Source organism: Fibrobacter sp. UWB5, from assembly GCF_002210295.1.
Classification (GTDB): Bacteria; Fibrobacterota; Fibrobacteria; order Fibrobacterales; family Fibrobacteraceae; genus Fibrobacter.
The window spans coordinates 173,014-230,684 of record NZ_MWQH01000003.1 but is presented as its reverse complement, the minus strand read 5'-3'; the positions used below and the strand labels follow the sequence as shown (position 1 = coordinate 230,684).

Annotated in this window: 46 protein-coding genes (2 of these 46 only partly in view); 28 read left to right on the top strand and 18 right to left on the bottom strand. The window is 52.0% G+C overall.

Going from position 1 to position 57,671, the window contains the following annotated elements; all coding sequences use genetic code 11:
- From B7989_RS07120 to rplU, 3 genes are all read right to left on the bottom strand, one after another.
- On the bottom strand, nucleotides 1-2,276 hold the 5' portion of the coding sequence (locus tag B7989_RS07120) for a fibronectin type III domain-containing protein (RefSeq protein ID WP_233144293.1). 85 nt of this gene lie to the left of the window's left edge; only the first 2,276 of its 2,361 coding nucleotides appear in the window; the start codon lies at nucleotides 2,274-2,276; its stop codon lies beyond the left edge, outside the window.
- Between the two features lie 79 nt (nucleotides 2,277-2,355).
- Nucleotides 2,356-2,616: a 50S ribosomal protein L27 gene (gene rpmA / locus B7989_RS07115; RefSeq protein WP_072801233.1), complete on the bottom strand. Its 261-nt coding sequence runs from the start codon at nucleotides 2,614-2,616 to the stop codon at nucleotides 2,356-2,358.
- 3 nt (nucleotides 2,617-2,619) lie between these two features.
- A complete protein-coding gene (gene rplU, locus B7989_RS07110; RefSeq protein ID WP_088627846.1) occupies nucleotides 2,620-3,105 on the bottom strand; it encodes a 50S ribosomal protein L21 in 486 nt (161 codons plus the stop codon).
- A 120-nt stretch (nucleotides 3,106-3,225) separates the two neighbouring features.
- On the opposite strand from rplU, the gene B7989_RS07105 reads away from it, so the two are divergent.
- From B7989_RS07105 to B7989_RS07090, 4 genes are all read left to right on the top strand, one after another.
- Nucleotides 3,226-6,075, top strand: coding sequence for a glycoside hydrolase family 2 protein (locus B7989_RS07105; RefSeq protein WP_088627845.1), 2,850 nt, complete (start codon nucleotides 3,226-3,228; stop codon nucleotides 6,073-6,075).
- Between the two features lie 221 nt (nucleotides 6,076-6,296).
- Nucleotides 6,297-7,577, top strand: a complete 1,281-nt coding sequence (locus B7989_RS07100) for a glutamate-5-semialdehyde dehydrogenase (RefSeq protein ID WP_088627844.1) — start codon at nucleotides 6,297-6,299, stop codon at nucleotides 7,575-7,577.
- Between the two features lie 2 nt (nucleotides 7,578-7,579).
- Nucleotides 7,580-7,930: a phosphoribosyl-AMP cyclohydrolase gene (hisI, locus tag B7989_RS07095; RefSeq protein WP_088627843.1), complete on the top strand. Its 351-nt coding sequence runs from the start codon at nucleotides 7,580-7,582 to the stop codon at nucleotides 7,928-7,930.
- A gap of 50 nt (nucleotides 7,931-7,980) precedes the next feature.
- Nucleotides 7,981-9,300, top strand: coding sequence for a histidine-type phosphatase (locus B7989_RS07090; RefSeq protein WP_088627842.1), 1,320 nt, complete (start codon nucleotides 7,981-7,983; stop codon nucleotides 9,298-9,300).
- On the opposite strand, the gene B7989_RS07085 is transcribed toward B7989_RS07090, so the two are convergent.
- Entirely contained in the window at nucleotides 9,273-9,512 is a 240-nt protein-coding gene (locus tag B7989_RS07085; protein WP_088627841.1) for a hypothetical protein, read from the bottom strand. The genes B7989_RS07090 and B7989_RS07085 overlap by 28 nt on opposite strands.
- Before the next feature lie 65 nt (nucleotides 9,513-9,577).
- Between B7989_RS07085 and tilS the strand changes: the two genes are divergently transcribed.
- Genes tilS through B7989_RS07060 form a run of 5 tightly spaced genes read left to right on the top strand, consistent with a single transcriptional unit; the run spans nucleotide 9,578 to nucleotide 15,719 of the window.
- Nucleotides 9,578-10,603, top strand: coding sequence for a tRNA lysidine(34) synthetase TilS (tilS, locus tag B7989_RS07080; protein WP_088627840.1), 1,026 nt, complete (start codon nucleotides 9,578-9,580; stop codon nucleotides 10,601-10,603).
- Nucleotides 10,604-10,620: 17 nt separating this feature from the next.
- A complete protein-coding gene (ftsH, locus tag B7989_RS07075) occupies nucleotides 10,621-12,765 on the top strand; it encodes an ATP-dependent zinc metalloprotease FtsH (protein WP_198959545.1) in 2,145 nt (714 codons plus the stop codon).
- Entirely contained in the window at nucleotides 12,765-13,646 is an 882-nt protein-coding gene (gene folP, locus B7989_RS07070; protein ID WP_088627838.1) for a dihydropteroate synthase, read from the top strand. The genes ftsH and folP overlap by 1 nt, the downstream gene beginning before the upstream one ends.
- Entirely contained in the window at nucleotides 13,633-14,472 is an 840-nt protein-coding gene (gene cdaA, locus B7989_RS07065; RefSeq protein ID WP_088627837.1) for a diadenylate cyclase CdaA, read from the top strand. Before folP ends, cdaA begins: the two co-directional genes overlap by 14 nt.
- Nucleotides 14,473-14,477: 5 nt before the next feature.
- Nucleotides 14,478-15,719 (top strand): SUMF1/EgtB/PvdO family nonheme iron enzyme, encoded by a 1,242-nt coding sequence (locus tag B7989_RS07060; RefSeq protein ID WP_088627836.1) that lies wholly within the window; start codon nucleotides 14,478-14,480, stop codon nucleotides 15,717-15,719.
- A gap of 1 nt (nucleotide 15,720) precedes the next feature.
- Here the strand turns inward: B7989_RS07060 and B7989_RS07055 are convergent, their stop codons facing one another.
- Entirely contained in the window at nucleotides 15,721-16,221 is a 501-nt protein-coding gene (locus B7989_RS07055; protein WP_144264989.1) for a hypothetical protein, read from the bottom strand.
- Between the two features lie 71 nt (nucleotides 16,222-16,292).
- On the opposite strand from B7989_RS07055, the gene B7989_RS07050 reads away from it, so the two are divergent.
- The gene (locus B7989_RS07050) at nucleotides 16,293-16,646 is read left to right on the top strand and encodes a hypothetical protein (RefSeq protein ID WP_073322509.1); all 354 of its coding nucleotides are present in this window, start codon (nucleotides 16,293-16,295) and stop codon (nucleotides 16,644-16,646) included.
- On the opposite strand, the gene B7989_RS07045 is transcribed toward B7989_RS07050, so the two are convergent.
- Complete coding sequence (locus B7989_RS07045) at nucleotides 16,647-17,408, bottom strand: thioredoxin-like domain-containing protein (RefSeq protein ID WP_088627834.1); 762 nt, start codon at nucleotides 17,406-17,408, stop codon at nucleotides 16,647-16,649. It abuts the gene before it with no gap.
- Entirely contained in the window at nucleotides 17,409-18,596 is a 1,188-nt protein-coding gene (locus B7989_RS07040; RefSeq protein WP_088627833.1) for a dihydroorotate oxidase, read from the bottom strand.
- Nucleotides 18,597-18,703: 107 nt separating this feature from the next.
- Here B7989_RS07040 and B7989_RS07035 point away from each other — a divergent pair, with 107 nt between their 5' ends.
- The 3 genes from B7989_RS07035 to B7989_RS07025 are packed head-to-tail and all read left to right on the top strand — an operon-like array spanning nucleotide 18,704 to nucleotide 21,446.
- On the top strand, nucleotides 18,704-20,089 hold the full coding sequence (locus B7989_RS07035; RefSeq protein ID WP_088627832.1) for a M20/M25/M40 family metallo-hydrolase: 1,386 nt from the start codon (nucleotides 18,704-18,706) through the stop codon (nucleotides 20,087-20,089).
- Entirely contained in the window at nucleotides 20,089-20,790 is a 702-nt protein-coding gene (locus B7989_RS07030; RefSeq protein WP_088627831.1) for an NAD-dependent deacylase, read from the top strand. The genes B7989_RS07035 and B7989_RS07030 overlap by 1 nt, the downstream gene beginning before the upstream one ends.
- Before the next feature lie 29 nt (nucleotides 20,791-20,819).
- On the top strand, nucleotides 20,820-21,446 hold the full coding sequence (locus tag B7989_RS07025) for a hypothetical protein (RefSeq protein ID WP_088627830.1): 627 nt from the start codon (nucleotides 20,820-20,822) through the stop codon (nucleotides 21,444-21,446).
- Nucleotides 21,447-21,499: 53 nt separating this feature from the next.
- Here the strand turns inward: B7989_RS07025 and B7989_RS07020 are convergent, their stop codons facing one another.
- Genes B7989_RS07020 through B7989_RS07010 form a run of 3 tightly spaced genes read right to left on the bottom strand, consistent with a single transcriptional unit; the run spans nucleotide 21,500 to nucleotide 26,199 of the window.
- A complete protein-coding gene (locus B7989_RS07020) occupies nucleotides 21,500-22,522 on the bottom strand; it encodes an ABC transporter ATP-binding protein (RefSeq protein ID WP_233144292.1) in 1,023 nt (340 codons plus the stop codon).
- Nucleotides 22,515-23,594, bottom strand: a complete 1,080-nt coding sequence (locus B7989_RS07015) for an ABC transporter permease (protein WP_088627828.1) — start codon at nucleotides 23,592-23,594, stop codon at nucleotides 22,515-22,517. The genes B7989_RS07020 and B7989_RS07015 overlap by 8 nt, the downstream gene beginning before the upstream one ends.
- A 28-nt stretch (nucleotides 23,595-23,622) precedes the next feature.
- Nucleotides 23,623-26,199: an ATP-binding protein gene (locus tag B7989_RS07010; RefSeq protein ID WP_088627827.1), complete on the bottom strand. Its 2,577-nt coding sequence runs from the start codon at nucleotides 26,197-26,199 to the stop codon at nucleotides 23,623-23,625.
- A 58-nt stretch (nucleotides 26,200-26,257) separates the two neighbouring features.
- Here B7989_RS07010 and hflX point away from each other — a divergent pair, with 58 nt between their 5' ends.
- The 8 genes from hflX to B7989_RS06970 all read left to right on the top strand — a co-directional run bounded on the left by hflX (nucleotide 26,258) and on the right by B7989_RS06970 (nucleotide 35,744).
- On the top strand, nucleotides 26,258-27,427 hold the full coding sequence (gene hflX, locus B7989_RS07005; protein ID WP_088627826.1) for a GTPase HflX: 1,170 nt from the start codon (nucleotides 26,258-26,260) through the stop codon (nucleotides 27,425-27,427).
- A 94-nt stretch (nucleotides 27,428-27,521) separates the two neighbouring features.
- Nucleotides 27,522-28,586, top strand: coding sequence for an ABC transporter permease (locus tag B7989_RS07000; RefSeq protein ID WP_088627825.1), 1,065 nt, complete (start codon nucleotides 27,522-27,524; stop codon nucleotides 28,584-28,586).
- Nucleotides 28,587-28,594: 8 nt separating this feature from the next.
- Nucleotides 28,595-29,380 (top strand): ABC transporter ATP-binding protein, encoded by a 786-nt coding sequence (locus B7989_RS06995; RefSeq protein WP_088627824.1) that lies wholly within the window; start codon nucleotides 28,595-28,597, stop codon nucleotides 29,378-29,380.
- A gap of 12 nt (nucleotides 29,381-29,392) precedes the next feature.
- Entirely contained in the window at nucleotides 29,393-30,319 is a 927-nt protein-coding gene (locus B7989_RS06990) for an MlaD family protein (protein WP_088627823.1), read from the top strand.
- 3 nt (nucleotides 30,320-30,322) lie between these two features.
- Nucleotides 30,323-30,916 (top strand): ABC-type transport auxiliary lipoprotein family protein, encoded by a 594-nt coding sequence (locus tag B7989_RS06985; protein WP_088627822.1) that lies wholly within the window; start codon nucleotides 30,323-30,325, stop codon nucleotides 30,914-30,916.
- A gap of 121 nt (nucleotides 30,917-31,037) precedes the next feature.
- Nucleotides 31,038-32,567, top strand: a complete 1,530-nt coding sequence (locus B7989_RS06980; protein ID WP_088627821.1) for a hypothetical protein — start codon at nucleotides 31,038-31,040, stop codon at nucleotides 32,565-32,567.
- A gap of 109 nt (nucleotides 32,568-32,676) precedes the next feature.
- The gene (locus B7989_RS06975) at nucleotides 32,677-35,223 is read left to right on the top strand and encodes a DNA gyrase/topoisomerase IV subunit A (RefSeq protein ID WP_088627820.1); all 2,547 of its coding nucleotides are present in this window, start codon (nucleotides 32,677-32,679) and stop codon (nucleotides 35,221-35,223) included.
- Nucleotides 35,224-35,411: 188 nt separating this feature from the next.
- Nucleotides 35,412-35,744 (top strand): hypothetical protein, encoded by a 333-nt coding sequence (locus B7989_RS06970; protein WP_088627819.1) that lies wholly within the window; start codon nucleotides 35,412-35,414, stop codon nucleotides 35,742-35,744.
- Between the two features lie 37 nt (nucleotides 35,745-35,781).
- Here the strand turns inward: B7989_RS06970 and B7989_RS06965 are convergent, their stop codons facing one another.
- Genes B7989_RS06965 through dapF form a run of 4 tightly spaced genes read right to left on the bottom strand, consistent with a single transcriptional unit; the run spans nucleotide 35,782 to nucleotide 41,385 of the window.
- Nucleotides 35,782-37,725: an NAD(+) synthase gene (locus B7989_RS06965; RefSeq protein ID WP_088627818.1), complete on the bottom strand. Its 1,944-nt coding sequence runs from the start codon at nucleotides 37,723-37,725 to the stop codon at nucleotides 35,782-35,784.
- 29 nt (nucleotides 37,726-37,754) lie between these two features.
- Nucleotides 37,755-39,275 (bottom strand): sigma 54-interacting transcriptional regulator, encoded by a 1,521-nt coding sequence (locus B7989_RS06960; protein ID WP_233144291.1) that lies wholly within the window; start codon nucleotides 39,273-39,275, stop codon nucleotides 37,755-37,757.
- A 27-nt stretch (nucleotides 39,276-39,302) separates the two neighbouring features.
- The gene (locus B7989_RS06955; protein WP_088627816.1) at nucleotides 39,303-40,511 is read right to left on the bottom strand and encodes an LL-diaminopimelate aminotransferase; all 1,209 of its coding nucleotides are present in this window, start codon (nucleotides 40,509-40,511) and stop codon (nucleotides 39,303-39,305) included.
- 10 nt (nucleotides 40,512-40,521) lie between these two features.
- Nucleotides 40,522-41,385, bottom strand: coding sequence for a diaminopimelate epimerase (gene dapF / locus B7989_RS06950; RefSeq protein ID WP_233144290.1), 864 nt, complete (start codon nucleotides 41,383-41,385; stop codon nucleotides 40,522-40,524).
- 576 nt (nucleotides 41,386-41,961) lie between these two features.
- On the opposite strand from dapF, the gene aspS reads away from it, so the two are divergent.
- From aspS to B7989_RS06930, 3 genes are all read left to right on the top strand, one after another.
- On the top strand, nucleotides 41,962-43,755 hold the full coding sequence (gene aspS / locus B7989_RS06940) for an aspartate--tRNA ligase (protein ID WP_088627814.1): 1,794 nt from the start codon (nucleotides 41,962-41,964) through the stop codon (nucleotides 43,753-43,755).
- A 162-nt stretch (nucleotides 43,756-43,917) separates the two neighbouring features.
- The gene (gene aqpZ, locus B7989_RS06935; protein ID WP_088627813.1) at nucleotides 43,918-44,649 is read left to right on the top strand and encodes an aquaporin Z; all 732 of its coding nucleotides are present in this window, start codon (nucleotides 43,918-43,920) and stop codon (nucleotides 44,647-44,649) included.
- Between the two features lie 257 nt (nucleotides 44,650-44,906).
- A complete protein-coding gene (locus tag B7989_RS06930; RefSeq protein ID WP_088627812.1) occupies nucleotides 44,907-47,276 on the top strand; it encodes a CotH kinase family protein in 2,370 nt (789 codons plus the stop codon).
- 72 nt (nucleotides 47,277-47,348) lie between these two features.
- Here B7989_RS06930 and B7989_RS06925 read toward each other — a convergent pair whose 3' ends face one another.
- The gene (locus tag B7989_RS06925; RefSeq protein ID WP_088627811.1) at nucleotides 47,349-48,938 is read right to left on the bottom strand and encodes an FISUMP domain-containing protein; all 1,590 of its coding nucleotides are present in this window, start codon (nucleotides 48,936-48,938) and stop codon (nucleotides 47,349-47,351) included.
- Between the two features lie 161 nt (nucleotides 48,939-49,099).
- Here B7989_RS06925 and B7989_RS06920 point away from each other — a divergent pair, with 161 nt between their 5' ends.
- Nucleotides 49,100-50,764: a diphosphate--fructose-6-phosphate 1-phosphotransferase gene (locus B7989_RS06920; protein ID WP_072799280.1), complete on the top strand. Its 1,665-nt coding sequence runs from the start codon at nucleotides 49,100-49,102 to the stop codon at nucleotides 50,762-50,764.
- A 190-nt stretch (nucleotides 50,765-50,954) separates the two neighbouring features.
- Complete coding sequence (locus B7989_RS14080) at nucleotides 50,955-51,125, top strand: hypothetical protein (RefSeq protein WP_198959544.1); 171 nt, start codon at nucleotides 50,955-50,957, stop codon at nucleotides 51,123-51,125.
- 56 nt (nucleotides 51,126-51,181) lie between these two features.
- Here the strand turns inward: B7989_RS14080 and prfB are convergent.
- A protein-coding gene (gene prfB, locus B7989_RS06915; RefSeq protein WP_144264988.1) for a peptide chain release factor 2 occupies nucleotides 51,182-52,289 on the bottom strand; the annotation gives its coding sequence in 2 pieces (ribosomal slippage) (nucleotides 51,182-52,216 and nucleotides 52,218-52,289; 1,107 coding nt in all).
- Nucleotides 52,289-53,296 (bottom strand): peptidylprolyl isomerase, encoded by a 1,008-nt coding sequence (locus B7989_RS06910; protein WP_088627809.1) that lies wholly within the window; start codon nucleotides 53,294-53,296, stop codon nucleotides 52,289-52,291. The genes prfB and B7989_RS06910 overlap by 1 nt, the downstream gene beginning before the upstream one ends.
- 323 nt (nucleotides 53,297-53,619) lie before the next feature.
- Here B7989_RS06910 and B7989_RS06905 point away from each other — a divergent pair, with 323 nt between their 5' ends.
- Complete coding sequence (locus B7989_RS06905) at nucleotides 53,620-56,079, top strand: C25 family cysteine peptidase (protein WP_088627808.1); 2,460 nt, start codon at nucleotides 53,620-53,622, stop codon at nucleotides 56,077-56,079.
- Nucleotides 56,080-56,180: 101 nt separating this feature from the next.
- Here B7989_RS06905 and B7989_RS06900 read toward each other — a convergent pair whose 3' ends face one another.
- Nucleotides 56,181-56,702 carry a nitroreductase family protein gene (locus B7989_RS06900; protein ID WP_088627807.1) on the bottom strand — a complete coding sequence of 174 codons (522 nt, stop codon included), beginning with the start codon at nucleotides 56,700-56,702 and terminating at the stop codon, nucleotides 56,181-56,183.
- 96 nt (nucleotides 56,703-56,798) lie between these two features.
- Here B7989_RS06900 and B7989_RS06895 point away from each other — a divergent pair, with 96 nt between their 5' ends.
- Nucleotides 56,799-57,671: the beginning of a sodium-translocating pyrophosphatase gene (locus B7989_RS06895; protein WP_088627806.1), read on the top strand. 1,491 nt of this gene lie beyond the right edge of the window; the window shows 873 of its 2,364 coding nt (coding positions 1-873); it begins with the start codon at nucleotides 56,799-56,801; the stop codon falls past the right edge of the window.

Below are 57,671 nucleotides of genomic sequence, written 5' to 3'. Positions count from 1 at the left end.
ACGCGCTCGCCCGTCAGGAACACGACCTCGATATGGTCCGGCACATACTTCATGCCGTTGGAAATGGTTTCAAGCCATTCATCGCCGCCCTGCTTGTATTCAGCATAAGGCACGTAGTCCGTACCCACGGAATTTCCGCTAGAATCCTGAATGTCAAAGAACTGCAAGGTATCCTTGAAATCTTTCTTGGTCAGTACCTTGTACAGGGTTCTGGATGTGTCGGCGGTATAAACGGTATCGACCCTGGTACCTTCGCGGTACAGGTATACGGAATCGGTCGTGTAGGCCAAACGGGTAAAGTACGGGAAATAACGGTTCGTGCAAAGGGCCTGGGTTTCGCGGCCAAACTCGCCACTTTCAAGCCCGCTCATCACGCGGTAAGAACCACCCTTGACCACGGCAATCGTATCTTCGGAGCGACCCCTCACCCATTCCTGATACTGGCCCGGCAAGTCGCGAATACCCATCGGGTTCATGCAGCGGGAACTGCGCTTGGCAGGATTCGCCGCCGAGGCAGAATCGTTGGTCGCCACATTGCAGTACTTGAACAAGAATTCAGCCGTCTCAACAGTATCGTCTTGAACCACGCCATAGGCAAGCGTTCCGCCCGAAAGGCAAACGAGTTCCCAGTCGCGTTCGTTACACAGACTCACCTTGAAACCGCTCGCCGAAATCGCTTCGCAGGTTGCCAGCGCTTCGGAATGCAAAACGTTCGTCATGAATTCGCCAGAATCATTCTGGTGTTCCATGCGTTCCATGCAGAAGTAATTGGTATCGGACGCCTTGACGGCGACAAAGCCTTCGGGACATTCGATTTCATTTGCGATAGCGCCCGGGGACACGGCAATCGTGTCGATCAGCGGAACAGACCAATAGCCGGATTCATCAATGGCAATAATCCGAAGCACAAGCGTATCACCAGGGGCAACATAACGGATCGTGTCAGAAATAAACTTACCCGTGGCAGAAACCTTCATGGTATCGCCCGAGGGCTTGTAAAACTTGGTGTAGCGGTCCAGAGTATCCACATCGCTGCTAATCACCCACTGTTCGGTGTAGCGGTCCCAATATTCAACCCTGTACATTTCCACTTTTTCATAGCACAAGTCAACGAGGCATGTATCCGGAATTGAGAGAACCGTATCGACCTCGATGTCGTGTTCGCGCTTGTACGGGTCTACACTTTGGCTCCAGAAAATGAGCAGGCGGTTATTGCTGTCGAGCCTTGCCATTTCAGGGTACAAGGTATCCTTCATCGTAAAGATCTTGGTGGGCATCAAGGGTGCGACAGAATCCGTCGTATTGATCGTAAGCCATGCGCGCATATCGGAACGGTCTACGCCCGTATAGTTGCCGCAAGTATCCCATGTTGAATAACCGATTTTGTATTCGGTTTCTGCCTTAAGGCCTTCGATAGTCAAACGGAAAATATTAGAATCGGGGTTATCGTTGTTGTAACCCTTACCATCGGGAATGGCCAGGAACAGTTCGTTCTTGCGGCTGTCGCCATGTTCCTTGGACTGCAGGAACACGGAATCCACGTTAGAATGATAACCCTTGTGGCGCAAATAAAGCGTCTCGCCAGTAGAATCGATTCCGTCCGGAGATTCAAGCTTAACCTTCAGCTTGCGCAAGTCCTCGTTCTTGTTCTCGCTATAGATTCTGATATTGTAACCAAGAATCGGGCCAGAAAGTTCATTCGGCTTGTAGTGATTCGTCTGGTCTGTTGGACGCGTCCATTCTAGAAGCGCTCCGGTAGTCCAGGTAGAATCAGAGATATTGATATCGGACGGAGCAAGCTTGTCGCCAAAATACAGATAAATTCTTTGAACCGTTCCCGGACGTCCACCCGAATAGTCGCAATAGAGCGCCACCATCAGACTTTCGCGTTCTTCCACATAATCCTGGATATACGGAGTCACGTCAATCGTGTCGAAAAGTTCCTCAGTCTTCGAGGGGTACGCAAAGCGATCAGTCGCCTTCGACTTTTCCTTGTCGCCAACCGACTTTGAAGTATCGTCCAACACGTCGTTGCCAACCCATAAGTAAATGCTGTCCAAGCTTTCTGTATCGTCCGGATAGCGGAAACGGACCATAAAACAGTAGGCACCGCTATCGGCACCCTTGGCACACTGCAACAAGGTCGAAATATCGGAAACTTCGCGTTCTACCCTAAATTCAACAGAACTATCGTCGTCAGAACAAGCCCAAAAAACAGCCGCCATCGAAAAAAGAAAGGCGACAAACAAAGAACGAATCGTCATAAACCTAGACATTGGCTATAAAATAGCAAAATACAATAAAAAAAACCGACGGCACTTGTGGTACCGTCGGCTCTAAACGATTCAAAACCGATTAGTTTTCTTCCGGATAGACAGAAACTTTCTGACGCTTTGCATCGAGGCGTTCGAACTTCACCTTGCCATCGACGAGAGAGAACAGAGTGAAGTCTCTGCCCATACCCACGTTGGTGCCCTTGTGGAAGTGAGAACCGCGCTGACGAACGATGATGTTGCCAGCCTTGACGACTTCGCCCGCATACTTCTTAACACCAAGGTACTTGGCGTTACTGTCGCGGCCGTTACGTACTGAACCTTGACCTTTCTTATGAGCCATGGATTATACCTCCTTAGCCTTACGCAGAGAGTTCTTCTTAACCTTGGCGGGCTTCGGGAGACCCTGGGCAATCTTTTCCTTGCGAGTCAGAGGCACAGACTGTACCTTCTGCTTGGCGAGGGCAGCCACGCGAGCGCGGTTGCGATCGATAACCTTGGAGTCGACCTTTGCGGATTCTGCGCCGGAGCGAAGTTCCGTAACCAGCACCTCGGTATAGCCCTGACGATGACCGTTACGACGTTCGTAACGGGTACGGCGCTTCTTCTTGTAAACGATGACGGTGTCATACTTGCCGTGAGCAAGCACTTCGACCTTCACGGAGGCGTCGTTCAGGACAGGGGTGCCGATTTGCACTTCTTTTCCTGCGAAAAGAAGAACGGACTTGAGCTCCAGTTCGGAACCAACAGCGGCATCGAGCGTGGGGACCTTGTAAGCCTTGCCCAGCTCAACTTTATACTGGAAACCACCTGTTTCAACAATAGAATACATTTTTGTAATCCTTTTTTGGTTGCTATTGGGACCCCAAATGTAGCAAAATTTGGAAAAATGTAAAGACAAAGCCCCATTTTTTTCTAAATTTCACCTCAAAATTTCATAAAGGAACCTCGAATGAGCAAGATTTTGAGCCTTGATGGCGACTGGCAGATGATTTGGGACACCGAAGATGCCGGTATTTCTAATCGTTGGTACGCTACTTACCCCAAAGACACCCAGGAAGTGCAAGTTCCCCACATTTGGGAAAGGGCTTTTGACAAGCTCCTGATGTCGCACGACTGTGCGTTCTATTTCAAGCGTTTTACCATCGACGACGAAAAACAGGTCGCAAAGCGCATTTTCTTGCGTTTTGAACGCATTGCAAGCCATGCCACGGTCTGGCTGAACGGCAAGCTCCTGGGCACCCATTTCGGCGCCTACACCCCCTTTATTATTGAACTCCAGAAGGCTTTGAAGCTCGGCGAAGAAAACGTACTCTGCGTGCGTGTCGCCAACATGGGCGCCCTCAACAGCCGCATCGACTTTGGCCGCGAAAGCGCCGACGGTGCCGATGACCGCTTTGTCCACCCGGGCGAACTCCCGGTCGGCCTCCCCTGGACCCAGTACCCGTTCGGCGGTATCTTTGGCCATGTGGACCTGATTTTGGGCACTGCAGCCTTTATTTCTGACGTGAAGCTCGAACCCGATGCCGATACCCAGCGCATCGCCTGCGAAATCAGCTTCAACAACCCCCGCGGCTTCCAGACCAGGCTTCGCGTGCTCATGCGCAACCCCGACGGCGACGTTTACGAGCAGTTCGTGAACAACCTGAAGCTCGACAAGGAAAACATGACCCAGCGTTTTGTTTTCGAAGTCAAGGAACAGCAGCGCCACAAGTTCCAGTGGAGCCCCGAACACCCCAACGTCTACGCCATTGAATTCCAGATGGAAATCAAGGCCAGCAAGGAAAAAGACGGCAAGGAAATCAAGCGCGCCGAATACGCATTCCCCGTGGTGCGCACCTTCGGTTTCCGCAAGTTTGACTGTCTCAAGGGCGACTACTACCTGAACGACCAGATTTTGAAGATCCAGGGCATTACCTACAACCAGCAGTGGAGCGAAGGTGGTCTCTGGACGTTCGACAACCCGAAGCTCGAAAAGGACCTGCAGGCCGTGAAGGCAGCCGGTTACAATGCTATTCGTAGCTGCGGCGCACCTCTCTCTACGCAGGCTCTCGACATCTGCGACAAGCTCGGCTTGATCGTGTTCCAGGAATTCCCGATCCACACCATGAGGTCTACCGCCCAGGGTCTTGAAATCGTCAAGAAACTGATCAACGACATCGTGGCCGAACAGCACCACCACCCCTGCATCGGTGCATGGGTCATGGGCGCCGAAAACGGCACGCTCCTGTTGCAGAACGGTAACAAGCTCTTGAACGCTATTAGCCCGGTCGACATGACCCGCCCGGTCATTAGCAACCTGAACAGTATTTACATCGACAACGAAGGAATCTTCCGCAAGGATACTGGCAAACTCTTGCCGGTTACGGTCGACAAGATTTCGCCTTACGCCACGCTCCGCATGAACCCGCGCATGACGCCGAATGCCGCCTATACGCATTTCTTGGCTCACAGTTTTGACCGTGACGCCGAAGAAATTTCCGTGCCGGATACAGGCCTTGGCGACAGCCACTTCCAGGACGAAGAAGAAAACGTAGTCAGCGACATCAACAACAAGATGCTGGTGACGCTCAAGAACCACACGCTCCTCCCGGAAACGGCCACCAACATCAAGGGACCGCGCAGTTCCAAGAACCAGAAGGCCATCAAGAACGCCATCAAGGCAATCGAAACCTTCGTGGAAAGCGACATGTCCATTTGGAAGGACTACAAGAGCTTTGTGGCCGACGCCAACCGCATCGCCATCAAGAGCAAGCTCGACCAGATTACCGCCCTCCAGAGCAACCCGCAGATTGCCGGTTTCTTCCTGGACCAGTGGGCCGACTGCGGCACCGAATTTGACGGTCTGTGCGACGAAAACCGCGTCAGCAAGGGTTTCGAAGATTTCTCGAAGGAAATCACGACTCCGAGCCGCGCCTTGATCAGCGAACTGGAACACGTGGTCGCCCCGCAGAGCGAAATCAGCTTCCAGGTGACGCTCCTGAACAACAGCCGTTACGAAGACGTGTCTGTGGAAGTCAAGCTGGTGGACGACAAGGGCAAGGAACTCGCCACCGACAAGATTTCCCCTGAAGAACCGGCCGGCAAGACGAGCCTTACGCAAATGGGCATTTGCACCATGATGGCTCCGCGTGCCGAAGGCAGCTACAAGTTGCAGATGACTCTCATCAACGACGGCAACAAGATCCACACGACCGAAGAAGACTTGATCGTGATCGCCGAAGCCGATGTGAAGAGCGCCATGAAGAAGGTCTGCTTCCTGGACAACAGCGAAGAATCCAGCGACGCACTGGCCGCTCTCACTGGTCCGGAACAGGTGATCTTTACCGCCAACCTGAGCTCTTGGCCCGACGAAATCCTGGACAAGCTCGTTGACGTGGTGAAGAACGGCGGCAAGACGCTTTTGCTCTCGGACCTCACGCAGGAAGATATCGACTACCTGAACCAGAGCCACCAGTTCGACTGCAATATCGAATCTCACTGGAGCACGGGTGCAAACGAACTCAGCTTGCACTACCTGCCCAAGGGTTCCGAACTTGCACCGGTATTCGGCGAAGCCTCTGTTCTCGACAGCAATGCTGCAGCCGTGATGCCGAGCCTCTCGCTGAACGAACTGCCGGGCGCCAAGGTGTTCGCACGCTCCGTCACTTTGAAGGACGGCGAAGTCAAGACCGGTTCGGACTTGCAGCTCTACCCGTTCGGTAACGGCAAGATCATGTTCAACCAGTTCAACGTATTCGAAGGTCTGGAAACGAACGTGCTCGCCGACAAGCTGTTTGCGACGATCGTGAACTTGCTGTAAAAGATTCGAACAAAAAAAGACTCGGTGCTTCCCCGAGAGAGAAGGATTGCACCGAGTCTAAACACCCAAGTCCGATACCTTGCGACTATAAACCCTCGTCGCGGGTAAAAACAAACCTGTACGACACTAACTTATACTCCAATGTGATGAAAATCAAGTTTTACAATGTAAAACAATTGAAACAATCACGATAAATGCTCAAAAAAGGATAAAAACGGCTTATGACTTGCTCCAATTTGAAATATTCCAACTTGGAAGAATACTCCGACCTTTTGGCCAGAAATGCCCAGAAGGCAAGCAAGACGCTCCGTACCCTGCCGGGTGAAAAGCGTAGCGCCGTGCTGAACCGCGTTGCCCAGATTTTGCGCGAGCGTAAGCCAGAAATCCTTGCAGCAAACAAGATTGACCTTGAAGCCGCCGCCGGAAAGCTCGACGACTCGAAGATGGACCGTCTGACATTGAACGACGCCCGCATCGAGGCCATGGCCAAGGGTGCCGAAGAAATCGCATCCTTCGCAGATCCGCTGAACAAGGTTCTCGAAAGCCGCGAACTGAAGAACGGCATCAAGATTAGCCGCGTGGCCGTACCTATCGGTTCCGTATTCTTTATTTTTGAAAGCCGTCCGAACGTAACAATCGATGGCGCATGCCTCTGCTTTAAGGCAGGCAATGCCGTGATTTTGCGAGGCGGTAAGGAATCTCTGAATTCTGCCAAGTGCCTCGCCGGGATTTTCCATGAAGCATTGGCCGAAGCAGGCATCGATCAAGACGCCGTGCAGCTCGTGACCGAAACGAGCCACGACCTGGTCGGTATGCTTTTGCAGCGCAATGACTGCCTCGACCTCGTGATTCCCCGCGGTGGCGAGCGCCTGATTCGCGCGGTCGTTGAACAGAGCAAGATTCCCGTGATTAAGCATTTCAACGGCATTTGCCACGTGTACGTGGACAAGTCTGCCGATATGGACAAGGCAGTTAACATCTTGATTAACGCCAAGACGCAGCGCACGGGTGTGTGCAACGCCATGGAATGCGTGATTATCGACCGCCATATCGACGAAGCCACAACGAAGAAATTGATTGATTGCCTCGCCGATCGTGGCGTGGAACTCTTTGGCAACAAGGACGCCCAGAGCCATGACAGCCGTATCAAGGATATTGGCGATGACAGCAATTACCACCACGAATACTTGGCCCTCAAGGCAAGCGTCAAGTTCGTCGATAACGTTGCCGAAGCCTGCGACCACATCGAAAAGAACAGCAGCCGCCACACTGAAGCCGTGGTTGCCGAAGACACCGCCGTTCAGGACTACTTTGTCGCGAACGTGGACAGCAGCAGCGTGATGGTGAACGCCAGCACCCGCTTTGCCGACGGTGGCGAATATGGCCTCGGTGCCGAAGTGGGCATTTCCACCGACAAGTTGCATGCCCGCGGCCCTATGGGCGTGGAAAGCCTCTGCAGCTACAAGTGGATTCTCCGCGGCAACGGTCAGGTGAGAGGTTAATCATGAAGTTCGAAGATTTGATTAAAGAAGTAAAGTTCGAAGTCGTTGTGGACGGTGTTGCACTTGCGCCGGTAATCGTTCAAGATGCCGACAAGGGCGACGTTCTGATGATGGCCTGGATGAACGAAGAAGCACTCCGCCGCACCCACGATTGTGGCGAAATGGTGTTCTGGAGCCGTAGCCGCAAGGAATACTGGCACAAGGGCGACACCAGCGGAAACGTGATGACCGTCGTGGAATGGGCCGCCGACTGCGACAGCGATGCCTTGCTTTTCAAGGTCCGCATGCAGGGCCCGCAAGTGGCTTGCCACACGGGCGCTCGCAGCTGCTTTTTTAAGAAATGTGAAAAGTGAGCGGCTCCGCCGCAATGAGCAATGTGTAATGTGGGATGCGGGAGAATAAAATGAAAAAAATTCTTGCGTTATTGTTCGCGGTAGCAATTTCAGGATTTGCCCAGGACCGTCACCAGATGGGTAGCAACTACTACGCCTACCCCACTCCGACCGCCAAGTACACCAAGGCTCCCGCCGGCTACAAGCCGTTTTATCTGAGCCATTACGGCAGACACGGCAGCCGTTTTCACCAGCCTGCCGACCATTACCATGCTCTGTACAACACGCTAGCCAAGGCCGATTCTTTAGGCAAGCTCACCGATTTGGGCAAAAGCCTGCTTGAACGCGCCAAGTACTTAGACGAATACGCCGCCCCGCGCGCAGGCGATTTGACCCAGCTCGGCGTGGCCCAGCACCAGGGTATCGCAAAACGCATGGTCAAGAACTTCCCGGAAGTGTTCAAGAACGACGCCTACGTTGAAGCCTACGCCAGCACTAGCGTGCGCTGCGTCGTGAGCATGGCAGCATTCCTCGAAGAACTGCACGCGCTAAAGCCCAAGGTCGAGATTCACCAGGAATCGGGCAAGTACCTGATGAGTTTCATCAGCCCGCTTGATTTCGGCAAAATTATCAACGAATCGAACACGCCTGCCTGGCAAAAGGAAAACGAAAAGCTATACAGCCATGTGAATCCGACACGCATGATGCGCGCCCTTTTCAACGATTCCAACTACATCAAGAAGAATGTAGACGGAGGCGATCTTTTAAGCAAGATTTACGAAATCGGAAACAGCCTGCAAGGCAGCCCCGAAATCGAATTCAACTTTGACGATTTGTGGACCGACGAAGAATTCACCGCTCGCTGGCACGCACAAAATGCCTGGTGGTATAGCGTTCTCGGCAACAATCCCTTCGCCAAAAAGCAGGGGCTCGAAAACGCACGTCCGCTCCTGAAAAACGTTTTGGACGAAGCCGACAAGGTGATTGCCGCCGACACAGCCAAAACAGACAAAACCGCAGGTAAGAAGCCCGCGAAAAAGACCACCGCGACGCTCCGCTTCGGCCACGACACCGTCATTTTCCCGTTTGCAGTACTTTTACAACTAGAAAACGGCACGCAGAACACCGGCATCGAAACCGCCGACATGGAAAACCTGCACAAAATCTGGCGCGACTACGAAATCAGTCCGATGGCCGCCAACGTACAGCTCGTATTCTACAAGTCAAGCAAGAAGGGCGCCCCGATTCTTGTGAAGGTGATGCTCAACGAAATCGAGCAAAAACTGCCTGTGACATGCGATTCAGCAACCATAAAGAACTGTCCCGACGTCCCGTATTACCGCTGGGAAGACGTCAAGGAATTTTACGGCAAGATTGCAACGGGCAAATAACCTGCTGCGGCCTGTATAAAAGGGAAATCCCCCGCATCGGCGAGGGATTTTTTGTGTTTAAGGGTTCTGGTGTACTTCGTCTTGTCGCGGACGATTCTAGTCCGCAGTGTGGCTCCATTCTGGGAGCCGTCAATGCGCAGCATGCGCAACATCACGCTCTCCTTGGCGGTTTCGGCCAATTTGCCAGCCGCCTTACTGTTATGTTTAGCCATAGTGGCCTCCTTGAGGGGCAAATATAAATTATTATCTTTAGGCAGTAAAGGGTTTAAGGTTTCTTTTGAAAGATTCCATCGCAGATAGAATTCGACGTCATGGGTTCAAGCGCCTGTTGCTTGCGGTTTCGGGCGGTCTAGATTCTATTTGCCTGGCGCATTATTTCATCAAGAATCGCGAAGCGCTCGGGATTGAATGGCTGGGAATTGCGCATGTGCATCACGGACTGCGCGAAGGAACAGCCGACCGCGACGCCACATTTGTCGAAGCATTCGCCCGCAAGTACAACATACCATTTTTCTTGAAACGCTTGAACGGCGAAGCGCTAAAAAACGCCGAAGGTTCGCTCGAAGAAAACGCGAGAGATGCAAGGTACAAGGCGCTACAAGAAGCCGCCGAAAACTGCGACGCCATCGTGACAGCGCATCATGCAGGCGACCAAGCGGAAACGATGTACATGCGACTCCGCCGAGGAACAACGCTTGCGGGACTCAAGGGGATTCAGGAAGTACGAGACAACATTTACCGCCCTCTGCTAAACACGACTCGGGCGGAACTTCTTACGTATGCTCGCGAAAACAATCTTGAGTGGTGCGAAGACGAGAGCAATTCCGACGTAAAATTTGCACGAAACAAGGTGCGACACGAATTTCTCCCGCAGCTAGAAAAAGAAAGCCCCGGCGCAGCGACGCAATTATGCAGAATTGCCCTGTTGGCGGATAAGGCGTATGCGAAAGTGATGAATGCAGGCGAGTCGCTTTTCGCGCCTGTTTTGAAGGCAGGAAATGCTGATGCTGACCTTCGTCAGCATGACATGTGGGCAGGAATCGCATTGGACAAGAAAAAACTTCGCAAGGTTCTGCTCGCTCACGAAAGTACAGACCTTTCCGAAATGTTTCGTTTATGGCTTTCGGAACAGGGATTCCGCTTTCCGATTGGCTTCTTGTACAGCCAAACAGAGCCCGCCCATGTTAAAATTCCCGTACGCGCCGCTTACCGCAAGCGTTCTATCGTCAAAAAGGGCTCTACCGTCTTGATTTGCGAATTTGAAAGCGTCGAGGCAGCCCTAAAATTTGTATCTTGCAAGTGAACGTATAAAAGGAATTTATGAGTCAACCTAAACCGACCCCTCCCTACCGTAGCAAGAACTTTATCATTTTGTTAGTGATGATTCTTTTGTTGTTCGTCATGTTCCCGCTTGCAGGGAAAGACGGCGAAAATGACATTACGCGCACCGAATTTTTGGCCATGATGGGCGACTCCACCAAGGTCATTACCGAACTTTCGCTCCAGAAGACCCCCGATGGCGTGATTATCGAAGGTAAACGCGAAATGAGTGCCGAAGAAAAGGCTGAAGCGAAAAAGAGCCAGAGCGCGCTCGCCCGTTTCACCAAATCGGCCGACAACGGCAATACGAAAGCCTTCCGCAGCCACATGCTGGAAGTCAGCAACGACCAGATTACCGCCTGGGAAATGTTCAAGGGCGTCAAGGTCAAGGTCATTCACGAATCCAGCACCTGGCTCGACACGATTGTCGCTTTCTTGCCAGCGATTCTCCTAATTGTATTCTTCTACCTGATGATGAACCGCCAGATGGGTGGCGGCGGCAAGGGTCCATTCAGCTTTGGCAAGAGCCAGGCAAAACAGTTGAACGGTAAGCAGAAGACCACCTTTAACGATGTGGCCGGCTGCGACGAAGCCAAGCAAGATTTGCAGGAACTCGTGGAATTCCTGAAGGACCCGAAAAAATTCGATGCCCTCGGCGGACGTATTCCGAAGGGTGCATTGCTCGTTGGCCCTCCGGGTACCGGTAAGACGCTCCTCGCCCGCGCTGTTGCAGGCGAAGCAGGAGTTCCGTTCTTTAGCATGTCCGGTTCCGACTTTGTGGAAATGTTCGTGGGCGTGGGTGCTAGCCGCGTACGCGACCTCTTTGAAACAGGCAAGAAGAACGCCCCGTGCATTCTCTTCATCGACGAAATTGACGCCGTAGGTCGCCAGCGTGGTGCTGGTCTCGGTGGCGGTCACGACGAACGCGAACAGACTTTGAACCAGTTGCTGGTGGAAATGGACGGCTTTACCGCCAACGAAGGCGTGATTTTGATTGCCGCAACCAACCGCCCCGACGTACTCGACAAGGCATTGCTGCGCCCCGGCCGCTTTGACCGCCAGATTGTGGTGGGACTCCCCGACCTAAAGGGCCGCGAAGAAATCTTGAAGGTTCACCTGAAAAAGCGTAAGGTTCCCCTGGCCGACGACGTGGACGTGAAGGCCGTTGCAAAGGGGACTCCTGGTCTTGCAGGTGCAGACCTCGAAAACTTGGTGAACGAAGCCGCCCTCTTGGCCGCTCGCTTCAACAACAAGAAAGTCACGATGCTTGACTTTGAAGAAGCCCGCGACAAGCTCAGCATGGGTGCCGAGCGCCGCACGCTCCTGATGACCGACGAAGAAAAGCGCCACACCGCTTACCACGAAGCAGGCCACGCCTTGATGACGCTCTTGTGCAAGCATTCTGACCCGCTCCACAAGATTACGATTATCCCGCGCGGCCGCGCCCTCGGCGTGACCATGAGTCTGCCCGAACGCGACCAAGTAAGCTACAGCCGCGAATACGCCGAAGAACGCATCATGATCATGATGTCCGGCCGCCTCGCCGAACTCATCTTCTTCAACCACCAGAGCACGGGTGCCAGCAACGACATCCAGCGCGCCACGGAGCTTGCCCGCAAGATGGTGACGGAATGGGGCTTCGACGACGAAATCGGACCGGTATGCTACAGCCGCACCGACGGCGAAGTGTTCCTCGGCCGCGAAATTAGCAAGCCGAAAGAAATGTCCGAAATGATGGCCGAAAAGATCGACAACGCGGTGAACAACCTCATCAAGCGTCTGGACCAGGCCGCCAAGAAACTCATCGAAGAGAACAAGGACAAACTCATCGACCTCGCCGAAGCGCTGTTTGAATTCGAAGTGCTCGACCGCGAAGAAATTGACCGCGTGATGGCCGGCGAAAAACTGACCGGCACCAAGAAGAGCCGCCAGTACAAGGCGCTCGAAGAAATGGAAGAAAAGAAGAAGCGCGAAAATACGCCGCCGCCTGACCCGGGCAAGCAACCGCCGGTAGCACCGGTCACTGATGCACCCGTAGCCGAAATCAAGCCCGCACCCGCTGCCGGAACCACTCCGGCAAATGATGGCGATGCCCATACCGAAACGCTAAAGTCCTCCGAAGAACCGAAACAGGAAAACTCGTAATGTTCAAAGAAGTTCTGGATCATAGTCGCTCTCTCCCTTGGAAAATCGGCAACAAGGTTCTGCCTTGCAAGACTCCGCTGATTATGGGTATTGTGAATGTGACTCCGGACAGTTTTTTTGACGGCGGCAAGCACAACAAGCCTGACGCCGCCTACGAACACGCCTTGATGCTCCTGGACCAGGGCGCCGAAATTCTAGACATCGGTGGTGAAAGCAGCCGCCCGGGAAGCGCGCCTGTCAGCCTGCAAGAAGAACTGGACCGCGTATGCCCCGTGGTAGAACGTCTGGCCAAGCTCGCCAAAGAACGCGAATTCTATATCTCAGTCGATACGGTCAAAGCCAAGGTCGCCGAAGAAACCATGAAGCTCGGGGCCCACATCATCAACGACATTAGCGCCTGCGCCATGGACCCGAACATGCTCCAGACCGTCGCAGACACCAAGGCAGCCGTCGTGCTGAACCACATTCGCGGAAACTTCGGTACCATGCAGCAGGACTTCAAGCCGTACACGAACGTGGTGCAGGAAGTCCGCGAAGAACTCTTGGCGCAGGTGAAAAAGCTTTTGGACCTCGGCGTCGAGCGCGAAAAGATTTGCATTGACCCGGGTATTGGATTCGGAAAAACCGCGCAGGACAACATCGATTTGATGAAATCCACCGAAGAATTCCTGAAAGACGGCTACCCCGTTCTCATCGGAACCTCGCGCAAGTCCTATATTGGTAAAATGCCCGGTCTCGAAACAAGCGACCGCCTGATTCCGACCGTTACGGCAGGAATCGTTGCCGTACTCGGTGGCGCCAGCTGCATTCGCGTGCATGACGTGAAAGAGGCCAAGGAATCCTTGTTGTATTTGGAGGCGTTAAGAAATGATTCTGTTTAAGCTATTCGGGATTATCGATGTGCGTCCAGCAGATATTCTGGACGTGCTCCTGATTTCGATTATCATCTACTACATCTTCTTGCTGTTCCGCGGAACCCGCGCCGCCCAGATGATTTTCGGTGGATTGCTTTTGATTCTCGCCTGGATTATTGCGCAGTGGTGGGAACTCCACACCGTCGTATGGCTTATCAGTAACCTTGCGACCCTCGGTATTATCGCACTCGTGATTCTTTTCCAGCCCGAAATTCGAAGCGCCCTCACCCGTATCGGTCAGGCCGCCAGTAAGCTCGATTTTCACAACCTGTTTTTCCATTCCAGCGGTCTCGACGAAATCACCAAGACCATCGCAAGCGCCTGCCAAGACCTGGCAAAGACACACACCGGTGCGCTGATTGTGCTTGAAAAGCGCGTGGGCCTGCGTAACTACGCCGACACCGGTGAAATCTTGGACGCCCGAATCAGCTCTAGACTTTTACGTGCCCTCTTCTTCCCGAATTCCGCTTTGCACGATGGCGCAGTCATCATGAACACCAAGCGCATTATTGCCGCCGGCTGTATCTTGCCCATGCCCACGGGTAACGCCGAAAAAGAAGCGGGCTACGGCATGCGCCACCGCGCTGCTAAGGCTTTGGCCGCCGAATGCGACGCCCTCGTGATCGTGGTGTCCGAAGAAACGGGCTACATCTCTATCGCCTACCGTAACACGTTGCGCAGAAACATTAGCGTTCAAGAATTGAAACAAGAAATCATTCGCCACTGGGGCGAACTCTTTAACGACGTCCGCGAATCGGCAAAGTCCGAAACCGCCGAAGAAAAAGCAGGCTAGATTTTATGGCAAACGAAAACGAAGATCAGTTGAAGAATAAGCGCAAGAAAAAGAACATCGCCATTCTCGTGTTGATGTTCCTCTTGTTGGTGACCCTTTTTATTGTGCAGTGCCACTTGGACCAGATCAAGCAAGAAGCGCTTGCCAAGGAGCAGGAAACTGCACTTGAAATGCAACGCCGCCAGACGCTCGACAGTCTGCGTGCTTTGGAACAGGCTCATGCCGACAGCATCCGTATGGCCGATTCGTTGGCAAAGCTCAGTGCCGACAGTTCCCGCATCGCCGACAGCCTGCGCATAGCAGACTCTTTGGCTGCACTCCAGAACAACGTGAACCGCGATAGCATTCGCCACGTGCGCGATAGTCTGAACCACATCAAGGATAGCCTCGCCGCTATCGACAAGGCTCGCGCCGACAGCCTGCAGCGCATCGCCGATTCGTTGGCGGCTATCGAAAAGGCAAGGGCCGATTCGCTCGAAAAGAAGCGCATTCAAGACAGTATCCGTGCTGCCGACCAGGTGCCGCCCGTCGCCGAAATCGCACCGCCTGCAGGCCGTTACTACGACCCGATTAAGCTCAAGGTCAAGTGCGAAGAAATCAAGTGTAAGACATTCCTCTCTATTGGCGACACGCTCCACGCTCAAGAAGCAGGCAAGGCCATTGAATATAACAAGACTGGTTCCGTATTCTTCTATGCCGAAGACTCCGTGGGCAACCGCTCAGCCTGGGAAGAAGCCAAGTATGATATGGCTAGCGACAACATTTGCGGCAAGAACGCCTACCCCGTACCGCTCGGCGGCAAGACCGTTTGCGTAGACGCATACGAATACCCGAACAAGGCTGACGAGCTCCCCCGCGACATGGTAAGCCAGGAACAGGCCGCAAGCCTTTGCCAGCAAGAAGGCAAGCACCTTTGCAGCCTCGCCGAATGGCAAGCCGCTTGCAAGAGCAAGGACAACACTCGCTACAGCTACGGCGACAGCTACAAGCAGAACAAGTGCAACACCAACACGAAGGCAGCCAAGCGCAGTGGCCGTAAGGAACAGTGCCGCAGCTGGTACGGCATGTACGACATGAACGGAAACCTTTGGGAATGGACTTCGACGACGAGCAAGGATCACCCGAACATGTACTTAGTCGCTGGTGGTGCATGGAACACCAACAACGAAAGCAAGTGCACCGACAACAAATTCAGTTTCTATCCGCAGAACCAGTACCCGAACGTAGGGTTCAGGTGCTGTAAGTAATCTATTCGACCTCAGTCATTTCGACATGCAGGTGCTCCATTTCACCTTTTTCCCAGAGCACCTTGAATCGCGGCCCGAGTTTATCTTGGGCCATTTCTACAACTTCGCGACGTTTGTTCATGTGCATATCGACAATGCGGAAATCCATGGCCGCATTCTTGTAATGCCTTGAATTTTTCTTGTGGTACGGATAATCGTTACCGCTTGTAATCACGGGCACATAATCGTCGCCCATGACCTTATGATAGCAGCGAATGATTTCAAGCCCCGCGGTATCCATCACGGGGAGCAGGCTTTCAAGGTACACGCCTTCTTTTTGGCGGGTACGCTTGAGTAACAATCGGTGAACTTCGCGCTGGTTGAAAGGTTTCAGATTCAAATGGCGCATGTATTCTTCGGCAGACCAGGTATCTTCGACCTGCTTGGGCTCGTAATGCGGAATGGGGCGGTCGTTCGCCTTAATGAGCCTGTAAACGCCAAATAAGGCAGCAATAGCGAGCACAGGCGCCAACAAATACAAATGTTTAACAAAAAATTGCATTTTAACGCATTCAAAAATACTATTTTAAGGGCATGAAGAAAGTTATTCTTATTTCCGCCTCCCTTATTTCCTCGATGTTCCTTTTCGGCTGCGGCGACAACGCCAACTATACCGGTTGCTGGAAAGGCGAAGCAAATATGATTTTTGAAGTCTTGAGTGAAAACAACCAGGACTTCACGATTCGTAACGTGAACGGCGATCTCTCCGCCACCATCCAAGAAGGCAAGCTCTGCGGCAAGAATACACTTGACATGCCTTACTGCATGAGCGTCAAGGGCGACTCCGCTTACTACGAATTTGGCGGCATTACCACGGGTTACGCCCGCATCAGCAAAGAAGAATACGAAGATATCTTCGCTTCTCAGAAAAAAGCGGCTATTGAATAATTAATCCAGAACATCCTTCAGGATTTGTTCAATCATGTATTCGGTCGGAGCGCCGCTCCAGACCCGCTTGATGTAACCGTCTTTATCGAGTAACATCAGTGTCGGAACTGCGTGGATGCCATAGCGCATCCACATTTCTTTTTTAGCGTCACGGTAAAGCGGATACGGCGACGCATGCTGGTGCGCATAGAAATCATTCAGCACGTCCACAGACTCGTCTGCAATTCCAATGACTTCGACACCCTTGTCGCTGTACTTTTTATAGATGTTTGCGAGCACCGGAAGCGTCTTGCGGCAAGGTCCGCACCAGGTGGCCCAGAAGTCGAGCAAGGTGGCCTTCGGTTTTTCCTTGCGCTTTTCGCCATTCTTGTAAAAGTTTTCACCGAACTTGGCAATTTTACTGCCAATGGCGGAACCCGTGAGACTGCTGATGTCATCGGGGCGTTCGGTGAGAGCAACCGTCAGCGTTTTCTTTTTACCCTCGCGCACGATTTCGATTTTGACCTTTTGTCCCGCCTTATGGCCATTGACCGCAGACTGGATCTGCGCCATGCCAGTAAGCGTTTGACCTTCGACGCCAACAATCTGGTCGCCCGCAACCATGCCCGCCGAAAAGCAGCCCGATTCGGGATGCACGCCGATAACGTTCAAGGCGAGGTGATTTTCAAAAGTGGACTTTTTAAAAGTAACGCCGAGCCAGGGAACCGCAAAAGAGATCCCGCTCGCAAGAAGGACAAAAGGAATAATTCTGGAGAATTTCATTTAAACAGCTTTCGTTTGCTTGGGGTTGTGGTCGTCGTAGTCCGAAAGAGTCTTGAACCCCGTTTCAAACAGGGCGGCTTCGAGTTCCTTACGCATGGCATGCGCGGCCATCCAGCGGAAAGCCACCACCGAGTAGCATTCCACCGCATCAACACCAAGCTTGATGAGGTCAAAAATCTTGAACCCGTGGTCAATACCGCCGCAGGCAATCACGCTAATCTGGGGGTAATGCTTACGGATGTAGGTCACGTTCCACATCATGTTTTCGTAGAGCGGTCTACCCGACATGCCGCCACAGTCACCGTCGGCACGAAGCGGAGTCAAGTTTTCGAGCTTGGATTCCACCGGGAGTTCGCTCATCTTTTTGGTCGGGTAAGTATTGCCTACCACCACACCGTTTACGCCCGTACGCACAATCATGTCCATCACGTTCACCAAGTGACGTTCCGACAGGTCGGGGCTAATCTTAGCATACACGGCCTTGCGAATCGCCTGGGCATTGCGGTATTTCATGATTTCGCCGAAAATGCGTTCGGTCAACGACAAATCCATATCTACGCGGGATTCACCAGTATTGGGGCAGCTCAAATTGATTTCGATAAAGTCGCCCGCCTTGTAGGCGATGGCAAAACTTTCGAGCAAGTCCTTCAGCTTTTCTTCGTCATCGGTAAGACCTGGGGTTTCTGCCACGGACACACCCACGCAAAGCCCCACCTTGTGAGCCTTGGTCAACTGTTCGTCGGCACGGCGGGCAATGACTTCGACGCCTTCGTTGTTCAGGCCCATGCTGTTATGAATAGCACGGTCATTTTCCAGAAAACCAATACGCGGGCGGTGCGTGTTGCCTTCACGGAACTTGCGGGTGGCAGTTCCCACGGAAATGCCGCCAAAGCCCATGTTGGCATAGTCGCAAATGCGCTTGGCTGTCTTGTTGGCACCAGCAGCCAAAATAATGGGGCAACCAAGGTACAGGGAATTGCTATGGTCCGGGAAGGTAATGACGCGCTTGAGAGTCTTGCTCAAGTCCGGACGCCCGCCCATGAACGGGATATACGGCGCAAACCTAGCCACATGTTTCAAAGAATCGTGGCGGAATTCGGGATATTTGTGAAAAATGCGGCGAATGAGCGCCAAAACGCGGTCGCCAAAGTTCAGGTAATATTCGTGATTCACGCAGTTGAAAGACATGGGAATTCCTTTTGCCGAAACTTATATCAAAAAAATAGAAAATATCACCCTTGGGCGACCATTTTGGGATTCGTTTTCTATTTTGTTTAAGCGAAAGAGGGCTAAAAATGGAACAGAAAACGATCGATTCTATTGTCTTGGCAATCCATACGAAAATGCCGGAATACATCAAGACCTTAAGCGATCTGGTGAGTATTCCCTCCATCAGTTTTGACAATTTTGACCAGAAATACGTGCTGGAATCCGCAGAAGCCGTGAAGCAACTTTTCTTGGATGCCGGGCTTACCAACGTGCAATTTCTGTTGCCGCCGAGCGGACGCCCCTCGGTCTATGGAGAAAGCTTGACCAGCCCCGACAAGCCAACCGTGCTTTTGTACGCCCACCACGACGTGCAGCCCCCCATGCGCGAAGCTCTCTGGAACACCAAGCCTTTTGAAGCGAGCCACCAGGGCGACCGACTCTATGGCCGCGGCACGGCCGACGACAAAGCGGGCATCGTGACCCACCTGGCCGCCCTCGAGCAAGTGCGCGCCTGGAAAAAGAATGACGGTCCGAACCTCAAGTTTTTGATTGAAGGCGAAGAAGAATCCGGAAGTGCCGGATTTGAAGTCATCTTGAAGAAGAACGCCGAACTTTTAAAGTGCGATGCCGTGATTGTAGCAGACCTCGGAAACTTTGCCAAAGGCACGCCCTCGATTACGACGACGCTCCGCGGCATGAGTGCAGTGAATGTGGAACTCAAGGCGACCAAGGCTCCGCTCCATTCCGGAAGCTGGTCGGGCCCGATTCCTGACCCCGGCCAGGTGCTTTGCCGCATGATTGCAAGCCTTACCGACGGCAAGGGCAATATATTGATTCCGAACTTTGAAGACACCCTGGTGCCCCCGACCGAGGCTGAACTCGCCTCTTACAAGAGCCTCGGCATGACCGAAAAGATTTTCAGAAACGACGGCGGCATTCTGGAAAGCGTGAAGCTCAAAGTCCCTGAAGACGAAATTCTCTTGTCGCTGTGGCGCAGGCCCTCCATTGTGGTGACCGCGATGGAAATCGGCAGCCGCACAAACGCCGGAAACGTTCTGCAGAACAGCGCTTACGCACGCATTGGCATTCGACTCGCTCCCGGCATGGACGCCGATGTGGCGACCCAGCAGTTGGTCGAATTCTTGCAGTCACAAGTGCCTTACGGACTGCAATGCAGCATTATTACCGAAGATGGAGCCAACCCCTTCGTGACCGATACCGCTCACCCGTTCTTCAAGAAAATGAGCGAATCCATGGCCACCGCCTACAACGCCGAAACCAAGTTTATCGGTTGCGGCGCAAGCATTCCAGGTGCAGAACTGTTCCGCAACACATTCGGAGACATTCCTATTTTGCTGACGGGCCTTGAAGACCCCGAATGCAACGCCCACGGCGAAAATGAAAGCCTTTACCTGCCTGACTTTGAACACGGCATTGTCGCCGAAACCCTTTTCTTTGGAGGAATCTGCTAATGAGTTCTACCAAATTTCCAAGACTGGTCGTTTTAACAGGTGCCGGCATCAGTGCGGAATCGGGACTGCGCACCTTCCGCGGCAACGACGGCATGTGGGAACACGAAAACATTGACGACGTGTGCACGCCCGAAGGCTACTACCGCGATAAGAAACGCGTAAAGGATTTCTACAACTTCTTGCGCAAGGGACTCAAGGAACACGAACCCAACGCAGCTCACTTTGCGCTTGCAGAACTCGAAGAACGCTTGGGCGACGACTTTTTGCTTGTGACGCAGAACGTGGACAACCTGCATGAACGCGCCGGTTCCAAGCGTGTGCTGCACATGCACGGAGACTTGATGCGCCTTACCTGCGAAAAGAATCCGAAGCACGAATTCATTTTCGAAGGCGAAGAAACGCTGGATACGCGTTGCCCGTTCTGCGGCGGCATGAGCCGTCCGGACATCGTGTTCTTTGGCGAGCAGCCGCTTTACATGGAAGATATCCAGGACGCCTTAAGGCATTGCAAGGAATTCGTGTATATCGGCACGAGTAGCGTGGTCTACCCCGCCGCCGGTTTCAAGAGTTTTGCCAAGAGCTTTGGCGCCAAGGTGACTTGCCTGAATCTGGAAGTTCCGACAAGCGATCCTTACACCGATGTTTTCGTGGAAGGCAAGGCCACGGACATTGTGCCTAAGTGGTGCAAGGAATTCAAGTAAGTCATAATTAGGCTCAGGGAGAAAATAAAATGAATAAAATAATCTTCAGTTTATTAGGAATTCTATTCATTACAGCCTGTTCCGATGACAGTAGTTCAGATGCAAAAAATCCTGCATCAACAGGGAATGATAATAACGAAGTCACCAGCTGCGATTACACATTCGAATGTGAGTCAGCCATACACGTAAAAAATGGTGTTCTCTACACAGACAACGACAGCATTATCTTTAGCGGACCCTTTCTACATACGGCAACAAAAGATGATTGGAAGTTATCTAGTTTTATGAAAAGGCTTGAAGAAACATATTGGACCTCTTTTACCTTGAAAGACACCCTGCTTACAGAAACTCAAGCCGAAGAGAACCAGCATCATGCTGTTTTTAAATTAAGTGCAGACGATCAAATTACGTTCGCTTCATTTAGCAACCAAGAAAGCATTCTATCCTTTGTAACAGATTCCTATAACGAATGCAAACAAGACCCATATTGTTATCTGATGTACCAAAATCGTTTAGATGGCTCAGCAATTGACTCAACATCAATAAAAAATGATGTTCAAAATTTCACGAAATTACGCTCACTAAATTTAGAAGGCGAATCTACTTGCAAACTGACAAATACAAAATGCAAGAAAGACCGATATGTAACTGACTAATATATTTCTATTTAAACAGATTTTGCGTTAGCAAAATCGAATCCGTGTGACAACTAAAGCATAAAACAATTCGCTTCGTGGTTCAATGAATCCGGAGCTTTTTGTTTTGGCGGAACAACTTCGCTGCGGCATTGTTCGGCGCATTTTTCGCAGCGGTCCGCAAAGCGACAACCCTTCGCAAAATCACGGGGATGCGGCACGGACCCCGGAATCGACTTCATGGTACGCATGTCGCTGTGGTTCTCGGGAATGGCCGCCAGCAAGCCCTGCGTGTACGGGTGCATCGGAGAATCAATCACGTCGCGAACAGCACCCGTTTCTACAATACGGCCCGCATACATCACGGCCACACGGTCTGCATACTGCGATACGATTCCCATATTATGCGTAATCAAGAGCACTGCAGTCCCTGTGCGGTTTGCCATATCCTTGAGCACCGCTAGCACCTGCGCCTGCACCGTGACATCCAAGGCTGTCGTCGGTTCGTCGGCGATAATGAGCTTGGGTTTAGAAAGCAGAGCCATCACAATACACACGCGCTGCAACATGCCGCCCGAAAGTTCATGGGGGTAAGAATCCAGAACGCGGTCTATATCCTTGAAGCCAGCAAGTGTCAGCATTTCGCGAATGGTGGCAAGGCTATCGCCCTTGATGCCACAGAACTTGAAGACTTCGAGCAGTTGCTTCTTGATCGTCACCACCGGATTCAACGCCTGCATGGGTTCCTGGAAAATGCATGCAATTTCGGAACCACGAATCTTTTGCAATTCGGCCAGCGGCAATTTAGCGAGATCCACCAGCGATGCATTTTCGCCGGCGCGATACAGCACCGAACCTTCGACAATTTGTGCACTCGGTTGCGGCAGCAAGCGCAAAATACTCATGGCCGTCACGCTCTTTCCGCAGCCGGACTCGCCCACCAGCGCAAAGAATTCCCCCTGATTGATTTCGAACGAGACCTTGTCCGTTACCTGCAGCGGAGTAATTCCTTCGCGGGGCTTGCCGTTCTTGTCAAATCCGAAAGCGACCGAGAGATTCTGAACCTGCAAAACCGGGCTACCAATTGCGTCAGACATATCGATCTCCCGACTTCGGATCCATTGCATCTCGCACGCCTTCGCCTACAAACGTAGTCAAAAGGAGCGTAACGAACAAAGCGGCCACCGTGCTGACAGAAATCCACGGCGCATAAAGGTTATTCAGGCCCTGGCTCATGAGTTCGCCCCAACTAGGTGTAGGCGGTTGCAGGCCAAAGCCCAAAAAGTCTAGCGATGTCAAGCTTCCGATTCCGCCAATCAGCGTGAACGGGAATAGCGTGACCACAGGCGTCATGGCATTCGGCAGAATCTCTTTGAAGAAAATATGGCGGTGGCCCATGCCCAGGACCTTGGCCGACTGCACATAAGTCATGCCTCGCAGTTTCAAGAATTCCGCACGCATGTAATAGCTGAGCGAAATCCAGTTGAACGCGGCCATAATCAAAATCAAAAGCCAGAAACTGCGGCCGTAAATGCTACCGATCAGAATCACCACGTAAAGCATCGGGAGCGACGACCAAATTTCAATGAAACGCTGCATGCCCGTATCCCAGAACTTGCCGAGATAGCCTTGAATACCGCCAATCACAATGCCCAAGAAAGTTCCCAGCACCGTCAAGAGCAAACTGAAGCTAATGCAAATGCGGAATCCATGAATCAAGCGGGCCAACACGTCGCGGCCATTGCTGTCGGTTCCGAGCCAATGCCTCGCACTCGGCGCAAACGGAGGCGTTCCGTCTTCGCTCAAGTCCGCCTTCAAGGGGTCATGGGCAATCGGAGGCATAATCGCCCAAATTTCGGGGCAGCCACCAGCACGCGTAAAGCCTTCAGCCGCATCTTCTTCACATTCGCGCACCGCCGCAAACAGCTTGCTGTAATCGGCCTCGGTCTGGTATTCTCCGCCAAAGTCCGCTTCACTATAGCGGACAAATGCCGGAAAATAAGTCTTTCCCTGGTAGCGCATCAGGAGCGGTTCGTCATTAACGGTCCAGGGGCTCGTGAGCGACAACAGGTACGCCACCACAAGCACGATCAACGACCAAAACGCACGCTTATTTTTACGAAAGCGTTTCAGTCGATTCAAGGTTTCTTGTGTCAGGCGAAATTTCATGCAACAAATTTATTAAAAGGCTTATCCACTACTTCAATAACCGCATAATCAACGCGAACAATTCCGCAAAATCAATCGGTTTTGTCACGTGTCCATTTACGCCGGCATCAAAAGCGGCCCTTTTTTCTTCTTCAAAGGCGCTTGCCGACAAGGCGATAATTGGCAATTTCGACTTGCGGCGATCTTCCATCTTACGGATTCGCGCCGTCGTTTCAAGGCCGTCGCCCTTAGGCATTTTCACATCCATCAGCACGACGTCGAACGAACCGGCCGGAGACATATCAATTTTTCGATAGCAATCGTTGCCGGTATTGACGCTAACGACATCGGCATTGGCAGTTTCAAGCATGCTCGAAACAATTTCAATCGTTTGCGGATCGTCATCGGCCACGAGAACTCGTTTTCCGGCAAGGGATTTCTTAAACGGCGATTCCTCGACAGAAACTTCTTCGACCTGGTCCTCGGCAATCTGGTGCGGAGTGACCACCACTACGCGGGTTCCCTCGCCCACTCGGCTTGTAATCTTTACCGTTCCGCGCATCAAGTCAACCAGTTTCTTCACGATACTCAGTCCAAGGCCAGTGCCATCGATTCCGCGGGTAAGCGCCGTCTGTTCGCGTTCAAAAAGTTCAAACACCTTCGGCAGGAATTCTTCCGAAATGCCCACGCCCGTATCTTCGACAATCATTTCGATGTAGCACATTCCCGGAGTTTCGTGCGGCAAGTCGCGTAGCGAAATACGGACAAGTCCTCCCGCGCGAGTGTACTTGATGGCGTTGCTCACGATATTCAAGAGAATCTGGTGGAACTTGACCTTATCCACATACACGCAGCGGGACTTGATATTGCGAGAAACCTGCAGCATGACACTCTTTTGCCTAGCAGTCTGTTCAAAAGTCATTATCAGGTCTTCGCTTAGCGTAGCGGTCAATACCGGGTGTTCTTCAAGTTTTTCGTAGCCCGATTCGATTGTCGTAAGGTTCAAGACCGAATTGATCATATCGAGCAAAAGCGAGCCCGCCGACTGAATGCCCCTCATATAGTAATTCAGCATCGAGGCTTGAGATTCGGGCAGATTCAGATTCAACAAATACTTTTGAGTGAGAACCCCGTAGCCAAGAATCGCATTCATCGGAGTTCGAATATCATGGCTAATATTGAACAGGAAGTTCGATTTAGCCTTATCTGCACGCTGCGCACGGTCAAGCGCCTTCACAAGCGCCACACGCTGTTCGTTCAGTTCCTTGCGTTTTTCAAGTTCCGCATTCATGGATTCATCGACAAGCTTGATGCCCATGACAAATTCAGGGCGATCCTTGGAAGGCTTGACATAATGGACCTGCATGTAATGGATAACTCCGCCTCTGGAAATGCGGTAAATGAATTCAAAGCGGTTATGCTTCAGGAATTCGCGATTCAGGCGTTCCAAGTTGATAACGCGATCAAAAAGCGGACGATCTTCGAGCAGCACCATGCGGTTCACATACAGCGACATCAGCTGATCGTAATGCGGAGACTTGTCAAAGGCGTCTTGCATGTAGCGCGACACATTCTCGTCAATGCAATAGCTTTCGCTCTGACCGGTCATGGAATCAATAACGAAGGCGCTACCATAAGAATCCGTAAGGGCATTGATGACGTTCAGGTGTTTGCCTTCCAATTCGCTACGCAGGCGACGGTTGGTTCGGTAAACCGAATGGATATAGATGATAAAGAAGAGCAGTACAAAGAAGAGGGCAAAGAATGACTTTAGAACGATTACCTTGGTTACACCCGTCAGCACATGGTACGGCACCATTTGTACCACGAACCACCCCAGTTCGTTTGCCGGCATAACGCATGCAATCGATGTGCCGTATTCCGTTGTAAACCTAAATGCTTTCGGTTCCTTCATAACGGCATTCTTCTTGAACATGTCGAAGATGTCCGCCGGGAAGAAATCCTGGGCCCGCATTTCAAAAGATTTTCCGTAATCGTTTTCGACAATGTTTGACGTGATGATATTCAATTCACCATCGCATACAAGCACCACCGTAGATTCCCCATTCAACGTATTCTTGAGCAAGGGCAAAAGGTCCTTTTTGCCACCCAAGATTCCAGAAATCACGCCAATCACGGAATGATCGTAATAGAGAGGGGTAAATACGTTGATTTTAGATTCACTGAAAGTTTTGGCCTTGTAATCGATCCAAACGCCAGACCTGCCCATGATTCCTTGACGGAAAAAATCACTTTCAGAAACATCAACCGGTTCTTCGTCATAAGAAAGCTTCAGGCCGTCTTTACGAATATATTCAATCCTTGAAAAGGGAACCTCGTCCATCATCGACAGGAATACCGATTCCGGGCGGCGAAGTTCCGGGCCATCCATTTTCGTGGACACGGAATAAGACACCAGTTTGATGCTACTTTTTGCGTATTTCAACTTTTCGGTCAATTCCGAAGACATTCGCTGCGTATCTTGCACAATCGATTCTTCGACTTGCTTAAAATAGGTTTCGCGAGCGATCAAGGCGTAAACAACAACAAGAATAACTACCGCCACCGCAACCACGATAATGGCCGGGCTTAAAGGCATCCAACGTTTTATCTTAAACTTTTTCATAGCAAATCAAATTGTATAAGGCAATTATAACAAAAGTTTTTTCTAATATGTAGCTCGTATGAAGGATTTGACCATCGAACACAAGCCACAAAAGGAACGCTGCATTCTTGTCGGGATTTCAACACCCAAAGTGCGTCCATGGCTTGCCACCGAACAGCTTGCTGAACTGGGAAGACTTGCAGAAACCGCAGGCGCCGAAGTCGTGCAGAGTTTTTTACAGCGCGTACAGAATTTCAGTCCGGCAACACTCATTGGCGAAGGCAAGGTGAGCGAAGTCAAGCGCGCCCTCGAAGAACAGGACGCCAAGATGGTCGTTTTTGATGACGATCTTTCGGGTTCGCAGGTCCGCAACTTGGAGCAGAGACTCCCTGGAATCAAGGTTCTCGACAGAACCGGCCTTATTCTCGACATTTTTGCAAAGCATGCCATTACCGCCGAAAGCCGCTTGATGGTTGAAGTGGCGCAGTTGCAGTACATGATGCCGCGCCTTACCGGTGCATGGACTCACCTTTGCCGCCAGCACAACGGCGGTATCGGAACCAAGGGCCCGGGTGAAACCCAGCTTGAAACCGACCGACGCATGATCCGCAAGCGAATCCAGGAACTCAAAAAGAAACTGGAAAAGATAGAAGACGCCCGTGAAAGCCAAGCCGAAAACCGAAACGACATCTTTCATATCGGTATTGTCGGTTACACGAATGCCGGCAAGTCTACACTTACCAACCGCTTGACAGGCGCCGACGTTTACGTAGAAGACAAACTGTTCGCCACCCTCGACAGTACCACGCGAAAGCTCTACCTGGACGGCGAAAACATTATTCTATCCGACACCGTAGGCTTTATCCGTAAACTTCCGCACAACTTAATTGAAACCTTCAAGAGTACACTCGGCGTCGCCTCACACGCGGACTGCATTTTGGAAGTCGTCGATGGCTCCGCCCCCGACTACCGCGAGCATCTTGAAGTCACGCACCGAACGCTCGAAGGCATCATCAGTCCCGAAACACCGAGAATTCGCGTTTTCAACAAGGCTGAAATTTGTGACGAGGCGCGCCGTACGGAACTCCGCGAAAACTACCCCGAAGCAATCCAGGTGAGCGCCCGCGAAAACATCGGCATGGAACGCCTCAAGGAAACCTTCAAGGAGCAGCTTGCCGAATGGCATAAAAAACGCGAAGTTCACGAGCAAAAAGTGAAGGAACGCGCCGAAGCTCCCTGGAAAGATTAGATTGTATTGCGAATCATCTTCTTTATAAGGCTTTTTGTCGTAAAAAAGCAAAAAAAGTAACACAATTTTTACTGATTTTCTAGATTTGGCCTTAATGGAAGGAAGAACGATCACACTCCCCACCACCCTTACGGCCGCAAACAGCAAGGAATTGTTGCGGGAGTGCAGGCGTACGCTCTACAAGGAGCCGCTTTGCCTCGACGGTTCTACCCTCACGCGCATGGATTACAGCGGAGATGCCTTCTTTGCGCTCCTCGCCGACTTAAGCGAAAAAACCGGCAACAAGCTCACGCTCGCCCACTTTAGCGAAGAAATCAAGGCGCAGCTCAGGGCTCTCAAAAAAGAGAAAATTCCTGAAAAAGTCAAGCACGGCTACAACAACATCCTCGAAGCCATCGGCGCAAAGACCATCGTCGTCGCCAAAGAAGTCGCCGAGGTGTTCATCCTCTTGAACATGAGCATTTACTGGATGATTTGCGGTCCCTTCGACAAGGGCCGCAGCAAGTTCGGCGGCACCGCCAAGCAGGTCTTTATGCTCGGCACCGAAGCCACGGGCATATGTTTCCTGATGGTGGCCCTCATCTGCTTTACCATGGCGCTCCAGAGTTCATTCATGCTCAAAGCCGTGGGCGGCGGCTCTTACCTCGCCTCAGGGCTTGGCTACCTGATTTTTGCCGAAATCAGCCCGCTTTTAACGACCATTATCTTGGCAGGGCGTTCCGGCAGTTCCATCGCGGCCGAAATTGCGAACATGTCCGTCTGCGAAGAAATCAAGGCCATCAAGACCATGGCCATTTCGCCGGTGCAGTACCTAGTGGTCCCCCGCTTTATCGCCATGACCATCTGTACCCCGATTCTTGCCTTCTGTGCGGGCATCGCGGGCTGCCTCGCCGGTTTCTTGATCGGATACTTTTTCTTTGATATTTCTTTTGCGAACTATTTCCAGTCCATCCGCGACGGGATTCCGCCGATTCTTTTCTTGAAGAGCACGGTCAAATCCATCGCATTCGGTTGGCTGGTCACGCTGATTTCTTGCAACAAGGGCCTCAATGCCGAAGGAGGCGCCGAAGCCGTAGGCCTTGCAACGACATCGAGCGTCGTGGTTTCGATTTCTGCCATTATTGTCGCGGACTGCGCGTTCAGTTTCATATTCTACTAGAGGTAAACATGGAAGACATTACACTCAAAGTAGATCACCTGAAGGCCGGTTACGACGGAAAGACCATATTGAACGACATTTCGTTCGATGTCAAGAAGGGCGAAATCCGCATGATTCTCGGCAGCTCGGGATGCGGCAAGTCGACGCTGATGAACAACATCCTCAAGCTCTACAAGTCCGAAAGCGGAACGATTACCTTTTTTGGAAAGCAGTTTGGCGCCAAGGAAGGCCTCGATTTCGAGACCCGCCTCCGTACGGGGGTACTATTCCAGAATGGCGCACTTCTGTCGGACTTGACCGTGGCCGAAAACGCCATGCTTCCGCTCATCCGCAGCATGCCTTACATGCCCAAGAAGCAAATGGAAGCGATTGTGGCCGACCGACTCGAAAAAGTCCACCTGCTGCACGCCTTCCACAAGTACCCCTCCGAACTTTCGGGCGGCATGAAACGCCGCGCGGCCCTCGCCCGCGCCATCGCCCTGAAGCCGGAACTGCTCTTTTGCGACGAACCCTCGACTGGCCTTGACCCGGTGACAGCCCGCTCGCTCGACGAACTTTTGCTTGAACTTCGCGATACGCTCGGGGTTTCGATGGTGATCGTGAGCCACGAACTCGAAAGCATCAAGATTGTCTGCGACCGCTTTATTTACCTGAAAGACGGCTACGTGCTCATGGATGGCACCTTGCAGCAAGGGCTTGAAAGCGAAGACCCGATACTCAAGCATTTCTTCAATAGGCAATGCCCCAAGGAAGAAGACAACAATGAATATTATCATTTTAACTTTATCGATTGATTTGGAGTAACTATGGAAACCACACGCTCCGAACGAATCAAGATTGGCGCCTTCATGCTCCTTTGCGGAGTCATGATTTGCGTATTCCTAGGCTATGTGCTTTCGCGCTTTTTGAACAAGGAATTCGACAACTATTATACCGTATTCAGCGAATCTGTTATCGGCCTGTACACAGACGCCCAGGTCAAGCTGAACGGTATCGATGTCGGTAACGTCACCGGAATTGAAATCGATTCTTCGAACCTGAACCAAGTGGTCGTCCGTTTCCGCGTGAACAAGGGCACGCCGATCAAGCTTGGCACCCGCGCCGGCATGACACACGGCATTTCACTCACCGGCGAAAAGCAGATTGTTCTTTCGGGCGGACGCTTCGACGAGCCCGATGTACAGGAAGGCGGCTTCGTTCCGGCAGAAAAAACGGCCTTCGATGAAATGGCAAACAAGGCCACAGACATCGTCGGCCATATCGATTCCCTTTTGACCAACATCAACAAGATTTTCTCGTCCGAAAACGCCGACAACATCAGCAGCGCCATCAAGAATTTCGAAGGGGCCTCCAGGAACCTGAACAACATGACCCAGAACCTGAACAAGCCCATCAACAATATTTCGAATGCCGCGGTCTCCATGAGAAACGTTCTCGCCGAAATCGAAGAAGCGAAGATTGCGGCAAAGACCAGCGAAAACATGGACTTGGTCAAGGAAAAGATTGCAGCGATCGATACCAAGAGCATGAACGAAAACATCACCCAGACTCTGGAATCGATCAACCAGCTTTCCAAGCGCCTCGACCAGATGGTCTACAAGAATCAAGATCAAGTCGGCGATGCGGTCGTAGAACTCAACGCCGTGCTTGAAAACCTCGAAGAATTCTCGCAGAAGATCAAGAATAACCCGTCGGCGCTCATCCATGCCGAAAACAAGTCTAGAAGGAAGTGATAAATGTTCAAGAAATTAATTCTCTTATCGGCAATCGCACTTTCTTTAACCGCCTGCCTGGGCGGAGGTTCCAGCGAACCCACGCGCTATTACACTGTTGCCGTCGAAAACATCAGCATGCCCTCGGCGGGAGCATTCGCCGACAAGCGCCTGCAGGTACGCAAGTTCTCCATTGAACCGGCCTACCAGCGCACAAACATCGTTTACCGCGAATCCGCCTACGACTTCATGTTCTACGACCTGGACTTGTGGGCAAGCCGCCCGGAACACATGCTCGCCCAGGTCGCAAGCGAATACATCACCAAGAGCGGGCTTTTCAAGAGTGTTGAAACCAAGCCCACCGGCAAGCCCGATTTTGAGTTCATGGGAAACATTATCGCCATCGAAGAAGTGGACGAAGGTTCTTCGCAGTACGCACGTCTCGCCGTACAACTCACCTTCCGCAAAACCGAAAGCGACCAGGCCATCTGGGAAAAGAGCTTTGACGAGAAGCTAAGCATGGACAACCGCGAACCGAGAACGACTGCCGAAACCATTTCCAAGCTCTTCGGCAAGTACATGGAAGAAGCCCTCAACGAAATTTCGTCCCAGAACTAGTAATAAAATAGCGGAATATCTAGAAAAGTGCCCTCAAAAGGCACTTTTTTTCGTTCGTTTTGTCAAAAACCGTTTACATTGTTAAATTTCGTAAAGATTAACATTCATAAAGGAGCTCCTAATGAAATCCATGAAACTTTCTGCAATCGTGCTCGGCCTCGCCGCCGCAAGCGCCTTTGCACAAGCCGCCCCGGCCGCAGCCCCTGCAGCCCAGCCTGCCGCCACCCCGACCGCTCAGCCGGCCGCCGCTCCTGCAGCACAACCCGCTGCCGAAGCCCCGAAGGCTGAAACAGCCCAGCCCGCTACTCAACAAGCCGCAGCTCCGGCTGCCGACACCGCAGCAGTAGCCCCGAAGGCCGAAGAAGCCAAGGTTGCTGAAGAACCGAAAAAGGATGAAGCCGCCAAGGCAGAAGAACCTAAAATTGAAGAAAAGAAAGAAGAAGTTGCCAAGGCTGAAGAGCCCAAAGCCGAAGAAAAGAAAGAAGATGCTAAGGAAGGCGCCTCTTTCGTAGAACGTCTGAACATCACCAAGGCTGACCCCGCCCCCGAAGGCAAGAAGGCCATGGAATTCAAGGTTTCCGGCCAGGCAGAATTTGACACCTACGTCAACTGGCGAAATGACAACGAACGAGACTTCTATCATGATTTCTGGTCTACCGTCGACGTCGATTTCCAGGTAAAGTTTAACGACAAGTGGTCCGCTCAGGTTGAAATCGAAGCCGATGGCGAAGGGACCTCGCCGGCAGTTCACTATAACGGTGCATTCGTTCAATACCAGAAGAACGAAAACTTCGCCATCAAGTTTGGCGACATGACCTATTCCGAAGGCGCATTCGACTACTACGACTATAACGATCCTGCTGACTACGCCGTCGGAATGAAGGAACACGATGTCCGTGGCATCGAACTCGATCTCTACGGTCTGCAGCTCGCCTTTGGCCTTACCAGAAGCGGCGCTGACTACACCTGCAGCAACCAGTACTACGATGCAAACGGCAACCCGATTCCAGCAGATAAGACCTGCAAGAGCTACGACGTGCACGCCGCGTACCAGTTTGACTTGGCCGGCCAGGTACTCCGCCCGTTCGTTCATTACCAGAACTGGCAGATTGAAGACGAAAGCGAATTCCACGCCGGTTTGGATGCCGCCCTCGAATTCGGTCCGTTCGCCATCCACGCCGTCTACGGTTTGCACAAAGACAACATCACCAAGTCCAATCCGAAATTCACTCACGCCTTCTTGGCAGAACCCACCTTCAAGGTTGCCAACGTAACTGTCAAGGGTGGATTCTTCTACGCCCTGCTGGATGACAATCTGGAAAAGGCAACGATCCACGACATCGAACTTCCGGAATATATGTTTGCCTACGGCGAAGGCATCATCAAGTTCAACGACGCGTTCGCCCTCGGCGCTGTTGGCGAACTGCACACGAACTCTCTTGACGACGACACCGACCTCGGTACTTTGAACTTCGGTCTGCGTTCTTACTTCACTCCGGTAGACGGTCTCGATGTTACCGGTTTCCTCATGGCGATTCTCCCCATGGGTGACGACTGGGAAAGGGACGGCCACGAAGCAGCCGTTTCTACAATTGACTACGGCGAAGATCTGAACCTCAAGTTCGGTGTCGAAGCCGTGTTCAGCTTCTAACCGAGCATTTTTGCCCCTTTGTGCAGTAGTGTCAATTTTTTGACACTACTTTTTTTTTATATTGTGTCCGTACGTTGAAATTTAAGCCTTAAAACGCAATTTTTTGAATATGAGCGAAGAAATTAAAGATTCGACCCTTGGACTTTCGAACGTTAACCACCTTGAAAAACTCTACGACGGGTGGTTCCTGGACTACGCCAGCTACGTGATTTTGGACCGCGCCGTTCCGTACTACGAAGACGGACTTAAGCCGGTGCAGCGCCGCATTTTGCACTCCCTTTTCGAAAACCACGACGGCCGCTACCAGAAGGTGGCCACCATCGTCGGTCGAACCATGGCCTACCACCCGCACGGCGACGCCTCCATCGGCGATGCTCTCGTGGGCCTCGGCCAGAAGAATTTGCTGATTGACACCCAGGGTAACTGGGGTAACCCCTTCACCGGCGACCGTGCTGCAGCCCCCCGTTATATCGAAGGCCGCCTCACGCCGTTCGCAGTCGATGTGGTATTCAACCCCGAAACCACCGAATGGATTCCGAGCTACGATGGTCGTAGCCAGGAACCGGTGACACTCCCGGTCAAGTTCCCGCTCTTGCTCGCCCAGGGCGTAGACGGTATCGCCGTGGGTCTTTCGACCTCAATCCTCCCCCACAACTTCAGGGAACTCTGCGAAGCAAGCATCGCCATCCTCAAGGGCAAGAAGTTTACGCTGTACCCGGATTTCTTTACCGGCGGCATCATCGACGTGAGCGACTACAACGATGGCCAGCGCGGCGGCAAGGTCCGCGTGCGCGCCAAGATTGAAAAGGTCGACAACAAGACCCTCGCCATCCGCGAAATCCCGTACGGCACCACCACCGTAAGCCTGATCGAAAGCATCGTGAAGGCAAACGACAAGGGTAAAATCAAGATCAAGCACGTCGACGACAACACGAGTAAAGAAGTCGAAATTCTCGTGCACCTGCAGCCGGGCACCGACCCGCAAGTCGCCATCGACGCCCTCTACACCTTTACCGACTGCGAAAAGTCCATTTCTCCCTGCACCTGCGTCATTGTCGACAAGCACCCGAAATTCCTCGGCGTCTCCGACATTCTGCGCATGAACACGGAGCACACGGTCAAGCTCCTGGAATGGGAACTGGCCAACGAACTTAAGCACCTCGAAGACAAGTGGCACATGACCACCCTCGAAAAGATCTTCATCGAAAAAGAAGTCTACGAGGTCATCAAGAAGGCGAAGGACCGCGAACAGATTATCAACTTCGTGCGCGAAGGCCTTATGCCGTACGTGAAGCGCCTGCACCGCAAGGACATCACCGACGAAGAAATCGGCAAGCTCATCGAAATTCCGATCCGCCGCATAAGCCATTACGACCGCGAAAAGGCCGACCAGCTTTTGAAGGAACTGGAAGAAAGTATCGCGACCTGCAAGTACAACCAGGAACACATCACCGACTACACCATCGAGCACTTCAAGAACATCTTGAAGAAGTATGGCGAAGGCAAGGAACGCCGCACGCAGATTGCGGAGTTCGGCAAGGTCGAAGCCGTGCACGTGGCTCTTGCCAACCAGAAGCTCTACGTGAACCGCAAGGAAGGCTTTGTGGGCACCGGTATGAAGAAGGAAGAATACCTCTTCGACGTGTCCGAATACGACGACTTGATCGTGTTCAAGGCCGACGGCAGCTTCAAGGTCGTCAAGGTTAGCGACAAGGATTTTGTGGGCAAGAACATCTTGCTCGTCGAAAAATTCAAGAAGGACGACGACCGCCACATTTACAACGTGATTCACCAGGACGGCAAGGACGGCGCTTACTATATCAAGCGATTCAACGTGGGTGGCGTTACCCGCGACAAGGATTACTTTATGGGTAAGGGCAAGCCCGGCAGCAAGATTCTGTATATGTCGAGCAACCTGAACGGCGAAGCCGAAGTCGTAGAAGTCACGCTGAAGCCGCGGCCGCGCACCAAGCTCAACTTCGAAGTGGATTTCAGCTCTATCGACGTGAAGGGCCGTGGCGCCATGGGTAACATTGTGACCAAGTACCCGGTCAAGAGCATCAAGCGCGTCCGTAAGGGCGTGAGCACCTTGGGCGCCCGCGTACTCTACTTTGACGCCCTCGCCGGCATCATCAGCACCCAAAAGAAGGGTGACCGCATCGGCGAATTCGGCGAAAAGGACAAAATTCTCATTGTCAAGGAAAACGGCACCGCCCGCGTCCACGACATGGCCGACCCGATTCTCGTGGGTACTGGCATCAAGTACGTCCACAAGTTCGATCCGGAACAGGTCTTTACGATTCTCTACTTCGAAGGCGGCAACTTCAACTACATGGTCAAGCGTTTCAATTTGGAAGGCTGCCCCATGACGACGGAATTCAGCCTCGTGTCTGACCACAAGGACACGCAGATGATTGAATTCTTCGCCACCGAAGACGCCCGCGAGCTCATGGAATACCAGGTAGGCCGAGAAGTCCAGAAGGAAGAACTCGACTTGACCGAAGTCGCCGAAGTCAAGGGTTACAAGGCTTTGGGCAGCAAGTTTACCGCCAAGAAGGTGAAGCGCGCTACCCGAATCACTCCGCCCGACAGTTTCGACGACGGTTCCAGTGAAGACGAAGGCTCCGACGAATCCGACCCGGAACTGTTTGATTAAGCCCGATGTCATCCCGGCCTTGCCAATAGCCACTTGCAGCTTTGCTGCTTAGTGGATATGGTCCTCGGAACGGGGACGCCGGGATCTCCTTTTTAATCCCTAAAAAGAAAAATAAATTGTCACACGAATGGTACTAAAGTACTAAATGCCTAACGGCATTTCTTTTTTCATTAGTTTATATTTATAGCATGACCGATAAGATGAAAGGTAGGCTATATACATGGTTAGTCTTTACAGGGTTTTACCTTGTACTCGCGCTATTTCTTTTTCTTATAAGTGACGATTATTTTGCGTTCATTCTATTTATCATTATGACCGCAATCTCCGCAATAACTAGCTTAGTTTTCGGATTCATCCCCGGTAGGGGCAATTCATTTTATATAGATGAATATTTTAACGATGAACCTGTAGATACACGTGACGCATCAGATATCTTTGACGAAGCTCTAGGTCTAAAGAAGCCCGAAGAACGCGAAAAAACGTTCGACGAGCTTATCGCCAAGAAGCCTAATAAGCAATAAATTGCTTCCCCTATAGGGGCGCAATGACGTAGTTCAATTACATCCAGTCGCTGAAGCTTGAATCGCTGGGCATGCGCCAGTCGGCTCGCGGCGAAAGCGAAATCGTACCGACCTTCGGGCCGTCAGGAATACAGCTACGCTTGAACTGTTGCGTAAAGAACCTGCGCACGAATACGGCTAAAGCCTTCTCCAATTCTTCGTCGCTGAACTTACCCGCAAAGGCATACTTCGCAAGGAAAAGGAGCTTTTTCGGTTCAGCGCCATACTTAGCGAAATGGTACAGGTAGAAGTCGTGGATTTCGTAGGCGCCCAAGATGCATTCGGTCTTCTGCGCAATCTGGCCATTTGCATCGGCAGGCAACAGTTCCGGCGACACCGGCGTATCCAAGATATCGCGGAGCACATCAGCAAGTTCTTTTGCCGTCTTTTTGTCGGCAGTAAAGCTTTCGGCATGGTCTGCATACCAGCCCACCACATGGCGCACCAGCGTTTTCGGAATATCGCAGTTCACCGCATACATAGACATGTGGTCAGCATTGTAAGTGCTCCAGCCGAGGGCGATTTCAGAAAGGTCACCCGTACCGATGACGATTCCGCCCACGCTATTGGCGATATCCATCAGGATCTGCGTACGTTCGCGGGCCTGCACATTTTCGTAAGTCACATTGAGCGTTTTTGGGTCATGTCCGATGTCTGCAAAATGCTGCAAGCAAGCCTTCTGAATATCGACGGTGCGCAATTCCACGCCCAAGAGTTCCGCCATGGTGACGGCATTGTTCTTGGTGCGCTTGGTCGTTCCGAATCCAGGCATCGTGAGCACCAGGATTTCAGAAGCAGGGCGCTTCAAGAGCTTGAACGTTTCTGCGACCACGAGCAAGGCAAGCGTAGAATCCAAGCCGCCCGAAAGGCCAATCACCGCGCGCTTCGAATGCGACGCTTCGAGTCGCTTCGCAAGTCCTGCGCATTGGATATTGAAGATCTCGGTGCAGGACTTGTCGCGAGTTTCGATGTTGCCCGGCACAAACGGCATCGGCGCCACAAAGCGGTACTTGAGGCTATCAATCGAACGCAGGCCATCGAAACTCGCCGCGCGCGCATAGAAACTGCGGCTGTCGAAATCCTGGAACGAGCCTTCGCTCAAGCGTTGCATGTTCAGGCGTTCCACATCGACATCGGCGTAAATAATTTCAGATTCACGGCTGAACGGTTTGCTTTCGGCAATCATGCTGCCGTTCTCGGCAATCATCAAGTGACCGCTAAAGACCATGTCCGTCGTCGATTCATGCACACCAGCCGATGAATAAACGTAGGCCGCCATGCAACGTGCAGACTGGTTCATCACCAGGTTGCGACGGTAATCGCGCTTGCCGACCAAGGCATCACTTGCCGACAGGTTCACAATCACATTCGCACCAGCCAGGGCAAGCTCGCCACTCGGCGGCACTGCTGTCCACAAATCTTCGCAAAGTTCCACGCCTACGCGCACCTCGGTGCCAGACTTCCCCGCAATCGTAAAGAAGTTCGTCACCGGCACATCGCCAAAGCCTTCCACCGGGCAAAGCGTTCTTTCGCGCAGCAAGTCGCGACCGCTCGAGAAATGGCGTTTCTCGTAAAATTCGCGCTGGTTCGGCAAATGAATCTTGGGCGTCACCGCCACCAGTTTACCCTTCTGCAAAAACGCGGCGCAGTTGTACAGGCAACCGAACATGCGTAGCGGGAGTCCCACCGCAATCACCGCATCGCTATCTGCAAACGCCTCTGCAATCTTCGAGAGCGATTCCACGCTCTTCTTGAGCAACAGCTCCTGATGGAACAAGTCGCTACAGGTATACCCCGTAATGCAAAGTTCCGGGAACACGACGAAGGCGGCACCTCCGTCAATTGCCTCGGTTGCACAGCGAATAATTTCAGCTGTATTGTAGGCGGTATCGGCGACTTTCAGCGTCGGGCAAACAGATGCGAATCGGTAAAATCCAAACATAACCTAAATATAGATTAGTTTGGCCCTTGTCAACGCCCGGACTTGATTCCGAGTTTATTCATACGGTAATTCATCATGCGCGGAGACACGCCCAAGTCGCGGCCTGCGGCAGAAAGGTTACCGTTATTGCGCTTGATTGCCTCGGTAATGATTTCACGTTCGTAATTGTTCATCATCACTTCAAGCGGAGCAGTCTTGGTCGTCACGGCACCAGAAGGTCCGACGCTAAGGCTTGTCTGCAGCGAAGGCGGCAAATTGTAGCTGTGAACGCAGTCGTCCGTGGCAGTAAGCACCGCACGTTCAATGCAGTTTTCCAGTTCACGCACGTTACCCGGCCAGTGGTAGCTCATGAGCAAGTTGATCGCCGTCGTCGAAAGGCGGGCCACCTTCTTGTTGTAGCGCAGATTCATCTTTTCAATGAAGTGCTCCGCCAGCAAAATAATGTCGGACTTACGCTTTGCCAAATCAGGCATGGTAATCGGGAAAATGTTCAAGCGGTAGAACAAGTCTTCGCGGAACTTGCCCTGCGCAATCAGCTCTTCCAAGTTACGGCTTGTCGCAGCCAAGAATCGCACATCGGAATGAAGTTCTTCGTTACTGCCCACGCGGCTAAAGGTACGTTCCTGCAAGAATCGCAGGAGCTTCACTTGAGTCTGCATTGTAAGGTCGCCAATTTCGTCGAGGAAGAGCGTTCCCCCGTCGGCAGCTTCGGCACGACCGATACGGCGATTCACCGCACCCGTAAACGCACCCTTTTCGTGACCGAAAAGTTCGCTTTCTACCAGGTTTTCAGGCAAAGCCGCGCAGTTCAGCGTAATGAAAGGCTTGTCCTTTCTTTCAGACAAATTCACAATTGCACGGGCAATCATCTCTTTACCCGTACCGCTACCGCCACGAATCAGAACCGTCGCATCGCTGGGAGCCACCTGGCGCACCTGTTCGTAAATCTGCTGCATTTCGCGGCAGTTACCCACCAGTTCGCCGGGGTTATTCGAAAGCATGTCACGAAGCTTGCGGTTTTCTTCGAGCATGGCTTCGTGTTCGTTATGCAGTTCAATGCATTCGTTTGCGGCATCACCCGTGATGTTTGCAATGATTTCAAGCAAAGCCACATCGCGATCAAGATCAGTAGAGCCATCCACCGGGCGGTCAATCGAAAGCGTTCCGATCACCTGGCCGTCGTGGATCAAAGGCACACAAATAAAAGCCACCTGGGAGTCATAATGGCGGCTACCCGTACGGTTCAAGAAGCGGGAGTCTTTGCGCAGGTCAGGAATCACATGGCTCACGCCGCGTTCAGCGACGTGACCCGTAATGCCTTCGCCCATGCGGTACAAACCGCGCTGTTTTTCAGATTCATCCAGTCCGCGAGACGCTTCAATCTTAAGCGTGTCGCCAAAGAGCAACGCGAAAGTTCCGCGAAGCATGCCGAGTTCGGATTCCAGAATGTCGAGTACATTCTCGAGCAACTTTTCAACGTTGCGTTCGTGAATGATCGCAACACTGATCTTCTGGACGACCGAGATTTCTGAACCTATTGGAGAGGGCATGGACATAAGATAGTAATTGGTTGGGGGTTAAAGTTTTTCCTTAATCCTCTTAAGAGCTTCAACGGTGCGTTCGTAGTCACCGAAGGCGGTCAAGCGGAAGTATCCTTCGCCGCAGGGGCCAAAGCCGCTACCCGGAGTACCCACGACTTCGCAGGTAGCAAGCAGGCGGTCAAAGAAATCGAAGGATTTTTCGCCATCAGCGATTTTCCACCAGATGTACGGAGCATGTTCGCCACCGAACACCGTGTAACCCGCGGCCGTCAGTTCCTTGCGGATAACGCCAGCCGTGCGCATGTAACCGGCAATGACTTCCTTGGTCTGCTGCCAACCAATCGGGCTGTAAATTGCCTCGGCGGCACGCTGCGTCACGTAGCTCACGCCGTTAAACTTGGTGCACTGGCGACGATTCCACATGGAGCGGAGTTTCGAAAGTTCGTGCGGGATCACCGTGTAGGCGCAGCGCACGCCTGTAAAGCCAGCCGTCTTACTGAAGCTGCGGAATTCAATGGCGCAAGTGCGTGCACCCGGAATTTCAAAGATGGAATGCGGCAGCGATTCGTCCTGGATATAGCAGTTGTAGGCGCCGTCGAACAGGATCAATGCACCATTTTCGTTGGCGTAGTTCACGAACTTCTGCAAGGTTTCGCGGCTGAGCACCGTACCGGTCGGGTTATTCGGGCTGCAAAGGTAAATCAGCTGCACCGGTTCCTTGGGCAAATCCGGCTGGAAGTTGTTTTCTGCAGTCGAAGCAAGGTAGGTCACCTTAGAAAAATGTCCGTCACTTTGCAACACGCCTGCACGGCCAGCCATCACGTTGGAGTCCAAATAGACCGGGTAAACCGGGTCCGGAATCGCAATCTTTACATTTTCTGTAAAAAGCTCCTGGATGTTTGCCACATCGCACTTGGAACCGTCGCTAACGAAAATATCGTCCGGATCCATTTCGATGCCGCGGGCGGTGTATTCGCCACGGACGATTGCTTCGCGCACGAAATCGTAGCCCTGTTCGGGGCCGTAACCGCGGAAAGTTCCCTTCACGGCCATTTCATCCACGGCCTTGTGCATGGCCTTGATGACTTCCGGGATCAAGGGCGTGGTCACATCGCCAATGCCCAGGCGGATAATGTCTGCATCGGGCTTTTTCGCCTGATATTCCTTGATTTTCTGGGCGATAGTCGAGAAAAGGTAGCTGCCGGGCAGCAAGTCGTAGTTTGTATTGATGATAGATTCGTTCATAATTTCTTCTTTAGTCGATCGTTCCTCTAAATACTTCTTCTGCGGGGCCGGTCATCAGGACGGGGCCACCTTCTTCGTGCTTGATGTGGAGGACGCCGCCGTCGAGGACAACGTCGGCTTCGACGCCCACGCGGCCAGTGCGCTGGGCCGCAACGAGGGTTGCGCAACTGCCCGTACCACAAGCCATCGTAACGCCGCAACCACGTTCCCAAACCCGCATGCGGATTTGGGTGGGCGTCACCACCTGTGCAAATTCAATGTTGCAGCGGTCGGGGAACTGCTTGTCGACTTCCAAGATACTTCCCCACTTTTCCAGCTGAATCTTTTCGATGTCATCCACGAAAATCACCGCATGCGGATTTCCCATGGAAACCGTCTCGGCAGTAAAATCAAAGCTGTCGGCCGTGAGTTTGATGGAGCCCAAGAACTTTCTCGGGAGGCCCATATCGACGCACACGCGGCCGTCATCCAAAAGGGCCGGCTTCACCAAGCCGCTCTTGGTGTGCAGATTAAACACTTTAGTATTGGCGTCTTTTGCAAGACCGCGGCTGCGAATGTACTTGGCCACGCAGCGCGTTGCGTTACCGCACATGGCCGCTTCAGAACCATCGGCATTAAAAATGCGCATTTCAAAATCAACGCCATTTGCAACAGGCTTTGCCAGAGGACCTTCGCTAATCTTATCGATTACCAGACAACCATCGTTATCCATCGGAGTCACGATGACCACGCCATCGGCACCGATACCGAAACGGCGGTCGCAAAGCTGAATGACACGTTGTTCGAAATTATCGCTATAATCTAGCGTCACGCCCGGTTCCAGCAACACGAAATCGTTGCCCAATCCGGTCCATTTTGAAAAATTAATTGGCATAATTCAGTTCTCTTTATATTTTTCCACGCCCCCATTTGCAAAAAATGTGCCAACTTTACAAAAATTGTTAAATCACGCTAAAAACGCCAATTTTATCCAAATTTCACAGAAAACAAAATTTTGAAATATTACAAATTCTGTAATTAAACAAATTTACTTTACATTTTCTGTAAAATAACACTATCCTCGTCCTCTTGCAACAAATGAATTGACGGATATAATTTTATATCCTAAATTCCGTTCACGTTAAAAACAAGGAACACTTTGAAAAAGAATGGGTTAGGTATTTCAAAAACATGGAGCTGTAAGTTCCCACTAAAACTTTCGCCGAAGCTAAAGCCAATCAACATGTCCGAGGTTGCCCGCAGACTTGGCATACAGCAATCACTCATGGCTGCCTACATGAACGGATCCAAACACCCTTCCGAAAAACGTAAAAAAGCAATTCTTGACGAAATTCACAAAATCGCTAACGAGCTTTTGTCAATTTAAGTTAAAAAGTCATTTTAGGAGATGACATACTAGTTCGATTTTTTCTACATTTACGCCCGAAAAATTATCTTCAAGGATACAACCATGAAACGTACACATAACTGCGGCCAGCTTCGCAAGGAAGATGTTGGCCAGACCGTAACACTCGCCGGTTGGGTGGATCGCCGCCGCGACCATGGTGGTGTGATTTTCGTTGACCTCCGCGACAAGTATGGCAAGACCCAGATCGTTTTCAACCCGGACTACAACGCCGACGTGTTGAAGACCGCCGAACAGCTCCGTAACGAATACGTTATTTACGTGACTGGTAAGGTCTACGCCCGCGAAGAAGGCAACACCAACGAAAAGCTCGCCACAGGTGAAGTCGAAGTCAAGGCTGACAAGCTCGAAATCCTGAACGCCGCTCTCACTTCTCCGCTCGCCATTAACGACCCGAACGAAGAATGCAAGGAAAACGACGACCTGCGCTTGCAGTACCGCTACCTGGACCTCCGCCGTCCGTGGATCCAGAAGAAGCTCCTCCTCAAGAGCCGCTTCCTCAAGGCCGTGTACGACTTCTTCTATTCTAACGGTTTCGAAAATATCGAAACTCCGTGCCTTTGCAAGTCCACTCCGGAAGGCGCACGTGACTACCTCGTGCCGTCCCGCGTGAACCCGGGCAAGTTCTACGCCCTCCCGCAGTCTCCGCAGCAGTACAAGCAGCTCTTGATGATCGCTGGCATGGACCGCTACTTCCAGATTGCCAAGTGCTTCCGCGACGAAGACCTCCGCGCCGACCGTCAGCCGGAATTCACGCAGATCGACGTCGAAATGTCTTTCGTCAACCAGGACGAAGTCATGGAAATGTTCGACAAGTTCGTGACCGAAGTTCTCGGTAAGGTTTGGAACTTCGAACCGCCCAAGAAGATTCGCCGCATGAAGTGGGCAGAAGCCATGCTCAAGTACGGTTCCGACAAGCCGGACCTCCGCTTCGACCTCGAAATCCACGATGTGTCCGAAATCGGTGCAAAGTCCAACTTCGGCGTGTTCAAGAACTGCGTTGCCGCCGGTGGCAAGATCCGCGGTATCGCAGCCAAGGGTTGCGTTGACTTCACCCGTAAGCAGATCGACGAACTCACCGCCTACGTCGCCAAGTATGGTTCCAAGGGCCTCGTGTGGATGCGCGTCAAGGAAAATGACGAAGTGGAAACTCAGGTCGGCAAGTTCTTTACAACCGAACAGCTCAACGAACTCCGCGACGCTGTCGGCGCCAAGTGCGGCGACATGATGTTCTTCATCGCCGGTCCGGAAAAGGTTGCTGCAACCGCTATGGGTCAGCTCCGCTTGGAAGTCGCCCGTATCAAGGGTCTCCGCGATCCGAAGAAGCGTGAATTTGTGTGGATTACCGAATTCCCGATGTTCGAATACAGCGACACCGAAGGCCGCTACATGGCCATGCACCACCCGTTCACCAACCCGCTTCCGGAACACCTGGACATGATGCTCGGTGGCAACCTCAAGGATTGCAACGCCGAAGCTTATGACCTTGTTCTTAACGGTGTGGAAATCGGCGGTGGTTCTATCCGTATTCACAACCCTGAAGTCCAGGAAAAGGTGTTCCGCCTGCTCGGCCTTACCGAAGAACAGGTTCGCACCAAGTTCGGCTTCTTCGTTGACGCCTTCAAGTACGGCGCTCCTCCGCACGGTGGTCTCGCCTTCGGTCTCGACCGCGTTGTCGCTACCATGGAAGGTGAAGAATCTATCCGTGACTACATCGCGTTCCCGAAGAACACGAGCGCTTCTAGCCCGATGGACCAGTGCCCGAGCGAAGTGGATCTGCAGCAGCTGCAGGACATCCACATCTCCGTGCAGATGCCTAAGACGGCTGAAAAGAAGTAATCGCAAGATTTCTCCCCTTTCAAAATAGTCCGGTTCAAACCGGACTTTTTTTGTGTGAGCATACGCACGAAAACAATTTTTCACATAACTTTGGGCAATTCCAAAAGGGTCTTTTGCTAAATTGAGCAAAGACTCTTAACCCCCAATATGGAGAAAATTCAAATGAAACTTACTACTCGCGCTATTGCCGAAGCTATCGGCACCTTCTGGCTTGTGTTTGGCGGCTGCGGTGCAGCCGTGCTCGCTTGCGGCGTTCCCACCACCGGTATCGGTTACGTGGGCGTATCGCTGGCCTTCGGCCTTACGGTGCTCACCATGGCCTACGCCATCGGTCACATTTCGGGCTGCCACTTGAACCCGGCTGTCACGCTCGGCCAGGTTGCCGGCGGCCGCTTCCCCGCTAAGGAAGCTCCGGCATACATCGCCGCCCAGGTTATCGGCGGTATCATCGCAGCAGCGCTCCTTTACGTGATTGCATGCCCCGACCTTACCAACGCAGGCATCGGCGCATTCGCAACCAACGGCTGGTCCGATTCCCTCAAGGACGGCCTGAACGCCTTTGGTGGCAAGACCTCCGGCATGCTTTCTGCATTCCTCATTGAAACCGTGCTCACGGCCATCTTCCTGTTCGTGATCATGGGCGCTACCGACGGCCGCGCTCCGGCAGGCTTTGCCCCGATCGCTATCGGCCTCTGCCTCACGCTCATCCACCTCATCTCTATCCCGGTGACCAACACCTCCGTGAACCCGGCCCGCTCTACCGCTATGGCTGTGTTCGTTGGTGGTGCCGCTATCAAGCAACTCTGGCTCTTCTGGGTGGCCCCGATTCTCGGTGGCGTAATCGGCGGTATCGCTTACAAGTGCATCGCCGAATGCAAGTGCTGCAAGAAGTAATCGAAATTTTCATACTCACTTTGAATGTCCGGACACCCCGTCCGGGCATTTATTTTTACACGAAAAACTGCGAAATTTTTACAAAAACAAAAATTCGGGACATTTCACCCCGTGCAAAACTTAAACAATTGTGACCCCCATCAATTTCGAGAAAAAAATCTGTAAATAATGCCTTAACAAAGGCCTTTTCGCCCCTAAACTTATTACTTTAACCCATGGTGTATTGCGGATATAGCATTTAATTGCTAGGGGCTGTTATGAATAAAAAGGCATTACTTTTACCTATTATCGTCAGTACACTGATTATCGGTTGTTCAGACGACTCCAAGGACACAAACTCCCTCACTAACCCTATCGGTGAAGATCCCTACACCACCCCCTATATTGACCCCAATACGGGTGACTATATCGATCCCTCCACAGGCGATACCATTCCGACAGTTCCGTATGTCAACCCCGAAACCGGTGACACGGTCCCCGCATTCCAGGTAGTTGACCCCAATACGGGCGACACGGTCCAAGTTCCTGTCGTTATCCCGGACCCCGTTCAAAACAATCCGTCTAGCAATTCGCAGCCGGCAACTTCCAGCAATTCGCTAGACCCGAACGGCACGCCGAATCCGGACCCGAACGATCCGAACCAGAATATTCAAATTTCTTCGGCATCACAGCCGCTGTCTTCTTCGAGCGGACTCAAGGAATACGATGATAACCACAAGGCCAAGGCAACGTTCCTCCCGAAGGCTGGTTTCTATTCCAACTTGACGATTGAACCGCCCACCCCGCAAAAGGGCGGCCAAATCAAGTGTACTTTTGACGGTTCCTTCCCCACCCAGAATTCTGAATCTATCACTCAGGCCAAGCAGATTACGCAAAACACCGTTGTCCGCTGTTCTGAATTCGTGAACGGTCAGGCGGCCGATACCACCACGCAGACTTACTTTATCAACGAAAAGGTTTCGATGCCGGTGGTCGCCTTGACCGTGAATCACCACGACATGTTCGACTCCAGCGCAGGCCTTTACGCAACCGGCGACTTGACAAACAATGGTGGCATGGGCATGATGGGCGGCTTTGGCGGAGGCAACGTCTCGGACAACAACAACCCGAAATGCACCGAGCCCTGCCAACAGGCAAACTTCTGGAAAGACACCGAACTCCCCGTGCACGTGGAATACTTCGAAAAAGGAAGCTCCACCACCGAAAAGACATGGGAAATTGACGCAGGCATTTCGATTATCGGAAACTGGAGCCGCTACAAACCCAAGAAGAGTGTCGCCATCAAGATGGATAACGACGACTACGGTGACAAGGTGCTCAAGTATTCGTTCTTCAAGACCCGCCCCGAAGCAAAGAAAATGAAGAGCTTCAACTTGCGCAACAACGGTAACCGTTTCTGGACGGATTACTTTGGCGACCCGATGCTGGTGAGCCTTATGGAAGGTACCGAAGTAGATTACCAGCGTAGCTTACAAGTGGTGGTATTCTACAACGGTGAATATTTTGGCATTCACGACTTGCGCGAACGCCTGAACAGAAGCTTTGTAGAAACAAACTATGGCATTGATTCTAAATCCATTAACGTAGTCAAGAACTGCGGCAACGGCGACCAGGGTTGCGTCAACGGATGGGCGCCCAGCGGCACCAACGGAGCCTCCAGTGCAGAATTTGGCCAGCTGACAAACATGATTACCAGCGGAAACTTCGCAGGCGAAAACAATCCGTCTTACGAAGAAGTCAAGCAAAAATTGAACGTGAGCAGCTTCGCCCAGTACATGATTGCCGAAATGTATATTCATAACGGCGACTGGCCGAATAACAACATTCGCGCATGGGGCAGCCCCGAAAAGGGAATCCCGTTCAAGTTCATGATTTTTGACGTCGACCACGGCTACGGATTCTCTCCGGGCATTTCGGGATTCGATACCGAAAGCCAGAACATGTTCCAGTGGGTGCTGGGTAGCGCCACCATGGATAACGGCCAAGGAAATGGACAACAACCGGGCGGACAAGACCCCGGACAAGGCGGCCAATGGCCCGGCATGGGCGGCGGCATTGGTGGCGGTATAGGCGGAGGCTGGGGCTTCGGTGGCGGCGCAAATACCACTATCGGAAACATGCTCAAAAAACTTTTGGCCAATCCCGATTTCAAGCGTTTGTTCATCAACCAGGGCTGCATTCTCTTGAACGACTACCTGACTTACGAAAAGGTCCAGAAGACCGTGCAGGCGATGGCCGCCATGATTCCGAGCTCCGAACAGCAACGTGACGAACAGCGCTGGCCGCGCAATCAGTCGGCATTCAACTGGTCTCCCAGCGGTAGCGATCTGTTAAAATTCGCACAGAACCGCACGCAAACCTTTAGACAGGAATTGGGTAACTACTTCGGCCTCCAGGGCGAAGCAACCGTGAGCATTTCTGCAAGCGGAAACGGCTCCGTTCTTGTCGAAGGCATGAAGCTCCCGAGCAGCAATTACCAAGGCAAGTTCTTTACCGGGATGCAGATGCAGCTCCAAGCCATTCCTTCGGCTGGCAGCGTATTTAGCGGATGGTCCGATGGCAGCACCGCCAACCCGCGCCTGATTGACATCAGCGGCAATACGAACATAACGGCTCAGTTCAAGTAAGCATTTCTCTTTTCATATGAACCAAAAGGTGGAAACACAACGTTTCCACCTTTTTTTAATAACGTCTTGCGTTTAGTAATCCATGACGCAGCGGATATTGGACGAATTGTGATAGTCGCCGGAATCAACGGGAAAGACTTCGAAACCAGAGAGGAATGATTGTTTCACAACATATTCACGATGATTCATCGTATAGGTTGTGTCAAGGAAAAACTTCATTTCGGGATCCTTGATTTCAACCGAGTCCGGAGCGGTGGTACTATCAACGACAATCGTATCGGCTGGCAAAGTATCTACAGGCACTTCAGTAGCATACTCTACATAGATTGTATCTATCGTGATGCTTTCAAACGACCGTTCGTCACTCGCCCAAAACTGAGCATCGTTACCGGAACCCGGTTTCTGGAAGCCGTCGTAATCCTTGTTGGTCGCCACCATCGTGAAACCAGTTGCATTGGTGGGATTCATCATTATACTATTCCAAACTCCGTCATTAGCCAACAGGGCTCCAGTCGTTGCCGCAGTGGCAAGCAGGTCTTTCCATTCATCACTAGAGGGCAAGTGCCAACCAGCGGGGCACGCTTTTTTCTTTTGCGCACTCGAATACGTCAGACCCACCTTATAATAGTAGAGTGTATCTTGTTTCTTTTTGTTGAACATGTAACAAGAGAGGTAGGAATCGCAATTGGAATCGGTATTGAAGTAGTATCTCAAGTTTTCGGTCATCCAGGTGTAGGTGCCGATTTTCAGGTATCCATAGACGTTGCTGTCGCGTTCGTCGGTAAAGTAGCCATAGTCAAGGGCTTCGTTGAAATAAACCTTTGCACCCTGCTGAATCCTCGCCCATTCGGCTGCGGAACTGCTACTCAAGTAAGCCTGGTACGCCGCAGAACTGCTCAAGTATTCAATCGTTTCGTCACGAGTCTTTAAATAGTTTTTAATCGCTGTAGCAGAGTCTTCTTCGCTACCCTTGACGCAGCGGACGTAATTCATGTTACCCTTTGAATCAAAATCCGCACTGAAAGTATTATAGCTGTACGAATCCTGCAAGCCATACATCACGGCATCGGTACTGTTAGACCTGTAAGAATAACCGTATTCAGAATTGATGCGCACCCCGTTTGCCGGGTTACTTGTCCAATAATGAGCCCCGCGCATTTCAGAGGAATACCGAGCATTGAAGCCGAACCTGTCGTTGCCTGCATATTCCCAGCCTTCCGCAGTCCTTAAGCAGCTATCCACAGATGGGCAAAATTCCTTGACAAAGTTTTTCATGACATCGAATTCGGTCATAGAGGGCAAATGCCAGCCGATGGGGCAAATGCCTTCGTTGTAGCCAGAATCGATGTAGTCTTGCTTACCCATTGCCGCGATATAAGTATAACGGCGGCCGAATTCATCGGCTTTAGAACTGCCTATAAGGAAAGGCATCCAAAGAGTGTCGTTAAAGCGCAGGTTTTCGGCCATCCAAAGCTGGTTACCGATTCGCACCGTGCGATATTCTTCGCCGTCGCGGGCATCGATAAACGTAGACGGATCAGAAGAACTTTTCTTTTTCCAGTTGCTGTCGGAATCGCCGGCATCGGAGCCGCTGTCACCGCAAGCCACAAATGCAATTGAAAATACGGATGAGAAAGCTAAAGCAAGAAAGCTCTTTTTCATAATCCTAACCTCATGTTTTATGATTCACATCAAATATAGATTTTCAATTTCAGTATTGGCGTGGAGTTCGCCTTTTACTATATTTACTCTCGTAATTTTTAACCCGAAAACCGATGTGCGTCGCAACATGCGAGCCGTCGAAAAATCAAAAGGAAGATACAATGGCTGACAATCTGTCCGTCCTCGGCAAGGCCCGCAAGGCCTACCAGCCGAAACTCCCCGCCGCTCTCCGCGACGGCGCTCTCAAGGTCTCTCTCAACAAGGGTAAGGCTACCGAATCCGTCCGCGACCAGGCCAAGATCAAGGCTCTGTTCCCGAACACCTACGGCGCTCCCTACATTTCCATGAAGAAGGCTACCAAGGCAGCTGCCGGTAAGGCCCTCAACGTGGGCGTGGTGCTCTCCGGTGGCCAGGCTCCTGGTGGACACAACGTGATTGCAGGTATCTTCGACGGTATCAAGAGCATCAGCAAGAATTCCAAGCTCCTCGGCTTCCTCGGCGGTCCGTCTGGCCTCGAAAACGGCAAGTTCATCGTGATCAACGAAAAGATCATGGACTCCTACCGCAACACCGGTGGATTCGACATCATCCAGTCCGGCCGTACCAAGCTCGAAACTGAAGAACAGTTCAAGAAGTGCATGGCTGTTGCCAAGGCTCAGAAGCTCGACGCTATCGTGATCATCGGTGGTGACGACTCCAACACCAACGCTGCTGTTCTCGGCGAATACTTCCAGGCCAACGGCGCAAGCTGCGTGGTTTGCGGCTGCCCGAAGACCATCGACGGCGACCTCAAGAACGAATACATCGAAACCTCCTTCGGTTTCGACACCGCCGTCAAGACCTATTCCGAACTCATCGGCAACATCATGCGCGATGCCAACTCCGCTCAGAAGTACTGGCACTTCATCAAGCTCATGGGCCGTAGCGCTTCTCACATTGCTCTCGAAGCCGCTCTCCAGACCCATCCGAACATCTGCTTGATCTCTGAAGAAGTCAAGGCCAAGAAGATGAAGCTGAAGCAGGTCATCAAGTACGTTGCAGACATCGTCGCTGCCCGTGCTGCTGACGGCAAGAACTTCGGCGTCTGCCTGATTCCGGAAGGCCTCCTCGAATTCATCCCGGATGTCGGCGTGCTCATTTCTGAACTCTCTGAAGCCCTCGCCCACCACGAAAAGGAAGTCGAAGGCCTCGACACCGCCGCTAAGGTTGAAAAGCTCTGCAACTGGATTTCCAAGGCTTCTGCCGAAGTCCTCAAGAGCCTCCCCTCCACCACTCAGGGTCAGCTGATGCTTGACCGCGACAGCCACGGCAACGTGCAGGTTTCCCTCATCGAAACCGAAAAGCTCGTCATCGAAATGGTGAAGAAGGAACTCAAGAGCCGCAAGAACTTCAAGGGTAAATTCTCCGCCCTCAACCACTTCTTCGGTTACGAAGGCCGCTGCGCCGCTCCGTCGAACTTCGACGCCGACTACTGCTACAGCCTCGGTTACACCGCTTCTGTGCTCGCCTTCAACAAGATGAACGGCTACATGAGCTCTGTGCGTGACCTGACCAAGGGTATCGAAAAGTGGACTGCCGGTGGCATTCCTATCACCATGATGATGAACATCGAACGTCGTCACGGTGCCGACAAGCCGGTGATCCAGAAGGCTCTCGTTGAACTCGACGGTGCTCCGTTCAAGTTCTTCGCCAAGAACCGCGAAGTCTGGGCCAAGACTGAATCCTACACCTATCCGGGTCCGATCCAGTACTGGGGTCCATCTGAAGTCTGTGATGTCACGAACTTCACGATTAAGCTGGAACGCGGCGCCCTCAAGGTGAAGTAATAGCCTACAAGGCGAATAAAGCAAAAGAGAAGTCCAAAGGACTTCTCTTTTATTTTTGAGCCGTAGGGCGGACGCCGAAGGCGTCAATTCACCCAATGTCATCCCCGCGAAGGCGGGGATCTCCAAGCATTGAAAAGTCCCTCGCATTTTCGCGGGGGATTTTTTATGTTTATAAAAAAGGAGCTACACTATGGCCTGTGCAAATTGCAAATTCCGTGCCCAATACGACAAGAATCCCAAGTCCCTCATCGGGCGCTTCTGGCGGTTCCACATCAACTTTTGCCCCGGCTGGAAGTCCTATTTGAAGAGCCTTTCCGAAGAAGAGCGCATCGCCCTCAAGGAAAAGTACAACTTGAAGTAAAAGAAAAATGGCGGGCTTTTGCCCGCCACTTCTAACTTTCTACAGCCAACTGCAAACTACTTCTGCCCTTCGCTGGTGCTGAGCAGGTACGCGTTGATGAACGGCTTGATTTTGCCGTCGAGCACGCCTGCGGTATCCGAGGTTTCGACGCCGGTGCGCAGGTCCTTCACCAACTGGTAAGGCTGCAGCACGTAGCTACGAATCTGGCTACCCCATTCTACCTTTTTCTTTTCGGCCATACGGGCATCACGCTTGGCTTCTTCTTCCAAGCGATAATGTTCGGCGACCATGGTCTTGAGCATCTTGTAGCAGGTTTCGCGGTTCTGAATCTGGCTACGTTCGGTCTGGCAGCTCGCCATAATACCTGTCGGCAAGTGCGTCATACGCACGGCGGAGTCCGTCTTGTTGATGTACTGACCACCGGCACCGCTACTGCGGTAGGTATCCACGCGCACGTCTGCCATATCCAAATCGAATTCAATGTCTTCGTGTTCCGGATACAGGTACACGGCGGTAAAGCTCGTGTGGCGGCGGGCATTCGCATCGAAGGGGCTGATGCGCACCAGACGGTGCACGCCGATTTCCGAACGGAGCAATCCGTAAGCGTTTTCACAAGTGACTTCGATCGTCGCACTCTTAAGGCCAGCGTCTTCCGCTTCCTGGAAGTCGACCACCTTGAAGTCCATGTTTTCGCGTTCAAAGAAATGCGTGTACATGCGGAAGAGCATGAGCGCCCAGTCCTGCGACTCGGTGCCACCTGCGCCCGGATGAATCGACAGCAAGCAACTGCAAGCATCATCCGGACCGTTCAGCATTTTCTTGAATTCCATCGCCTCGATTTTCGATTTGAGTTCAGCGATATCGGAATCGATAGATGCCGTCAGGTCGGCGGATTCTTCCGCCTTGCTCATTTCGTAAAGTTCGGCGAGGTCGTCGCATGTCTGCGAGACTTCTTTCCACGAGTCCAGCAGAGCGCGCAGATTGCCGATTTTTTTCATCATGGACTGCGCCTTTTCCTGGTCATTCCACAGGTTCGGGTCAGCGGAGTCCTTTTCCAAAACGTAGAGTTCTTCGGTCTTGGCTTCTAAGTCAAAGATACCCCCAGAGCTTGTCGATGCGCGTACGCAAGTCGATCAGCCCGGTGTGCGTCGTCTGAAAAGCCATTACTTGCCGCCGATGGCCTGAGGAGGAGTGTACTTCGCGTCGAGGTACTGCACCTTGTAGACCTTTCCGAGGCCATCGAGGTAAGCCTTGAGCTGAGCCTGACGATCCTGTTCAGCCTGCACACGCAGAATGTAGTCGATCTGGTGCTTGTAGCTTTCGTATTTGCCGTCGTTCTTTTCGGTCAGCATGAAGATGGCGATACCGTCCTTGTCGGTATACGGTTCGGTGATTTCGCCGACCTTGACCTTGTTCACGGCCTTCACAAAAGCATCGCCCTTGGACTTGGCAACAAACTTAGCCATCACGCCGCCAGTCTTCTTGGCGGTCTGGTCGTCGCTGTACATGGCGGCGAGCTGGGCAAAGGTAGCCTTCTTGCTGCGCACCTGGGCGGCAAGGCCCTGCAACATCACCTTGGCGTCTTCGATTTCCTGCTTGGACTTGCCCTTGGTGTAAATCACGATGCGGGCACCGCTAATGGAATCGTTAATGGCAACTTTAGTCTTGTTGAGTTCCCAGAAAGCTTCCTTCTGCTTTTCGGTCGGATCCTTCGGATACGGGACCTTCTGTTCAAGAATCTTTTCGCTCTTCAGCTGGTCTTCGATCTTTTCCTTGAACTGGGCCATGGTGGTGTTAGACTTCTTGAGTTCCTTCTGGAAGGCGTCTTCGCTCGGGAACTGGGACTTGAAGAGCTTGGTCAAGCTGTCGACCTTGCCCTGAGAAACCTTGATACCCATCTTCTTGGCTTCGAGCTTGATGAGTTCCTGGCCAACCAGGTTGTCAATCACGGCGTAACGAAGCTGAGTCATGGTCTTGTCATCAATCTTCTTGCCGCGGAGCTGCTGTTCACCGAGCATCTTGGCAAGGCTATCAATCTTACCGGCAGAAATACCGACCTTTTCGACGCGAATCACGTCCATGCTTTTGGTATTCAACAACTGAGCAGAAGCGATACCGGCAGCCATAGCGACCGTCAGGATACCGCGAGAAACAAATTTAAAAGAACGCATTTTTATTCCTTTTTAAAATTTTCCGGTGTAAATATAGAAAAAGTGTGCGAGGTGAGCCCAGCATGGGCAAACTTGTTTGCCCATATTGCCAAACCGAAGCCACGGACGCCATAGGCGTCAAAAGGCGAGAGCCGCGACAAAAACATTATGTTTTTGGCATGGCCGAGCCATACTATATGCACTCCGAAGGAGTGCCATATAGAAAAAATGACAGTTTCAAACCCAAATATTTAAAAGGCGCTCTCTAAAAAGGAGCGCGTTTCTTTTTGTTCTTCATAAATTCTATTTTTCAAAAAACTTATTGCGGTAAACAAGGAGGAGCCATGAATTTATTTTCTAGAATCAGCACTATTTTGTGCGCACTTTGTGTTTTTTGTACAGCAGCAGAGCAAAGACGCGCCGAAATTTACATTGACGAAGATCTTTACAAAGATGCAGACGTACTTGCAGCAGCGCAGAAATACGCCGGCGCCGTCGAAAAGGAATTCAACTTCAAGATAGATATCAAGTCGTTCCCGGCCGCATTAGTCCTTGACTCTACAACTCTCAGTACAAGCCCCAAATTTAAACAGAAAAGCACCGCTGCCGAACTGAAGGCCGCCATCAAGGAATCCTGGGAAGACAAATCCAAAGCTCCATTAGCGGGAGTCATCCTTATAGGCAATCTGCCTTTTGCACGAATGGAATACTTTGCCAGAGAATCCGACGGCAGGGCGGCATTCCCCGGCGATGGAAAAATCACCGGCTACCAGGTCTGGGCGGTTGACTTCTACTATATGGACATGGACGGCAAGTGGACAGACGAACTCGTCGGAACCGGCTGCGTATCCGACGGAGCATGCAGCGGCGAAGTGGATTACGGACAAAACGGAATCATCGATTCACACTACAACCATTTTAACGGGAAACTTGCCGGCGAAGATTTCGAAATCTGGGTATCTCGCGTAAACGCTTACGGCGAAGCCCGCGACTTGTACAATAACAAATGGATTGAACAACTCCGCAATTACAACGAATACCTCGCCACGGTCAAGGAACTCACCGTACGCTGGCTCAACAAGGCCTACGACATGCACGTAAGCTCAACCCCACGTTCGGACAAAGCTCTGTTTACCTATTCCGACCCATCCCCTATTTACAGGGCGGACTATGCCGTCGTAAGCCATATCAACGACCTCTCGAAAATGTATAACGAAGTCGATGTCGTCCATGCGATGGACAGAGAAAAATCGCTCCTGTATATGGTAAAGGATTACGATTGGCTGACCCATCTGGGCCATGGCAACGAAAAGTCCTTTGCCGATGGCGTTTCGGTAAACGACTTTGAGCCCACCATCGAAAGTGTCCCCTACCTGCTTGACTTGTTCTCTTGCAACATCGGTCGCTACTCCACACCCGAAGGTCTCTCTTACGACCGCACGGTAGGCATGGCATTCTTGTTTAGGTCCCTGAAAGGCGGTGTTTCGATGATTGCAGAGACAAAAATGGGCGGCGGATACCAAGCGGTCGATACACTCGACAAGCATATGAGAACAAATTTCCTTGGCGATGCATACGTCAAGTGGGCCAACTACAGATCTTTGGTATTCGAAAGTTACAAGAATGCAAAGGACATTTACACCTGGTACTACGGGACCACGCTTTTCGGCGACCCGTTTGCAACAATTAAAACCAATAGAGACAACGTAAAACAAGACAGCATGCCCAACAACATCGCGCTGCACGCATTGCACGATTTCAACATCAGCGGCATATGCATCGACGAAGCGCAGGGCGCCAATGGATTCTGCAACGCCATCTGCGGTTCCACGGAAGCGAACTATTGCGCAGGTATCCATGGCTCCGCCCGAATCGGCACCGTCTATGCCAAAGGCGGCCTTGTCCTGAATGCCGAAATTAAAGCCCAAAAAGCACTCATCTACCGCGATTACGAAGATGCAGAACTTTTCATCAGTGCAGAAGCGGATTACAATTACGTCGCCTACGTCAATCCCAAGCGCTGGAACAAAACATTCGACGCATTCGACACTCTGCAGACATTCCCGGAAAACAAATGCATCGAGAACGTGACCGTCGATAAGGAATTCACTCTCGTCGACGGGAAATGCATCAACAAGCTCACCGTTCGCTCCACCGGAACGCTCGTCATTCCAGAAGGCGATTTCTACGCATACTCCGTAACCATGGAACCGGGTTCCAAGTACAAATTCGAAAAACCGGGATACACTTCCCTGCTGCACGTAAAGAAAGGTTTTGCATGGAACGCCTCCCCGGCTAAAGACTCCACCGACTACGAGAAAGCGGCAAGCGAATTCAAGTTAATTGTCTATGACAACGCAAACCCCGTCGATATCGACAGTCTGTTCTACGGATCTGTCAATGCGCCCAAAACCATGCTAAACGTCTATGGCAAGGCATACGGATCGTTCACCGGATACGGCTTGGCCGTTCACGAAAACGCCGTCGTCTATTACATACCGTTCGCTCCGCTATCTTCGCCCGAACACACGACGTTTGCAAGCCCAATAACAACGGCAGATCATGCGACAAAAGTCATCGCGTTCAATCGCAACGCCATCACGTTCGAAGCCTCAAAGGCGGGAATGTACGACATTGCAGTCATGGACGTTCTCGGACAAACCGTCGCATCGTTCTGCGTAAACGCAAACGCCGGCTACAATTCCGTCAGCCATGATTTCACGAAACTCAAAAGCAACCGCTATATCGTGAGCCTCAAACGCGGAAAAACCGTCGAAAGCGCCAAGATGGTGAGACTGCGGTAGTTTGCAGGCTCTGTCAAGCCTATGGATTGCGCCAAATGCAAACGTAAACTGACTATGCATTGGAAATAAAATAAGGCGACCTTTCGGCCGCCTTTTGCTTTTTACAATTCCGTAGCGAATTCACTCATGGGCTTGCGCACGGGGTGTCTCGGCGAAGGGCCACCTTCGGCGGGGTCGGCGTAGCCCACATCCAAGAAGCAGGCCAGCTTGAGGTTTGCCGGAAAATCGAAGGCGCGTTCGATTTCAGAGGCGTTGAAGCCGCGGGCCCATAAGGTCGCAAGGCCCAAGTCGGTGGCCTGCATCATCATCGAGGTCGTCACGATGCTTGAATCCATATCGCCACTTACAAAGTCGTCGTGATAGGTCACGGGAGAATAGCACTTGTCCTTGTCGTAGCAGACCATGAGCACCACGGGGGCGTTGTAGGCCATGCGGGTAATGCCGCGGAGCTTGGCTAGGGCTGCCTCAGACTTGAGTACCTTCACGGTCACCGGCTGGCCATTCACGGCCGTCGGAGAAAGGCGGCCCGCTTCGAGCACGAGGGCGAGTTTTTCGGGTTCCACAGCCTTGTCGCTGAATTTGCGGCAGCTGTAACGATTTTGAGCGAGTTTAATGAATTCCATATCATAATTTTAGCATTTTATTTTTTCCTATTCTGCCATTTTCAGTATAGATTTATATAGAAATCCGCCCCAAAAACGGTATCAAAGGAGTCTTTTATGGAAACATTCAGCATTCCTGGTTTTTGGTACACTGTTCCGGCAGCGTCAATCCTTGCCCTTGTAGCGGCACTGCTGTTCTTCAAATCCATGATGAAAATGGACGAAGGAACGCCGCGCATGATAGAGATTGCGGGTTATGTCCGCGAAGGGGCACTCGCCTACCTCAAGCGACAATACAGAACCGTCTCGGTCGTATTCGCCATTTTGTTCCTCATTTTCGTGATTCTCGCATTCCTCGGAATCCAGAATCCCTTTGTTCCGATCGCATTCCTCACCGGCGGTTTCTTTAGCGGACTCTGCGGATTTTTAGGCATGAAAACGGCAACGCAGGCAAGTTCCAGAACTGCCGCGGGCGCAAGCAAGAGCCTGAACCAAGGCCTCGTCACGGCATTCCGTTCTGGCGCGGTCATGGGACTGATTGTCGTCGGCTTTGGCCTGCTCGATATTTCCATCTGGTTCTACCTTCTGAACTTCATTTACGACCATAATATTTTCGGCATGGGAGCCACCCTGGCAAGCAAGATTTCGATGGATTTTTCGGACGGTTTGATTACGAATCCGGCTTTCGGGCACGCCAAGATGGCCGAAGTGACAACCACCATGCTGACCTTTGGCATGGGAGCCTCGCTGCAGGCGCTCTTTGCCCGCGTTGGCGGGGGTATCTACACGAAGGCGGCCGATGTCGGTGCAGACTTGGTGGGTAAAGTCGAAGCGGGTATTCCCGAAGACGATCCGCGAAACCCCGCCACCATCGCCGACAACGTCGGCGATAACGTCGGAGACGTTGCGGGCATGGGCGCAGACCTCTACGAATCTTACTGCGGATCCATCTTGGCGACAGCGGCCCTCGGCGCGGCCCTCCCTGGCATG

What these genes read in the sequence shown, in the direction of transcription:
- rpmA (WP_072801233.1), bottom strand. Translation starts at nt 2,616, where the DNA reads ATGGCTCATAAGAAAGGTCAAGGTTCAGTACGTAACGGCCGCGACAGT.
- rplU (WP_088627846.1), bottom strand. Translation starts at nt 3,105, where the DNA reads ATGTATTCTATTGTTGAAACAGGTGGTTTCCAGTATAAAGTTGAGCTG.
- B7989_RS07105 (WP_088627845.1), top strand. Translation starts at nt 3,226, where the DNA reads ATGAGCAAGATTTTGAGCCTTGATGGCGACTGGCAGATGATTTGGGAC.
- B7989_RS07100 (WP_088627844.1), top strand. Translation starts at nt 6,297, where the DNA reads ATGACTTGCTCCAATTTGAAATATTCCAACTTGGAAGAATACTCCGAC.
- hisI (WP_088627843.1), top strand. Translation starts at nt 7,580, where the DNA reads ATGAAGTTCGAAGATTTGATTAAAGAAGTAAAGTTCGAAGTCGTTGTG.
- B7989_RS07090 (WP_088627842.1), top strand. Translation starts at nt 7,981, where the DNA reads ATGAAAAAAATTCTTGCGTTATTGTTCGCGGTAGCAATTTCAGGATTT.
- B7989_RS07085 (WP_088627841.1), bottom strand. Translation starts at nt 9,512, where the DNA reads ATGGCTAAACATAACAGTAAGGCGGCTGGCAAATTGGCCGAAACCGCC.
- ftsH (WP_198959545.1), top strand. Translation starts at nt 10,621, where the DNA reads ATGAGTCAACCTAAACCGACCCCTCCCTACCGTAGCAAGAACTTTATC.
- folP (WP_088627838.1), top strand. Translation starts at nt 12,765, where the DNA reads ATGTTCAAAGAAGTTCTGGATCATAGTCGCTCTCTCCCTTGGAAAATC.
- cdaA (WP_088627837.1), top strand. Translation starts at nt 13,633, where the DNA reads ATGATTCTGTTTAAGCTATTCGGGATTATCGATGTGCGTCCAGCAGAT.
- B7989_RS07060 (WP_088627836.1), top strand. Translation starts at nt 14,478, where the DNA reads ATGGCAAACGAAAACGAAGATCAGTTGAAGAATAAGCGCAAGAAAAAG.
- B7989_RS07050 (WP_073322509.1), top strand. Translation starts at nt 16,293, where the DNA reads ATGAAGAAAGTTATTCTTATTTCCGCCTCCCTTATTTCCTCGATGTTC.
- B7989_RS07045 (WP_088627834.1), bottom strand. Translation starts at nt 17,408, where the DNA reads ATGAAATTCTCCAGAATTATTCCTTTTGTCCTTCTTGCGAGCGGGATC.
- B7989_RS07040 (WP_088627833.1), bottom strand. Translation starts at nt 18,596, where the DNA reads ATGTCTTTCAACTGCGTGAATCACGAATATTACCTGAACTTTGGCGAC.
- B7989_RS07035 (WP_088627832.1), top strand. Translation starts at nt 18,704, where the DNA reads ATGGAACAGAAAACGATCGATTCTATTGTCTTGGCAATCCATACGAAA.
- B7989_RS07030 (WP_088627831.1), top strand. Translation starts at nt 20,089, where the DNA reads ATGAGTTCTACCAAATTTCCAAGACTGGTCGTTTTAACAGGTGCCGGC.
- B7989_RS07025 (WP_088627830.1), top strand. Translation starts at nt 20,820, where the DNA reads ATGAATAAAATAATCTTCAGTTTATTAGGAATTCTATTCATTACAGCC.
- B7989_RS07020 (WP_233144292.1), bottom strand. Translation starts at nt 22,522, where the DNA reads ATGTCTGACGCAATTGGTAGCCCGGTTTTGCAGGTTCAGAATCTCTCG.
- B7989_RS07015 (WP_088627828.1), bottom strand. Translation starts at nt 23,594, where the DNA reads ATGAAATTTCGCCTGACACAAGAAACCTTGAATCGACTGAAACGCTTT.
- B7989_RS07010 (WP_088627827.1), bottom strand. Translation starts at nt 26,199, where the DNA reads ATGAAAAAGTTTAAGATAAAACGTTGGATGCCTTTAAGCCCGGCCATT.
- hflX (WP_088627826.1), top strand. Translation starts at nt 26,258, where the DNA reads ATGAAGGATTTGACCATCGAACACAAGCCACAAAAGGAACGCTGCATT.
- B7989_RS07000 (WP_088627825.1), top strand. Translation starts at nt 27,522, where the DNA reads ATGGAAGGAAGAACGATCACACTCCCCACCACCCTTACGGCCGCAAAC.
- B7989_RS06995 (WP_088627824.1), top strand. Translation starts at nt 28,595, where the DNA reads ATGGAAGACATTACACTCAAAGTAGATCACCTGAAGGCCGGTTACGAC.
- B7989_RS06990 (WP_088627823.1), top strand. Translation starts at nt 29,393, where the DNA reads ATGGAAACCACACGCTCCGAACGAATCAAGATTGGCGCCTTCATGCTC.
- B7989_RS06985 (WP_088627822.1), top strand. Translation starts at nt 30,323, where the DNA reads ATGTTCAAGAAATTAATTCTCTTATCGGCAATCGCACTTTCTTTAACC.
- B7989_RS06980 (WP_088627821.1), top strand. Translation starts at nt 31,038, where the DNA reads ATGAAATCCATGAAACTTTCTGCAATCGTGCTCGGCCTCGCCGCCGCA.
- B7989_RS06975 (WP_088627820.1), top strand. Translation starts at nt 32,677, where the DNA reads ATGAGCGAAGAAATTAAAGATTCGACCCTTGGACTTTCGAACGTTAAC.
- B7989_RS06970 (WP_088627819.1), top strand. Translation starts at nt 35,412, where the DNA reads ATGACCGATAAGATGAAAGGTAGGCTATATACATGGTTAGTCTTTACA.
- B7989_RS06965 (WP_088627818.1), bottom strand. Translation starts at nt 37,725, where the DNA reads ATGTTTGGATTTTACCGATTCGCATCTGTTTGCCCGACGCTGAAAGTC.
- B7989_RS06960 (WP_233144291.1), bottom strand. Translation starts at nt 39,275, where the DNA reads ATGCCCTCTCCAATAGGTTCAGAAATCTCGGTCGTCCAGAAGATCAGT.
- B7989_RS06955 (WP_088627816.1), bottom strand. Translation starts at nt 40,511, where the DNA reads ATGAACGAATCTATCATCAATACAAACTACGACTTGCTGCCCGGCAGC.
- dapF (WP_233144290.1), bottom strand. Translation starts at nt 41,385, where the DNA reads ATGCCAATTAATTTTTCAAAATGGACCGGATTGGGCAACGATTTCGTG.
- aspS (WP_088627814.1), top strand. Translation starts at nt 41,962, where the DNA reads ATGAAACGTACACATAACTGCGGCCAGCTTCGCAAGGAAGATGTTGGC.
- aqpZ (WP_088627813.1), top strand. Translation starts at nt 43,918, where the DNA reads ATGAAACTTACTACTCGCGCTATTGCCGAAGCTATCGGCACCTTCTGG.
- B7989_RS06930 (WP_088627812.1), top strand. Translation starts at nt 44,907, where the DNA reads ATGAATAAAAAGGCATTACTTTTACCTATTATCGTCAGTACACTGATT.
- B7989_RS06925 (WP_088627811.1), bottom strand. Translation starts at nt 48,938, where the DNA reads ATGAAAAAGAGCTTTCTTGCTTTAGCTTTCTCATCCGTATTTTCAATT.
- B7989_RS06920 (WP_072799280.1), top strand. Translation starts at nt 49,100, where the DNA reads ATGGCTGACAATCTGTCCGTCCTCGGCAAGGCCCGCAAGGCCTACCAG.
- B7989_RS14080 (WP_198959544.1), top strand. Translation starts at nt 50,955, where the DNA reads ATGGCCTGTGCAAATTGCAAATTCCGTGCCCAATACGACAAGAATCCC.
- B7989_RS06910 (WP_088627809.1), bottom strand. Translation starts at nt 53,296, where the DNA reads ATGCGTTCTTTTAAATTTGTTTCTCGCGGTATCCTGACGGTCGCTATG.
- B7989_RS06905 (WP_088627808.1), top strand. Translation starts at nt 53,620, where the DNA reads ATGAATTTATTTTCTAGAATCAGCACTATTTTGTGCGCACTTTGTGTT.
- B7989_RS06900 (WP_088627807.1), bottom strand. Translation starts at nt 56,702, where the DNA reads ATGGAATTCATTAAACTCGCTCAAAATCGTTACAGCTGCCGCAAATTC.